Here is a 56,675-nt window from a genome sequence, read left to right as displayed (position 1 = left end):
ACTACGCAGACCTGGGCGGCCACATGGAGCATGTGATGTCGCTGGAGCAGGCGCTGCGCCGCGGCGCCTGGCAGGACGACGGTGCGCCGCTCGCCCGCCGCTTCGTCGGCCAGTCCAGCGACAACCCCTGGCCGCTGGGCCACAAGCCCATGCTGGGCTGACCGGCCTCTTCTTGCCGCGACGCATGCCCGCCCAACGTCACGCCCTCGATGCCGAGCGCTGGCACTGGCACCACGGTCCCATCGACCTCGTGGTCCAGGCCGAGGGCGAGCCGCGTGCCGTGGCCGAGGCGCACGAGTCGGCATGGATGCGCTTCGAAGGCCTGCTGGACGAGCTGGTCGCCGAGCTGCCCGCGCTGCGTCGCCCGGTGTCCGAGCATGCGAGCCTGCATGGACCCGTAGCCAAGCGCATGCAGGCCGCCTGCCTGCCCTTCCTGCCCGCCTTCATCACGCCGATGGCGGCCGTGGCGGGCGCGGTGGCGCAGGAGTTGATCGCCTTCTACCAGCGGCCCGGCATTGCCCGCGCCTGGATCAACAATGGGGGCGACATCGCGCTGCATCTCGCGCCCGGCACCGAGGCGCGCGTCGGCCTCTATGCCGACCTGGCCCGCTTCGCGCCGCAAGACGCGCAGCGCCTGCGCACCGACGGCCAGTTCAGCGTCGCGGCGGCCGACCCGGTGCGCGGCATCGCCACCAGCGGCTGGCGGGGCCGCAGTTTCTCGCTCGGCATCGCGGACAGCGTGACCATCCTCGCGGCCACGGCCGCGCAGGCCGATGCGGCGGCGTCCATCGTCGCCAACGCGGTCGATGCGGACCACCCCGCCATCGAGCGTCGCCCCGCCAACGAATGCAAGGACGACAGCGACCTCGGTGCGCTGCCCGTCACCGTGCAGGTGCCGCCGCTGCCCACCACCGTGGTGCGCGATGCGGTCGAATCGGGGCTGCGACGCGCGACGGAACTGCAGTCGCGCGGCCTCATCCACGCCGCCGTGATCGTGTGCCAAGGGCAATGGAGAGTGCTGTCGGCACGCGACGAGGCCGTGCTGGCGCCGGCCGTTGGTTCAGTATTTGCTTAACGAATTGCACACCCCTTCACCACGATGATCGACATCCGCCGCGTCTTCACCCAGGTCGAGCAGATTCACCACGAGTTCGGCCCCCGCGCCGAGCAGCCGCTGGTGCGCGGCGCCATCGCGGCCGTGCTCGCCAACCCGTTCGCCGGCCGCTACGAGTCGGACATCCTGCCCATGATGGCGCTGCTGGACCCGGTGGGCGTGGACATGGCCCAGCGCCTGCTGGCCGCCATGGACGTGCCGCGCGAGGCCATCGCCACCTACGGCAAGGGCGCCATCGTCGGTGCGGCAGGCGAGCTGGAGCATGGTGCGCTGTGGCATGTGCCGGGCGGCTACGCCATGCGCGAGCTGCTGGGCTGGAAGGGCGACCGCGCCGCCTATACCGCCGGCAAGGGCGAGGCCAAGAGCGGCCAGCCCGGCAATGCGCTGTCCATCGTGCCCTCGACCAAGAAGGTGGGCCCGCCCGGCGCCGCGCTGGACGTGCCGCTCACCAACATCAACGCCAGCTATGTGCGCGGCCAGTTCGACGCCATCGAGGTGCGCGTGCCCGGCGCGCCCGCGGCCGACGAGATCGTCTTCATCCTCGCCATGACCACCGGCTACCGCGTGCATGCCCGCGTCGGCGGCCTCAAGGCCGAGGACATCAGCCAATGGAACGGCCTGCGCTGAGGCGCGCCACAGAACGAGGAGAACCCATGCCCGCAGACATCCGCAAGCTCATCGTGCAAGTCGACGAAACCCGCAAGGAGATGGGCCAGACCATCGACCCGCCCACGCGCCGTGCCGTCGCCATCGCCGTCATCGCCAACCCTTACGCCGGTCGCTACAGCGAGAACCTGGACGAGCTCATCGCCATCGGCGAGGAACTCGGCGGCCTGCTCGGCCAGAAGGCCGTGAAGGCGCTGGGCATCGAGCCCGGCCAGGCACAGAGCTACGGCAAGGCCGCCATCGTGGGCGAGGCCGGCGAGCTGGAGCATGCCGCGGCCATTCTCCATCCCAAGCTGGGCGCGCCACTGCGCGTGGCGGTCGAAAAGGGCGCCGCGCTGGTGCCTTCGGCGAAGAAGCAGGGCACGCTGGGCACCGCCATCGACGTGCCGCTGGGCCACAAGGACGCCGCCTTCGTGCGCAGCCATTTCGATGCCGTCGAGGCCCGCGTGAGCGATGCCCCGCGTGCGGGCGAGATCGTGGTGGCCGTGGCCGTGACCGACAGCGGCCGTCCGCTGCCGCGCATCGGCGGCCTGCAGGTGTCCGAGATCAAGGGCGTGGACGGTCTTCGCTGAACGCGGCGCGGCTATTCTTCGCCTGCTTCATTTCCCCGGTTTTCCATCCCATCCGACGAGGAGTTCCCCATGCAACCCTTCCGCCTCAACTTTGGCGCCGCCGCTGCGCTGGCCCTGGCTGCCGGCACGCTGATGCCGGCCCACGCCCAGAACGTCATCAAGATCGGCGAGGTCAACAGCTACAAGGCCCAGCCGGCCTTCCTGGAGCCCTACAAGAAGGGCATGGAACTGGCGGTGGACGAAATCAACGCCAAGGGCGGCGTCAACGGCAAGAAGATCGAGCTGATCACCCGCGACGACAACGCCAACCCGGGCGACGCCGTCCGCATGGCCGAGGAACTGGTCTCGCGCGAGAAGGTGGACGTGCTGGCCGGCGCCTTCCTGTCCAACACCGGCCTGGCGCTGGCCGACTTCGCCAAGCAGAAAAAATTCTTCTACCTGGCCGGCGAGCCGCTGACCGACAAGATGACCTGGCAGGGCGGCAACCAGTACACCTTCCGCCTGCGCCCCGGCACCTACATGCAGGCCGCCATGCTGGTGCCCGAGGCCGTCAAGCAGAAGAAGAAGCGCTGGGCGCTGGTCTACCCCAACTACGAATACGGCCAGTCGGCCGTGGCCGCCTTCAAGAACCTGCTGAAGGCCGCGCAGCCCGACGTGGAGTTCGTCACCGAACAGGCCACGCCGCTGGGCAAGGTCGACGCGGGCAGCGTGGTGCAGGCCCTGGCCGATGCCAAGCCCGACGCCATCTTCAACGTGCTGTTCGGCGCCGACCTGTCGAAGTTCGTGCGCGAGGGCAACACCCGCGGCCTGTTCAAGGACCGCACCGTGGTCAGCGTGCTGACCGGCGAGCCCGAGTACCTCGACCCGCTCAAGGACGAGGCGCCCGATGGCTGGATCGTGACCGGCTACCCGTACTACGGCATCAAGACGCCCGAGCACAAGGCCTTCCTCGATGCCTACCAGGCCAAGTTCAAGGACTACCCGCGCCTGGGCTCGGTGGTGGGCTACAGCATGATCAAGTCGGCCGCCGCCGGCATCGCCAAGGCCGGCAGCACCGACGCCGACAAGCTGGTCGCCGCCTTCAAGGGCCTGCAGGTGGACAGCCCCTTCGGCAAGATCAGCTACCGCGCCGAAGATCACCAGTCGACCATGGGCGCCTTCGTGGGCAAGACCAAGAACGACGGCGGCAAGGGCGTGATGGTGGACTACGTCTACTACGACGGCGCCGATGCCCGCTTCCAGCCGCCCGCGGCTGACGTGAAGAAGTCCCGCAGCGCGGACTGACGACTGCTGCCCCCTGAAGAGAGCCTTGCCATGAGTTTTTCCGGCCTGATCGTCCAGCTCCTCAACGGGCTGGCGTCTGCGTCTTCGCTGTTCCTGGTCGCGGCGGGTCTGTCGCTGATCTTCGGTGTGACGCGCATCGTCAACTTCGCGCATGGCTCCTTCTTCATGGTGGGCATCTACGTCGCCTACACCCTGGCCGACAAGCTGGGCGGCGCCGGCTTCTGGGTGGCGCTGCCGCTGGCGGCCATCGCGGTCGGCGTGCTCGGCGGGCTGATCGAGGTCGTGCTGCTGCGGCGCATCTACAAGGCGCCCGAGCTCTTCCAGCTGCTGGCCACCTTCGCGCTGGTGCTGGTCATCAAAGACGCGGTGCTGTGGCTGTGGGGCCCCGACGAGCTGCTGGGTCCGCGTGCGCCGGGCCTGCGCGGCTCGGTCGAGATCCTGGGCCGGCAGTTCCCGGCCTACGACCTGTTCCTGATCGTCGTCGGCCCGGTGGTGCTGGGCCTGGTGTGGCTGCTGCTCACCCGCACGCGCTTCGGCACGCTGGTGCGCGCGGCCACGCAGGACCGCGAGATGGTCAGCGCCCTGGGCGTCAACCAGGCCTGGCTGTTCACAGCCGTGTTCGCGCTGGGCGCGCTGCTGGCCGGCCTGGGCGGTGCGCTGCAGCTGCCGCGCGAGCCGGCCACGCTGGAGATGGACCTCAACACCATCGGCGCGGCCTTCGTGGTGGTGGTGGTGGGCGGCATGGGCTCGCTGCCCGGCGCCTACGTGGCCGCATTGCTGATCGCGGAGATCAAGGCCCTGTGCATCTGGCTGGGCGTGGTCGAGATCGCGGGCATCGCCATTTCCTTTTCCAAGCTCACGCTGGTGGTCGACTTCCTGGTCATGGCCGCGGTGCTGGTGTGGCGCCCCTGGGGCCTGATGGGCCGGCCGCAGGCGCCCAGCCGCTACGTGGGTATGCAGGAAGAGCCGCTGCGCCGCGCGGGCGGCTCCTACGTGGCCGCCGTCGGCGTGCTGGCCCTGGTGCTGGCCGCCATGCCGGTGCTCACGGCCAGCTCGCCCTACACCACGGTGCTGATGATCGACCTGCTGATCGCGGCGCTGTTCGCGGCGAGCCTGCACTTCATCATGGGCCCGGCGGGCATGCATTCCTTCGGCCACGCCGCCTACTTCGGCCTGGGTGCGTACGGCGCTGCGCTGCTGGCGCGCGCCGCCGGCCTGCCGATGGAACTCACGCTGGTGCTGGCACCGGTGGTTGCGGGCCTGGGCGCGCTGGTCTACGGCTGGTTTGCCGTGCGGCTGTCGGGCGTGTACCTGGCCATGCTCACGCTGGCCTTCGCACAGATCACCTGGGCCATCGTCTACCAGTGGGACAGCTTCACCGGCGGCAGCAACGGCCTCACGGGTGTGTGGCCGTCGGAATGGCTCAATGACAAGCGCGCCTACTACTGGCTCACGCTGGTGCTGGTGGGCGGTGGCCTGTGGTGGCTGCGCCGCGTGCTGTTCTCGCCCTTCGGCTATGCGCTGCGCGCGGGCCGCGACTCGGTGCTGCGCGCCGACGCCATCGGCATCGACGTCAAGCGCATGCAATGGGCGGCCTTCGTGGTGGCCGGCGCGGTGGCGGGCCTGGCGGGCGGGCTGTTCGCGTACTCCAAGGGCAGCATCTCGCCCGAGACCCTGGCGGTGGGCCGCTCGGTCGACGGCCTGGTGATGGTGCTGCTGGGCGGCATCCAGACACTGGCCGGCCCGGTGGTGGGCGCCTTCACCTTCACCTGGCTGCACGACATGGTGGCGCGCAACACCGACTACTGGCGCGCCATGCTGGGCGCCATCATCCTGATCCTGGTGCTGCTGTTCCCGCAAGGCATCGCGGGCTCGATCAAGCAACTGGCCGACAAGTGGCGTGGCCGGCGCGACGACGTGGCCGCCGACGAGGCCGCCAAGGCGCCGATGCAGGCCGCGGCTGCGGCCGGGGAGGGTGCGCGATGAGCCGCCTGTCGTCCTGCTTCTTCATGTTCTTCATCGGCCTGGAGGTGCTCTGATGTCCCTGCTGCATGTCCAGAACCTGGGCAAGTCCTTCGGCGGTGTGAAGGCCGTCGACGGCATCAGCTTCACGCTGGCCAAGGGCGAGCTGCTGGCGTTGATCGGCCCCAACGGTGCCGGCAAGTCCACCACCTTCAACATGGTCAACGGTCAGCTCAAGGCCGACCAAGGCTCCATCACGCTGGGCGGCACCGAGCTGGTCGGCAAGAAGCCGCGCGAGATCTGGCGCCTGGGCGTGGGCCGCACCTTCCAGATCGCCGAAACTTTTTCGTCGCTGACGGTGGTCGAGAACGTGCAGATGGCGCTGCTGTCGCACGACGCCAAGCTGTTTGCCATGTGGCGGCGGGCGTCCGACCACAAGCGCGACGAGGCGCTGGCGCTGCTCGACCAGGTGGGCATGAAGTCACAGGCCGACCGGCCCTGCAGCGTGCTGGCCTATGGCGACGTCAAGCGGGTGGAGTTGGCCATCGCGATGGCCAACGACCCCAAGCTGCTGCTGATGGACGAGCCCACGGCCGGCATGGCGCCCAAGGAGCGCAATTCGCTGATGGCGCTGACCAAGCAGCTGGTGATCGACCGCGGCATGGCGGTGCTGTTCACCGAGCACAGCATGGACGTGGTGTTCGCGTACGCCGACCGCATGATCGTGCTGGCGCGCGGGCGCCTGATCGCCGAGGGCAAGCCGCTGGAGATCCGGGACCATCCGAAGGTGCAGGAGGTGTACTTCGGGTCTGGCAAGACCTTTGAGAAGAAGGCTGCTTGATGTTGGTTATTGGTGCTGGTTCTGTTCGGGGCGCGCCCTGGCCGGGGCCTGGCCTGGGGCGGCTGCGAGTTCGTCGGTCGGCCCTGCGGGCCGACTCCCCTGCGATGCTCGGTCGGCCGGGCCGCGGCATAACTCGCTGCGCTGCCTGCGGCAGCTCCGCTCAAACAAACGCCGCGAGTCAGTTCACGAAGCGGGCCTGTCCTCCGGCAGGCCCGCAGCCCGGCCAACCTGCGCTTCTCGGCGACGCACACGCAGCCGCCCCAGGCCAGGCCCCGACCAGGGCGGGACACGCCGTGGTCAGTTACGGCGGTGACGCTGGCGCTTCCGCCTCTGCCGCCACCAGCGCCCCGGTCCCGACCTCAGTTCGCCCCGTTGCCTCGCCAGAGCCGCGGGCATTTGTGCGTCCCATCGAGCGCGACGTATCCGCGCGGCGGGGCTGGGCTGCCAGGGGCGATTTCGGTGGTGGCGAGAAGCGCAGGGCAGGGGGCGGCGCGCGTGCGAAGACACGCGCGCTTCGTGATCTGACTCGTCGCATTTGTCTGAGCGGAGCTGCCGCAGGCAGCGCAGCGAGTTATGCGACGCGCCCCCTGACCGAGCATCGCAGCGGAGTCGATGCGCAGCATCGACCGCCACCGTCTGAGCCCCTGGCAGCCCGGCCCCACCGCGCCGCCCCCACCGCCAGTGAAGCTGCGAGCACGCGCACCACTGCGAAAGTCATTCAGAACCGGACGCTTCCAACGTTCGCAACGACACCCACAACAAGGCCCCACCAGTGAGCACCCCGCCCGTCCTGCTCGAAGCCAAGTCCCTCTGCGCCTGGTACGGCGCCGCCCAGATCCTCTACGACGTGGACCTGGAAGTGCGCCGCGGCGAAGTCGTCGCCCTCATGGGCCGCAACGGCGCCGGCAAGTCGACCACGCTCAAGGCCCTCATGGGCATGCTCGCCAAGCGCCGCGGCAGCATCCGCTTCCTGGGTCACGACATCTCGAAGACCGAGCCGCACCATGCCGCCCGTCTGGGCCTGGGCTTCGTGCCCGAAGACCGGCGCGTCTTCACCGACCTCACGGTCATGGAGAACCTCGAAGTCGGCCGCCAGGCCGGCCGCCAATGGGCCGATGGCGGTGCCGCGCCGCTGTGGACGCCCGAGAAGCTGTTCAAGCTCTTCCCCAACCTCGGCGAGATGCCCGACCGCCCCGGCGGCCGCATGAGCGGCGGCGAGCAGCAGATGCTCACCGTCGCCCGCACGCTCATGGGCAACCCCTACCTCGTGCTGCTCGACGAACCCTCCGAAGGCGTCGCACCGGTCATCGTGGAGCAGATGGCGCAGATGATCCTGGAGCTCAAGGCCCAGGGCGTGTCCATCCTGCTGTCGGAGCAGAACATGCACTTCGCCGAACTCGTCTCGGACCGCGCCTACGTGCTGGAGAAAGGCCAGATCCGCTACCAGGCCACCATGGACGAGCTGGCCGCCAACGACGAGGTTCGACGGGCCTACCTGAGCGTCTGATTTCCAACCTGTCCTCGGAGGGACTGATGATGACGATGACCATGCTGCGCAACGCACCCCAACGCCGCCACTTCCTGCAGGCCGCCGCCGCCCTCGGCGCGGCCGCCATCGCGCCGCCGCTGCTGGCGGCCGACGCGAAGAAGATCAGCCCCAGCGCCCAGGCCGCGCTGATCGTGGTGGACGTGCAGAACTGCTTCGTCGACGGCGGCACGCTGCCCGTCAAGGGCGGGGCCGACGTGGTGCCGGTCATCAATGCGCTGGCACCCAAGTTCCAGAACATCATCGTCACGCAGGACTGGCACACGCCGGGCCACACCTCCTTCGCCAGCGCCCACAACGGCACCAAGCCCTTCGACAGCGTCAAGCTGAACTACGGCAACCAGGTGCTGTGGCCCGACCACTGCGTGCAGGGCACCGACGACGCGGCCCTGCACAAGGACCTGAAGCTGCCCACCGCGCAGCTCATCATCCGCAAGGGCTACAACAAGGGCGTGGACAGCTACTCCGCCTTCCAGGAGGCCGACCGCAAGACCGTCACCGGCCTGGCCGGCTACCTCAAAGCGCGCGGCATCAAGACGGTGTACGTCACCGGCCTGGCCACCGATTTCTGCGTGGCCTGGACGGCGCTGGATGCGCGCGCCGCCGGCTTCAATGTCTACGTGATCGAGGACGCCACCCGCGCCATCGACCTCAACGGTTCGCTCGCCAAGGCCTGGCAGCAGATGCAGGCCAAGGGCGTCAAGCGCATCCAGTCGGCCGACGTCGCCTGAGAAGGTTCGAGCGACCTGCCTTGCCCGCGCTCCAGCTCACCGTCAACGGCCAGCCCTTCGCGGGCGAGGTACCGCGCCAGGCCTCGCTGCTGCACCTGCTGCGCAACGACCTGGGGCTCAACGGCCCCAAGTACGGCTGCGGCCTGGGCCAGTGCGGCGCCTGCACGGTGCATGTGGACGGTACCGCGGCGCGGGCCTGCGTGATCCCGGCCCATGGCGTGGCGGGGCGCGCCATCACCACGCTGGAAGGGCTGGGCCGCCGTGGCCACTTCCATCCCGTGCAGCAGGCGTTCGAAGACGCGCAGGCCGCCCAGTGCGGCTACTGCCTCAACGGCATGGTGATGCAGGCCGCGGCATTGCTGGCACGTGAGCCGCAGGCCGACGAGGCCCGTATCCGCAGCGAGCTGTCGGGCAACCTGTGCCGCTGCGGCACGCATGTGGAGATCCTGCGTGCGGTGAGCCTGGCCGCGGCCCGGCTCGGCGCCGCGGCTGTGCCGGAGGCGCCGCGTTGACCGCCGACCCGCGCCGCGCCGCCCAGCCCCGCACGCGCGCCGACTTCCTGGGCGCCGAGGGCGTGCTGGTCGTCGTGCGCGACACGCCGGTTCCGCCGCCGCCCGCCAAGGGCCAGCCCGCCGCCGTGCCCGGCAATCCGGCGGAGGGCGACGAAGTCCTGCTGGCCGTCTGGGACGACGGCAGCGTCACCGCCCTCAACGGCCACGTGGACCTGGGCACCGGCATCCAGACCGCCCTGGCCCAGATCGTGGCCGAGGAACTGGACGTGCCCATGGCCTGCGTCGCCATGGCGCTGGGCCACACGGCGCAGGTGCCCAACCAGGGCGCCACCATTGCCAGTGCGTCCATCCAGATCCACGCCCAGCCGCTGCGGCTGGCAGCGGCGCAGGCACGGCACTGGCTGCTGGCGCGTGCCGCCGAGCGGCTCGGCCGGCCGGCGAGCGAACTGACCATCGATGGCGGACGCATCGTGGCCGAGGGCGCGGCTCTGGCTCTGGCCGATCTGCTGGCCGGCCAGCGCACGGTGCTGCGGCTGGACACGGCCACGCTGCTCAAGCGCCCCGAGGACTACCGCCTGGTCGGCACCCCGCAGCCGCGCATCGACATCCCCGCCAAGCTGGCCGGCGAACTGGCCTTCGTGCACGACATGCGCCTGCCCGGCATGCTGCACGGCCGCGTGATTCGCCCGCCCTATGCCGGCGCGGACCATGGCGACTTCATCGGCAACACGCTGGAGTCGGTGGACGAGTCATCCATCGCCCACATCCCCGGCATCCGCGCCGTGGTCGTCATCCGCGACTTCGTCGGCGTGGTGGCCGAGCGCGAGGAGCACGCCGAGCAGGCGATGCGCGAGCTGCGCGTCCGCTGGAAGGCCTGGCCCGGCATGCCCGACCTCGCCGGCGCGGGCAAGGTGGCCGAGGCCATCCGCGCCAACCCCGCGACGACGCGCACGCTGGTGGACGAGGGGGACGTCGAGGCTGCGCTGCAGGGTGATGGCACGCTTCGACGCACCTACCTGTGGCCGTACCAGCTGCATGCGTCCATCGGGCCGTCCTGCGCGGTGGCGCAGTGGGAGCCAGACGACGACCGCGACGGTGATGGCAGCGGGCATGGCACGGGCAATGGCAGTGGCGGTGGCCAGAAGGGCGCAGGCCGCGAAGGCGGACCCGCCGTCCGCCTGCGCTGCTGGGCCGGCACGCAGAACCCGCATGTGCTGCGCGCCGACCTGGCCCGCCTGCTGGCCCTGCAGGACGTCGAAGTCGACGTGGTCCGCCTGGAGGCCGCCGGCTGCTACGGCCGCAACGGCGCCGACGACGTCGCGGCCGATGCCGCGTTGCTGGCCCGCGCGGTCGATGCGCCGGTGCGCGTGCAGCTCAGCCGCGAGCAGGAGCACCTGTGGGAGCCCAAGGGCACTGCCCAACTGATGGAGGTGGCCGGCGCACTGTCGCCCGAAGGCGGCATCGCGGCCTACGACTTCCAAACCAGCTACCCGAGCAACGGCGCGCCCACGCTGGCCCTGCTGCTCACCCGCACCGTGGAGCCCCTGGCCCAGGCCTACGAGATGGGCGACCGCACCGCGCGGCCGCCCTACGCCTACGACCACCTGCGGGTGCAGGTGCGCGACATGGCGCCCATCGTGCGAGCCTCGTGGCTGCGCGGCGTCTCGGCCCTGCCCAACTCCTTTGCGCACGAGAGCTTCATCGACGAACTGGCCACCGCCGCGGGCGTGGACCCGGTGCAGTTCCGCCTGCGCCACCTGCCCGACGAGCGGGCGCGCGAGCTGATCGAGGCCACGGCCCGGAAGGCCGGCTGGCGCTGGCGCACCGGGCCGCAGGAGGATGCGCATGGGGACCATCCCTCGCGGCCGCCGCAGTCTCGGGTCGGACCCGGCGGCGACATCCTTTTTGGACAGGGCTTTGCGTACGCCCGCTACATCCACAGCAAGTGGCCCGGCTTCGGCGCCGCCTGGGCCGCCTGGGTCGCCGATGTGGAGGTCAACCGCCGGACCGGCGAAGTGCATGTGCGCCGCGTGGTCGTCGGCCACGATGCAGGCCTGACGGTCAATCCGGCCGGGGTCGAGCACCAGGTGCACGGCAACGTCATCCAGACCACCAGCCGCGCGCTGAAGGAGGAGGTGCGCTTCGCGCCCGCCGCGCCGCCGGCCGGGAGCGCGGCTTCGCAGCTTCCCGTGAAGACGCCGCTGCCCGGCATGCCGCCGGCCGGCGTGGTCGCCACCCGCGAATGGGGCAGCTACCCGATCCTGCATTTCCGCGAAGTGCCGGTCATCGAGGTGCTGCAGATGCCGCGCCCCGGCGAATCGCCGCTGGGCGCGGGCGAGTCGGCTTCGGTGCCGGGCACGGCCGCCATCGCCAATGCCATCTTCGATGCGACGGGTGTGCGCCTGCGCGAGCCGCCCTTCACGCCCGAGAAGGTGCTGGCCGCGCTGTCTTCACTCCCTCCCCCGGTGGGGGAGGGCGGGGGTGGGGGCCAGACCCGGACGCCGTCGCCTGATCGAGCGCCGCAGCCCCCATCCCAGCCTTCCCCCACAGGGGGAAGGAGCAATACCCCAGCCCCTAAGCGCAAGGGCTGGCCCGCCCTCATCGCCGGCCTGCTCGTCGGCGGCATCGGCACCGTGGCCGGCCTGCTCGGCTGGCGCCCGGCCATCGCGCCCGTCAACTTCAGCGCGCCGGCCTACAGCGCGCAGACCATCGAGCGCGGCCGCCAGCTGGCCGCCGCCGGCGACTGCGCCGTCTGCCACACGGCCGAGGGCGGCCTGCCCAACGCGGGCGGCCGGGCCATGCACACGCCCTTCGGCACGATCCACACGACCAACCTCACGCCCGATGCCGAGACCGGCCTGGGCCGCTGGTCCTTCACTGCCTTCCAGCGCGCGATGCGCGAGGGCATCTCGCGCGACGGCCGCCACCTGTACCCGGCCTTCCCGTACACCGCCTTCGCCAAGACCAGCGACGACGACCTGCAGGCGCTCTACGCCTACTTCATGTCCCTTCCGCCGGTGAAGGCCGGCGCGCGCGAGGACGGGGGGCTGGCCCTCATGCCGGCCAACGACCTGCGCTTTCCCTTCAACCTGCGCCCGCTCATGGCCGGCTGGAACGGCCTGTTCCACGACGCCACGCCCTACCAGCCCGTGGCCGGCCAGAGCGCCGAATGGAACCGCGGCGCCTACCTGGTGAACGGCCTGGGCCACTGCGCCGCCTGCCACAGCCCGCGCAACGCCTTGGGTGCGGAGAAAGCCGGCGCTGACTTCCTGTCCGGCGCGCTGATCGACGGCTGGGAGGCGCCGGCCCTCACCGCCCGCTCCACCAACGCGGTGCCCTGGGACGCGGAGAGCCTCTACGCCTACCTGCGTCACGGCCACTCGCCGCGCCACGGCATCGCGGGCGGGCCGATGGCCGAGGTGGTGCACGGCCTGCAGCAGCTGCCCGACGGCGACGTGCGCGCCATGGCCACTTATCTGGCCAGCTTCAACCCGGCGCCCGCGGCCGATGCGCAGGCCATCGCCACGCAGGCGGTGCAGCGCGCCGCCGCCGGGCAGGGCGCGTTGCTGGGCGCGCCGCAGCGGATGTTCGAGTCCGCCTGCGCCGCCTGCCACCACGACGGCGACGGCCCCACGCTGCTGGGCGCGAACGTGCCGCTGGCCCTCAACAGCCAGCTCACCAGTACGCGGCCCGACAACCTGATCCGCACCATCCTCGACGGCGTGCGCACGCCGCCCACGCGGGACATCGGCTTCATGCCCGCCTTCCGCGACGCGCTGGACGATGCGCAGGTTGCCGAGCTGGCGGGCTACATGCGCGCCCGCTTCGCGCCGCAGGCGCCGGCCTGGGCCGATCTGCCCGCGCAGGTGGCGCGGGTGCGGGCGGCGCCGGGGCACGGCGCGCCGGCCGGGCGCTGACGCCGGCCGGATCAGGGCGCGGCGCTCAGCGTGCGCCGGTACTGCATCGCCTCGCCCACATGCAGGGCGCCGACGGTATCGGCACCGGCCAGGTCGGCGATGGTGCGGGCCACCCGCAAGGCGCGGTGCGTGGCCCGTGCGCTCCAGCCCAGGCGCGTGGCCGCCTTCTGCAGGAAGGCGAGGGCGGCGGCATCGGCCCGCGCGTGGGCGTCGAGCGCCTGGCCGGCCAGGGCCTGGTTGGCACTGCCCTGGCGCTGCAGCGCGATGGCGCGCGCCGCGGCCACGCGTTCGCGCACGGCGGCGCTCGACTCGCCGGCGGGGGCGCCCAGCAGCTCCCGCGGGTCGATGGCCTGCACGTCCACATGCAGGTCGATGCGGTCCAGCAGCGGGCCACTGATGCGCGCCTGGTAGCGCGCCACCTGGTCGGGCGAGCAGCGGCAGGCATGCAGGCGCGAGCCCAGGTGGCCGCAGGGGCAGGGGTTCATCGCGGCCACCAACTGGAAGCGCGCCGGAAACTGCGCCCGCCGCGCGGCCCGCACGATGGAGATGGTGCCGCTCTCCAGCGGCTCGCGCAGTGCTTCCAGGGCCGCGCGAGGAAATTCGGGCAGTTCGTCCAGGAAGAGCACGCCATGGTGCGCCAGCGAGATCTCGCCCGGCCTCGGCGGCGAGCCACCCCCCACCAGCGCCACCGCGCTGGCCGTGTGATGCGGGCTGGCCACCACCCGCTGCATGAAGCGCTGCGGGTCGAAGCGCCCGGCCAGGCTGGCGATGGCGGCGCTTTCCAGCGCCTCCTGCACATCCATGGGCGGCAGCAGTCCGGCCAGCCGCTGCGCCAGCATCGACTTGCCGGCGCCGGGCGGACCGACCATCAGCAGGCTGTGGCCGCCCGCGGCGGCAATCTCCAGGGCGCGGCGGGCGGCGGCCTGGCCCTTCACATCGGCCAGGTCCGGCCCGTCCGTCGCGCCGCCGGCCAGGTCGGGCGGCGCCATCCGCACCCAGCCGGGGCCGTCCTCCACCTGGGCCAGGGTGTCGGGCGGCAGGAAGGGACGCACCACATCGAGCAGGTGCGCTGCGCCGTAGACGGTGGCACCGGGCACCAGCGCGGCCTCGCGCGCGCTGGCCAGCGGCAGCACCAGCACGGGGCGTGGCGCAGGCCCCTCGGCCGCCAGGGCGGTGGCCAGGGCGCCACGCACCGGGCGCAGGTCACCCGACAGCGACAGCTCGCCAGCGAACTCGTGCCCCGCCAGCCGCGCACCGTCGATCTGCCCGCTCGCCGCCAGGATGCCCAGGGCGATCGGCAGGTCGAAGCGGCCGGAATCCTTGGGCAGGTCGGCCGGCGCCAGGTTGACGGTGATGCGGCGGTCGTGCGGGAAGGCCAGGCCCGAGTTCTGGATGGCGGAGCGCACGCGCTCTCGCGCTTCCTTCACCTCCACATCGGCCAGTCCGACCAGCGTGAAACTGGGCAGCCCGTTGGCCAGATGCACCTCGACGGTGACTGGCGCGGATTCGAGCGCCACCAAGGCGCGTGTTTGCACCAAAGAAAGGCTCATTGTTGTTCAACTCCCTGTATTGGTGCGCTCGACCCGGCTTGTTTCGGCTATTGAACAAGCAGGCGGCGCAACGCGTTCTCCAAGCCGGAACCATTGTGCGGCCGACGGACCGGCGGGACGCCGTTGTAGGACGCCACCGGCTTTTGGCACGCTCCCTGCTTTGAGGGGAACTCCAACGAACACCACTTGCGAGGAGTTACCCGATGAAGATCCGTCCGGCCACGATCAAGATGGCAACGATTGCCCTCTGCCTGGCTGCTGCCGCCGGTGCGGCCAGCGCCCAGACGGCACCCGCCGCCGCCCCCGAGGCCTCGCCCATCACTGCGAACATCTCGCTGACCACCAACTACAAGTTCCGCGGCCAGGACCAGGACGCCATCGGCAACAACGGCTACTACAAGACCAAGGCCCTCAAGCCGGCCATCCAGGGCGGCTTCGACTACGCCCACGAGAGCGGCTTCTACGTCGGCAACTGGAACTCCAGCGTCAACTGGCTCTCCGGCAACTCCATCGAGAGCGACATCTACGGCGGCTACAAGTTCAAGGCCGGCCCCTTCGACCTCGACTTCGGTGCCCTGACCTACATCTACCCGGGCAACCGCAACGGCAACACCACCGAGCTGTACGGCGCCGCCACCTGGAGCGACGACGCCATCGGCTCGTTCACGGTCAAGTACTCCAGCACCGTTTCCAAGGACTACTTCGGCTTCGCCAGCAACCGCACCACGGGCTGGAAGGGCCGCGGCACCGGCTATCTGAACGTGTCGTACAGCAAGGCCGTGCTGCCCAACCTGACGCTCAAGGCCGCCGTGGGCTACACGCACCTGTCCAGCGACATCCGCCGCAACACGCCCTACAAGAGCTACGTCGACTACAACGTGGGTGCCACCTACGACTTCGGCGGCGGCCTGAGCCTGACCGGCGCCATCGTCGGTGCCAACAAGAAGGACGCCTACCAGGCCACCACCGCCGTCTACGACTACAGCGCCATCGGCCTGGGCACCTTCACCTACAGCGAGTCGCCCAACAAGGCACGCTTCATCGCCACGCTGACCAAGACCTTCTGAGGTCGCGCCAGCCAGCCGACAGGTGGGCGCGGCGGCTGCCGCGCCCGGTTCATCCCAGAGGAGAGAAATCGTGAAGCTGATCACAGCCATCATCAAACCCTTCAAGCTCGACGAGGTGCGCGAGGCCCTTTCCGCCATCGGCGTGCAGGGCATCACCGTGACCGAGGTGAAGGGCTTCGGCCGCCAGAAGGGCCACACCGAGCTCTACCGCGGTGCCGAATACGTCGTCGACTTCCTGCCCAAGGTCAAGATCGAGGCGGCGGTCGCCGACGAGCTGGTCGACCGCGTCATCGAGGCCGTGGAAAGCGCTGCGCGCACCGGCAAGATCGGCGACGGCAAGATCTTCGTGTTCAACCTGGAGCAGGTCGTCCGCATCCGCACGGGTGAGACCGGCCGCGAGGCGCTCTGAACCGACGCAGCAGAAGAAGGCACAAGAAAGACCAAGATGAAGAAGTTCCTTGTATCCCTGGCGCTCGGCCTGAGCGTCCTCACGGCTGGCGTGTCCAGCTTCGCGCAGGCGCCAGCCGCCAGCACCGAGGCCCCGGCGGCGTCCGCGCCCGCCGCCGCCGCGCCTGCAGCCGCCGCCCCGGCCGCGCCCGCCGCCGCTGCACCCGCTGCAGCACCGGCCGATGCCGCCGCCGCTGCCGCGCCCGCTCCCAAGATCGACAAGGGCGACGTGGCCTGGATGCTGGTGTCCACGCTGCTCGTGATCCTGATGACCGTCCCCGGCCTGGCCCTGTTCTACGGCGGCCTGGTGCGCAGCAAGAACATGCTCAGCGTGCTGATGCAGGTGTTCGTCACCTTCTCGCTGATCGTCGTGCTGTGGTGCATCTATGGCTACAGCCTGGCCTTCACCGAAGGCAATGCCTTCATCGGCGGCTTCGACCGGCTGTTCATGAAGGGCATCTTCGACCCGGCCACCGGCGCCTTCGCGCCCGGCGCGACCTTCAGCAAGGGCGTCTACATCCCCGAGCTGCTGTTCGCCGCCTTCCAGGCCACCTTCGCCGGCATCACCTGCTGCCTGATCGTGGGTGCCTTCGCCGAGCGTGCCAAGTTCTCCGGCGTGCTGGTGTTCATGGTGATCTGGTTCACCTTCAGCTACACCCCGCTGGCCCACATGGTCTGGTTCTGGATGGGTCCGGACGCCTACACCGCCGCCGACGTGGTGGACGCCACCAACGCCAAGGCCGGCCTGATCTGGCAATGGGGCGCGCTCGACTTCGCAGGCGGCACCGTGGTGCACATCAACGCCGCCGTCGCCGGTCTGGTGGGTGCCTACGTGATCGGCAAGCGCATCGGCTTCGGCAAGGAAGCGTTCACGCCGCACTCGCTGACGCTGACCATGGTCGGTGCCTCGCTGCTGTGGGTGGGCTGGTTCGGCTTCAACGCCGGTTCGGCCCTGGAAGCCGGCAACAGCGCCGTGCTCGCCTTCATCAACACCTTCTCCGCCACCGCCGCCGCCGTGCTGGCCTGGTCGCTGGGTGAAGCGCTGCACAAGGGCAAGGCCTCGATGCTGGGCGCCGCCTCCGGCGCCGTCGCCGGCCTGGTGGCCATCACCCCGGCCGCCGGTAACGTCGGCCTGATGGGCGCCATCGTCATGGGCTTCATCGCCGGCTTCGCCTGCCTGTGGGGCGTGTCGGGCCTCAAGCGCCTGCTCGGCGCCGACGACTCGCTGGACGTGTTCGGCGTGCACGGCGTCGGCGGCATCGTGGGTGCCCTGCTGACCGGTGTGTTCAACACCCAGGCACTGGGCGGCCCCGGCCTGGTGACCGACTGGGTCACGGCCACCGTCGGCTCCAACGGCATCGGCGCCCAGGTCTGGATCCAGCTCAAGGGCGTGCTGCTGACCATCGTGTGGTCGGCCGTGGTCTCCTTCATCGCCTACAAGATCGCCGACCTGACGGTGGGCCTGCGTGTGAGCGAAGAGGAAGAGCGCGAAGGCCTCGACATCACCGCCCACGGCGAGACGGCCTACAACCGCTGATCGACTGCCACCGTCACGGCGCCCCCCGAGGGCGGCGTGACGGACGAAAGAATGTTTTAGCGAGAGTCTCCTTTGGATGTTCGGCCCGCAAGTGCTTCGGCACGAGCGGGCCATTTTTTTTGGGCCGGCGCCTGCAGTGCCCCGCGCCCCGTCCTTCAATAATCCCGGGCATGCCTGACCTCATCCCCCCCAACGATCCGCAGGGTTGGACCGCCCTGCCGGGCAGCGACTGCGCCCTGGGCGAGTCGCCCTTCTGGCATCCCGGCGAGCGCGCCCTGTACTGGCTGGACATCCCGGGGCGCCAGGCGCTGCGCACGCGCGGCGACATCGCCAGAGGCGAGGCCGTGGTCGAGCGCTGGTCCTTGCCGCAGGAGCCGGGCTGCATGGCGCCGGCACGCCGTGGCGGCCTGGTGATCGCGCTGCGCGACGGCATCTACCGCGCCCGCGAATGGGGCGGCGCGCTGCAGTGCATCGCCGCCTTCGACCACGACACGGCCACCATGCGCTTCAACGATGGCAAGTGCGATCCGCAGGGGCGCCTGTGGGCCGGCACGCTGCAGGAGCCCAAGGACCGGCCGATCGCCGCGCTCTACTGCATCGATGCCCGCGGCGGTGGCGCGCCCCGCGTGCAGCGCATGGCCGGCGAGGCCATCACTGCCAACGGCCTGGTGCTGGTGCCCGAGCTGGCGCGGGTGTACTGGGCCGACACCCACGCCCATGCCGTGCGGCAGTACGACTGGGTGGCCGAGCCGAACGGACTGGCGGGCGAACGCCTGCTGCGCCAGTTCGACCCCAAGCCCGCTGGCTGGACGCCCGAATCGGGCCAGCCCTACGACGGCCGCCCCGACGGCGCGACGATGGATGCGGACGGCCGCTACTGGGTGGCCATGTTCGAGGGCGGCCAATTGCAGGCGCTGGACGCCCAGGGCCGCACCACCGACGTGCTGCCCGTGCCCGCACGCTGTCCCACCATGCCCTGCTTCGGCGGCGACGACCTGTGCACGCTCTTCGTCACCACGGCGCGCAAGGGCCGGCCGGCCGACGAGCTGGCACGGCAGCCGATGGCCGGGCAGGTGCTCTGGCGGCGCATGGACGCACCCGGCCGGCCCGTCGCTTTCTTCGAAGACTGAAGGGCCTGAGCTGGTGCGAATCAAGACGTCCAAGAGAGACCCTGACGTACCATCCCGCGGATGACCCCCGCCCAGTCCCAGATCGCCGAACGCGTGCGCGCCGCGGCGGCCCAGAAGCGTCCCTTGCGCCTGCGTGGCGCGGGCACCAAGGATTTCCACGGTGGGCCGCTCGATGGCGAGCTGCTGACGCTCGACACGCTGGCGGGCATCACCAGCTACGAGCCCAGCGAGCTGGTGGTGACGGTGCAGGCCGGCACGCCCCTGGCCGAGCTGGAGGCACTGCTGCAGGCCCATGGCCAGTGCCTGCCCTTCGAGCCGCCGCACTTCGGCGCGGGCGGCACCGTGGGCGGCATGGTGGCCGCCGGCCTGGCGGGCCCCGCCCGCGCCAGCGTGGGCTCCGTGCGCGACTACGTGCTCGGTGCCAGCCTGATCAACGGCCGCGGCGAACTGCTGACCTTCGGCGGCCAGGTGATGAAGAACGTGGCGGGCTACGACGTCTCGCGCGTGCTGGCCGGCGCCTGGGGCACGCTGGGCGTCATCACCGAACTGAGCCTCAAGGTGCTGCCCATGGCCCCGGCCGAGGCCACCCGCGTCTTCGACTGCAGCCAGGCCGAAGCCCTGCGCCTGCTCAATGCCTGGGGCGGGCAACCGCTGCCGCTCAATGCCAGCATGTGGCAGGCCGGACCGGGGGGCGGCGCCGTCGGCCGGCTGCACCTGCGGCTGCGCGGCGCGGTCGCCGCCGTGCAGGCCGCCGGCCGCCAGCTCGGCGGCGAGGTGTTGCCGCCCGAGGGGGCCGAGGCCCTCTGGCGCAGCCTGCGCGACCAGCACCATGCCTTCTTCACCGATGCCGCGGCGCAGGGCCTGGACCTCTGGCGCGCCAGCGTCCCGCAGACGGCGCCCGTGCTGGCGGCCGCCGGCCTGTCCGCGCCGCTGATCGAATGGCATGGCGCACAGCGCTGGTACGCCGTGCCCCCCGGCGGTGCCGCGGATCTGGCCGAGTCGGTGCGCGCCGCCGGTGGCTGGGCGGCGGCCTTCCGCCCCGCGGCGGGCCGGCGGGCCGAGCCCGCGCCGCTGTCGCCCGCGCTGATGGACATCCATCGCGCGCTCAAGGCCGCCTTCGATCCCGCCGGCATCTTCAACCCGGGCCGGCTGGTGGCCGGGCTCTGAGCGTCCTCCCCTCTCCATGCGCCGCCTGCGCCACCTGACCGGCCGCCACCGCGCCCCGTCGACCAACCGGGCGCTGGGCCTGCTGCTGGCCTTCAACGCCGGCGCCATCAATGCGGGCGGCTTCCTGGTGCTGCATCGCTACACCTCGCACATGACCGGCTTCACCTCGCAGGTGGCCGATTCGCTGGTGATGGGCGACATGACGCTGCTGCTGGGCGCGCTGGGCGCCATCCTGGCCTTCCTGGCCGGGGCGGCGACCGCGGCCATCCAGATCAACTGGGGCCGCCATTACCGGCTGGCCCATGTCTACGCGCTGCCGCTGCTGCTGGAGGCCGCGCTCATGCTGCCCTTCGGCCTCATGGGGGCGCTCACGCTGGGCTGGCACACGCCCTTCGCCGTGCCGCTGACGGTGCTGCTGCTGTCCTTCATCATGGGGCTGCAGAACGCGCTGGCGTCGAAGATCTCCGGCGGAAAGATCCGCACCACGCACATGACCGGCAACTTCACCGACCTGGGCATCGAGCTGGGCAAGGCGCTGTACTGGAACCGCCGGCGCACCGATGCCACGCGGGTGCGGCCCAACCTAGAGCGGGTGCGCATCTTCGGCGGCCTGATCCTGGCCTTCGTGACGGGCGGGCTGGCCGGGGCCACCGGCTTCAAGTACCTGGGCTTCATCTGCGTGCTGCCGCTGGCCGCGCTGCTGCTGTGGCTGTCGCTGCCGCCCTACCTGGACGACCTGCGCCACAACCAGGCCCTGCGGGCGTGGACCTTCGGCTGGCTGGGCCGGCTGCGGCTGCGCAGACGGGGCGCCGCCGCCACCGGGACGCAGCCGCCGCAGCGGCCCCCCTCCTGAGCGACGCGTTGCCCCGCCCCACGACAGACCCCCACGACGAGACACGATGCAGACCGAACTCTCCCCCCAGTACCAGGGCACGCCCGAAGGCCGCGAGGCCGAGGCCATCCTGCGCAAGTGCGTGCACTGCGGCTTCTGCACCGCCACCTGTCCCACCTACCAGCTGCTGGGCGACGAACTGGACGGGCCGCGCGGGCGCATCTACCTCATCAAGCAGGTGCTCGAAGGCCGCACGCCCACGCGTGCCACCCAGCAGCACCTGGACCGCTGCCTGACCTGCCGCAACTGCGAAAGCACCTGCCCCAGCGGCGTGCAGTATGGCCACCTGGTGGACATCGGCCGCAAGATCGTGGACGAGCAGGTGCCGCGGCCGGCCGGCGAACGCGCCACGCGCTGGCTGCTCAAGGAAGGCCTGAACTCGCCGCTGTTCGCACCCGCCATGAAGCTCGGCCAGGCCGTGCGCGGCCTGCTGCCGCCCAGCCTCAAGGCCAAGGTGCCCACGCCGCGCGCCGCGGGCGCCTGGCCGCGCCACAGCCATGCGCGCAAGGTGCTGCTGCCCATGGGTTGCGTGCAGCCGGCCATGGCGCCGTCCATCGATGCCGCCACGGCCCGCGTACTCGACGCGGCCGGCATCGAGGCCGTGGTGCCCCAGGCGGGGGGCTGCTGCGGCGCCATCCGCTTCCACCTCAACGACCAGGCTGGTGCGCTGGACCAGATGCGCGCCAACATCGACGCCTGGTGGCCGCTGCTGCAGGGCGGCGGCGTGGAGGCCATCGTCAGCAATGCCTCGGGCTGCGGCGCCGCGCTGAAGGACTACGGCCATGCGCTGGCGCACGACAGCGCCTATGCCGACAAGGCCCACGAGGTCTCGCGCCTCACCCGCGACCTGGGCGAGCTGCTGCCGGCCCTGGTGCCGCTGCTGCGCGAGCGCGTGAAGGCGCCGCAGGGCGTGATCGCCTATCACCCGCCCTGCACGCTGCAGCACGGCCAGAAGCTGCGTGGGGGCGTCGAATCGGGCCTGCGCGCGCTGGGCTTCGACGTGCGCGTGACGCAGACCGAAAGCCACCTCTGCTGCGGCTCGGCCGGCACCTACTCGGTGCTGCAGCCCGAACTGTCGACGCAACTGCGCGAACGCAAGCTGGGCCATCTGCAGAGGCTCCAGCCCGAGGCCGTGGCCTCGGCCAACATCGGCTGCATCACCCATCTGCAGGCCGGCACCGAGCTGCCGGTGCGGCATTGGGTGGAGTGGCTGGACGAGGCGCTGCAGCCGCGGGCCTGAGCGTCCCGAGCGTCTTCCGGCGCCGCCGCACGCAGGCGGGCGCTGCGGTCCGACAGCGGGTCGGCGCCTTTCGAGGCCAGCATCTCTTCCGTTTTTTCGAGGAGACCTTCCATGCCTTCACGTCAATTCCTGATGTCTGCCGCGCTCGCCGCGGCCTGCACCGCGGGCCTGGCCCATGCCCAGATGCCACCGTGGACCGAGGCCGGCCAGGGCCGCTACGTGTGCGGCGGCATCGGCTCGGACGAATCCACCGCCATGCGCTCGGCGATGAAGTCGCATCCGCTGTCGCTGCTCTTCGCGCGGGCCGATGGGGCCTACCTCGCGTCGGTGGCGGTGGAGATCCGGGGCGCGCAGGGCGGCGCGGGCCTCTCGCTGCGCGCCGATGGCCCGGTCTGCCTGGTGGACCTGCCCGCCGGTGCCTATGTGGTGGAAGCCACCTTCGAAGGCCGTACCCAGCGGCGCGAGCTGAGCCTGGGCGGCGGACCGAAGACGGCCGACTTCCGCTTCTGAGTGGGCTCGGCGGCCGGCCGCGCCGGGCGGGCCGGGGATGCCGCGACGTGCGTCCTCGGCACGCAGCGCGTCGATCCGCTGACGAGTGGGGTTTCGGCGCGATGTGCCTGTGCAGCCCGCTGCACGGGGGTCATGCGGCTCCACTACACTTCGCGCCTCGCTCGGGGGCGCGCACCGCGCGCCGGCCCCGGCGCAGATCGAAGCAACTCTAGGAACCCAATCTTGAACCGTCTCGAATTCATCGAAAAGATCGCCTCCGCCCATGACGTCTCCAAGGCCGAAGCCGGCCGCATCCTGGAGACCATCACCAGCAGCATCGTCACCGCCGTCAAGAAGGGCGACAGCGTGACCCTGGTGGGCTTCGGCACCTTCAAGCAGGTGGCCCGCGCCGCCCGCACCGGTTTCAACCCGCAAGCCGGCGAGAAGATCAAGATCGCCGCCCAGAAGGTGCCGAAGTTCGTGCCGGGCGCCGCCTTCAAGGCCGCCGTGGACCCCAAGGCCGCCAAGCGCAAGGCCGACAAGGCCGAGAAGGCCGCCGCCGCCAAGCCGGCTGCCAAGAAGCCCGCTGCCAAGAAGGCCAAGAAGGCCTGATGACGCTTGGGCACCTTCGCGGTGCCCGTGCAAAAAACGAGAGGCCCTTCGGGGCCTCTTTGCATTGGGGCTTGCGTCGACGTCGTCGAAGGACGGCGCACGACCGGTATTTGCTCCCTCTCCCCTTGCGGGAGAGGGTCGGGGAGAGGGGGCGACGGCGCTCGCCTTGCCCAACTTCCCGTTGGGATCACCCCCTCTCCCCCGGCCCCTCTCCCGCAAGGGGAGAGGGGAGAAGAAAGGCGCCATCAGTGCTGATGGCCACCGCTGCCCGCCGCAGCGGCGGGCGCGGCACGCACCGGCAGCTGCACCTCGCGCGTGGATTCGTTGCCCTGCGCGTCCTTGAAGCGCAGCGTCAGCGGCAGCGTGCTGCCGACGGGCAGCGGCTGCTTCAGGTCCATCAGCATCACATGCAGGCCACCGGGGCGCAGCTCGACCGTCTGGCGCGCGGGCAGCGCCAGTTCGTCGACGGCGCGCATCTGCATGTGGTCGCCCTGCATGGACATCTCGTGCACCTCGGCGATGCCGGCGACCGGCGTGCTGGCGCCCACCAGGCGCGCGCCCGAAGGCGCCTGCAGCTTCATGAAGGCGCCGGTGCCGCTCTGGCCGGCCACGGCCATGCGGGCCCAACCATCACGCACGTCCACGGCGGCTACGCCGCGCGGCAGCACGTCCAGCTTCGCGGCAGGCAGGGGCAGCTTCTCGTCGGCTGCGCCCGTGGGCAGCTGGGCCCAGTCGCTGCTGCCCACGTCGCAGCCCTGCAGCACCTTGAAGTACAGCGGGCCCGGCTTGTCGGGCAGGTGGCCGCGCAGCACGAACTCGGTCTTCTGGTCGGCAGGCACGGCGGTGGCCGCGCTGGTGGCGGTCCAGCGCACCACGGCCTCGTTGCCGCTGCGCGTCTGCTCGATGCTCCAGCCGGGGCGCGCAGGCACGTCCTTCAGCGCGAAGCCCTGCGGCAGGCGCACGGTGAGGGCGTTGGTGAGCGTGGCGTCCTTGCAGGCATGGCCGACGCGGAAGGCGGCCTCGTAGTCGGTGCCGACGGTGGCGCCGCCGGGGGGCAGCGTCACATGCGCGATGGCACTGCCGGTGCCGGCCAGCAGGGCGAGGGCGAGAAGAGGGCGGTTGAAGCGGCTCATGGTTCGGGTCTCCGGAGGATGGGGTGGATCACAGGTCCCACTGCAGCGACGCGGTGTAGGTGCGCTGCGGGTAGGGGTGGAAGTTCCAGTACTGGGCGTTGTTGAGGTTGTCGATGCCGAGGGCCGCCGAGAAGTGGCGGTCGATCTGCCAGCGCACGCGCGTGTCCACGGTGAAGTACCTGCTGGCGCCGAAGTAGGCATCGGCGTTGACGTCGCTGTTGTCCAGGTTGGAGTACTGGCGCCCGCTGTAGCGCGCCGCCACGGTGAAGGACCATCGGTCGGTGGGCCGGTAGGTGGCGTACACCGTGGAGCGCCAGCGCGGCACGCGCGGCTGCCACTTGCCCACGCTCGCCGGATTGGCCGCATTGGCCACGGTGCGCGAGTCGGCGAAGGTCAGGCTGCCGCCCAGGTCCAGGCCGCGCATGAAGACATCGGTGCCGGTGTAGGCCAGCTCCACGCCGGTGGTGCGCACCTTGTCCACGTTCTGCACGCGCGAGGTGGTGGTGCCGGGCACCAGCTGGCTGAAGAGCGCATCGCGCGTGGTCTCGTGGAAGAGCGTGGCGCGCAGCAGGCCGTTGCCGAGGTCCTTCTCGGCGCTGAGTTCGCCGGTCCAGGACTTCTCGGGCTTGAGCGTCGGGTCGTTGACGAAGGACAGCGTGCCACTGGTGGCGCCGTACAGCTCGCCCACCGTCGGAAAGCGCACCGCGCGGCCGACCGAGGCCTTGATCACCGTGTCCTCGGTGGCCTGGAAGGCGAGGGCGGCCTTGGGCGAAAGGTGCGATTCGCTGCGGCGCGCATAGCGCAGGGTGGTGGTGGCGCTGGCGCTCAGGCCGTCCTCGGCCTGCCAGTCCTCCCAGCGCAGGCCGAGCACGGCCTTCCAGCGCGGCGCGAAGCGCCAGGCGTCCTGCGCCCAGGCGCTCACGGTCTGCGTGCGGCCGCCCACGTTGCTGACCAGCGAGAGCGGGTTGATGGGGCCATCGATCCAGCTGCCGACGACGTTGTTCTTGGCGATGGCAAGCTTGTAGGCATCGCGGCCGATGCCGAAGTCCACGATGTGCGCGCCCTGCAGGCCCTGGGGACGCCAGGTGCCCTTGGCGGCCAGGGTGTTCCAGCCGGTGCCGTCCTGGTCCTGCAGCGTGCCTGCCCCGCCGTAGGCGGCGAGCGGCAGTGCGACGGTGGGCGCACGCTGCTGGTCCTTGCGGTAGTCGTACAGGCTGGCCGCGAGCTCCCAGTCGAACACGCCTTCGGTACGGCTCTTGAGCGACAGGCCGTGCATCAGGTGCGTCTGGTCGTCGTTGGTCAGCGGGAAGGCCATGGGCGCGAGCGTGTAGCTGCGGCCCTGGATGTTGACCGTGCCGCTGTACACCGGCAGGCCGTTGGGCCCCGTCAGGTAGCTGGCCGGGCGGCCTTCCGAACTGTTCTGCCACCAGCCCAGCGTGTAGCTGGCGCGCAGCGTCGGCGTGATGTCGTAGGCCAGCTTGAGCTTGGCCTGGTCCTGCACCGTCTGGTAGGCCGTGCCCGTGCCCAGGATGTACCAGGGTGTGTTGGTGGTGTTGAGTCCGCCCACCCAGCCCGTGACGGGCGTGCCGGCACGGCCGGGCGTGCCCGAGGCGACGGTGGCCGTGGTGAAGGTCAGCGGCTGGCCTTCGCTGCGGGTGCGGTTGAGGTGGATCCACCACGACCAGTCGCCAGCGCGGCTGCCCAGGGAGGCACTGGTCTGCCAGCCGTTGAAGGTCTTGCTGGTGTTGTAGAGCTGGTTGGGCTGCGACGAATAGCCGGCGCTCACATGCGCTTCGAGCTTCGTCGGCATGCGCGTCACGTAGTCGACCACCGCGCCGGCCGAATTGCCCGGGTAGGCCGCCGAGAAAGGCCCGTACATCACGTCCACCCGCTCGATCTCCTCGGGCGAGACCAGTCCCCAGCGCGGTGCGAAGTTGGTGCCGTTGGCGATGCCGTTGCCCAGGTAGTTGGACAGCAGGATGCCGTCCGCATACACCGCCGAGCGCGCGCTGTTGCCGGTGCCCGAGGCGCGGGTCGAGAGGATCGCGTGGTTGTAGTCGCCGATGTAGCGCTTGCGCACCAGCAGGCTGGGCAGGTACTTGAGCGCGTCCTCGCTGTCGGTGGCATTGATGCGCGTGGCGATCTCCTCGCGCGTGACGCCTTCGATGGTGGTGGGGATCTGCGTGGGCAGCGAGGTGGGCTGGCCGCCGGTGACGGTGACCACGCCGAGCGACTTGACGCGCTCGGGCGTGTCGGTGGCAGTGGTGCCGGCCTGCTGCGCCAGCGTGCCCAAAGGCAGGGCCAGCGGCAGCGAAAGGCCGGCGCGCAGGGCGAGCCGCGACAAGCGGGCGCGCTCGGTGGCGCGCGGGTGCAATGAAGGATTCATGGAGAGGCCTGGCATCCGCGCAGCCGATGGCCGGAGTCGGTCCGGCCCGGGCCTGCGCGGCGATCTGTGGTTCGGGTCCACGCCGGGTGTTCGGCGGTCGGACGCAGACGGCCGGCCCGCAGGGCCGGGGCCGTCGCGCCGCCGGTCAACACCGCGGGCGAACGGGAAGGGGACAGCTCAGCGCAGTGCCGGGGGGCCGCGCGCCGGCAGGGGCGCGGCGGTGGCCGCCGCCAGGCGGGCGGCCTCGATGGGCTGCAGGGCCGCGCCCAGGGGCTGGGCCTGGGGCAGCTGCAGCAGGGGTGCCACGGGCGGCGGTGCGCCCATGGAGACGCACAGCGGGCAGTCCATGTGCGTGGCGCCCATCTCCTGGACGCCGTCGTCGGTCTTCACCACCACCTTGACGGCGCCCATCGCCGAGCAGACCAGTTCCATGGCCTGCGGATGCACCAGCGGCGAGGCGATGGCCGCGCCCATCGACAGCGCGAACCACAGCAGCACCGCGCGACCGAGCAGGCCGCGGGCGAGGCGATGGAGGGTGTGTGCGAAGGAGCGCATGGGCGAGCGCGCGATTCTAGGAGTGGGCTTCGCGCGATGCGGCGGACTTTTTGTCCGAGGGTGTTGAACGGGTTCTACCCGTTCGCCCTGAGCTTGTCGAAGGGCAGAACGGCGCGCAGGCCTGCCTGCCCGCTCAGCCCGCGCCCAGCGCCGCCTCGATGTCCGCCGCGATGGACTCCGGCTTGTCCAGCGGCGCGTAGCGGCGGATCACCTGCCCGTCGCGGCCCACCAGGAACTTGGTGAAGTTCCACTTGATGGCCTGCGTGCCCAGCAGCCCCGGCTTCTCGCTCGTGAGCCACCGGTACAGCGGCGCGGCATTGGCGCCGTTGACGTCGATCTTCTCCATCATCGGAAAGCTCACGCCGTAGTTGCGCTGGCAGAAGCTGCCGATCTCCTCGGCCGAGCCGGGCTCCTGCCCACCGAACTGGTTGCAGGGAAAGCCCAGCACCGCGAAGCCGCGGTCCTGGAAGCGGGCATGCAATGCTTCCAGCCCGCCCAGCTGCGGCGTGAAGCCGCATTGGCTGGCCGTGTTGACCACCAGCACCACCTGCCCGCGGAACTCGCCCAGCGAGACCGGCGAGCCATCCAGCCGGCGAACCTCGAAGTCGTGAAGCGTCGTCATGTCGATCTCCGGAAGGTCAGTGATGCTTATCGCTGCGCGCGATTTCAAGGAGGCGCTGCACCTCTTCGCCATGCACCTTCAGGTTGCGCTGGTGCCAGCGGCGGATGAGTTCCATGAAGCCGGCGACCACGATGCCGAAGGCGGTGATCGCGCCGAAGGCCGACAGCCCGAGGCCCGTGCAGGCGCTGTAGAAGGCCCCCAGCAGCAGGATGCAGGCCTGCTCGTTGAAGTTCTGCACGGCGATCGAACGGCCCGCGCCCATCAGGTTGTGGCCGCGGTGCTGCAGCAGTGCATTCATCGGCACCACCAGGAAGCCGCCCAGGCCGCCCAGCAGGATCAGGAAGGGCACGGCCACCCACACGTTCGAGATGAAGTTCATCGCGATCACCAGCAGGCCCATGCCGATGCCCAGCGGAATCACCTGCGTCGCCATGTCCAGCCGCATGCGCATCGAGGCCACCACGGCGCCCACCGCGGTGCCGATGGCCACCACGCCGGTCAGCGCCGAGGCCTGCGGCGTGCTGTAGCCCAGCGCCAGCGAGGCCCAGGCCAGCACGATGTACTTGAGGTTGCCGCCCGCACCCCAGAAGAGCGTGGTGGTGGCCAGCGAAATCTGGCCGAGCTTGTCGCGCCATAGCCGTGCATTGCACTGCCAGAAGTCGGGCAGCAGCGCCACGAGGTTGCCCACGAAGCTGCGGTGCGGATCGGCGCGCAGCGGACGCATGGCCACGCCGGTGTGCGGGATGCGGGTGTTGAACCAGGCGGCCAGCGCATAAACCGCGATCAGCACGCTGATGGCGGCTTCCGGCGGGGTGTTGATGCCGGTGTCGATCAGCGGCACGTCCAGCGCCAGCAGCCGGCTGGAGACAGGCTCGCCCACCAGCAGGCCGCCGAGCACGATGCCCAGGATGATCGAGGCGATGGTCAGCCCCTCGATCCAGCCGTTGGCCTTGACGAGCTGCGAGGCGGGCAGCAGTTCGGTCAGGATGCCGTACTTGGCGGGCGAGTAGGCCGCCGCGCCCAGGCCCACCACCGCATAGGCGGCCAGGGGGTGGCTGCCGAACAGCATCATCAGGCAGCCCACCACCTTGATGGCATTGCTGATGAACATGACCTTGCCTTTGGGCAGCGCGTCGGCGAAGGCGCCGACCAGCGGCGCCAGGGCCACATAGAAGATGGCGAAGATCGGCACCAGTGCCGCCCGTTGCCACTCCGGTGCGCCCGCGGTCCGCAGCAGTTCGACGGCAGCCACGAAGAGCGCTTGGTCGGCCAGCGACGAGAAGAACTGGGCCGACATGATGGTGTAGAAGCCGCGCTTCATCGATGGGGCTGGCTGGCCATGTGCAGGCTCGAAGCTGTATACAAAAAATCCCCGGGGTCGGGGGCCCGTGGTTATAGCACGCAGGTGCAATGCCAAAATGACCCATAACCCTGCCGCAGGCGGCCCGTCCGCGTCCGACATGGGCGTCATCCCGCTTCGAATCCTGGCCGCCCATGCCCCGCCCGATCCTCTGCACCATCCACCCCGGCGCGCTGCGCCACAACCTCGAGCGCGCCCGCCGCGGGGCGGCCCCGGCCAGCGTGTGGGCGGTGGTCAAGGCCAATGCCTACGGTCACGGCATCGAGCGGGTGTTCGACGCCTTCCGGGCGGCCGATGGCTTCGCGCTGCTGGACCTGGCCGAGGCCGAGCGCGTGCGCGCTCTGGGCTGGCGCGGGCCCATCCTGCTGCTCGAAGGCGTGTTCGATGCGCGCGACCTGGAGTTGTGCTCGCGCCTGGGCCTGTGGCACACGGTGCACTGCGACGAGCAGATCGACTGGCTGGCCGCGCACAAGACGCAGGCGCCGCACCGCGTCTTCCTCAAGATGAACTCGGGCATGAACCGCCTGGGCTTCGCGCCGGGCCGCATGCGCGCTGCATGGACGCGCCTCACGGCCCTGCCGCAGGTGGACGAGGTCTCGCTGATGATGCATTTCAGCGATGCCGACGGCCCGCGCGGCATCGACGCGGCCATGGCCGCCTTCGACGACGCCACCGCCGACCTGCCCGGCGAGCGGTGCATCGCCAACAGCGCCGCGGTGCTGCGCCATGCGGTGCGCACGCGGGCCGACTGGGTGCGGCCGGGCATCGTGCTCTACGGCAGCGCGCCCGACTTTCCCGAACATGACGCCGCCCACTGGCAACTGCAGCCCGGCATGACGCTGGCCACGCGGCTCATCGGCGTGCAGTCGCTGCAGCCGGGCGACACCGTCGGCTATGGCTCCAGCTTCGTGGCCGAGCAGCCCATGCGCATCGGCATCGCCGCCGTGGGCTATGCCGACGGCTATCCGCGCCATGCGCCCACCGGCACGCCGGTATTGGTCGATGGCGTGCGCACCCGGGTGGTGGGCCGCGTGAGCATGGACATGGTCACCGTCGACCTCACGCCCGTGCCCCAGGCCGGCTTCGGCAGCGAGGTGGTGCTGTGGGGACGCAGCGCGCAGCACGGCGCCTTGCTGCCCATCGACGAGGTGGCCCGCGCCAGCGGCACCGTGGGTTACGAGCTGATGTGCGCCGTGGCGCCGCGCGTGCCGGTCGTGGTCGAAGCGCTGGAATGAAGGTCCGCTCGACCTGGCGCTCCGTGCGCCTGGAGGAATCGGCGCTAGAGCAGGCGCTGCACCGGCGCCACAGCCTGCGCATGCACGGCTGGCTGATCGGCAGCCTGGTGCTGCTCACGATGTGGGCCTGTTCGGCCCTGCTGCGGCATGGGGCCGAGCTCGATTCGCTGGCCCTGCGCTACCTGCTCACCCTGGGCGTGGGCTACCTGGCCTACCTGGGTCTGCTGCGCCTGTGGGCGCGTCGGCTGCTGGGCGAGCGGCGCGAAGGCGAAGACTGGGGCGATGCGTTCGACCTCCCGGGACCCGACCTGCCGGCCGGCCACGGTGGCGCAGGCCCATCGATGCCCCGCGCGGGCGGCGGCGGTGACTTCGCGGGCGCGGGAGCGCAGGGCGATTTCGCGTCCCCGGCCGCGGCCGACGGCAACGCGCTGGGCGACTTGGCGTCGGGGGCGCTCGAGGCCGCAGGCGCTGCGGACGAGGGCGCCATCGTCGTGGTGCCCGTCGTGGCCGTCTTCCTGATCGGTGTGGCGCTGCTGCTGGGGGCCGGCTCGCTGCTGTGGCTGTACTTCGGCTCGGAGGCGCTGCTGGCCGTCGCGGTCGAGGTGGCCTTCTCCTATGCGGCGGTTCGCGCCACCCGGCGCCTGGCCCGTGAAGGCTGGTTGATGGCCGCCGTGCGCCTGACCTGGAAGCCGCTGCTGGGTGCCCTGCTGTGCGCCGTGCTGCTGGGCGCCGCCGTCGACCGTTTCGTGCCCCAGGCGCACACGCTGCCCGAGGCGCTGCGGATCATCGCGGGCCGGCGTTAGACGGCCCCGCAACCTCGGACTCAGTACAGCCCCAGCCCCCGCGCCTGCACCCGGGCCAGGCCCAGCAGCGCATCGGTGAAGGGCGTGGCCAGCCCGACGCCCTCGGCCAGTTCGCGCACGGCGCTGACCAGCGCATCCAGCTCCACCGGCCGGCCGGCCCCCACGTCCTGCAGCATCGAAGTCTTGAAGGCCCCCAGCTTGCGCGTGACCGCGTGGCGGTCCTCCGGCATCTCGGCGATGGGCACGCCGATGCGCTCGCCCACGGTGCGGGCCTCCAGCATGACGGCCGAGATGAAGCCACGCAGCAGGTCGTCGGCCAGGATGCGGTCGGTGGTCGCGCCCGTCAGCGCGCTGATGGGGTTCACCGTCATGTTGCCCCAGAGCTTGTACCAGACGTCCTTCTGGATCTGCGGCGACACGCGGGCGTCGATGCCGCCGCGCTGCAGCAGGTCGGCCAGGCGCTGCACCCGCTCCGTCGGCTCGCCTGAAGGCTCGCCGACGATCAGGCCGTTGCCGAAGTGGTGGCGCACCACGCCGGGCCCGTCGAGCGAACAACTGGCATGCACCACGCCGCCGATCACGTGATGGCCCGGAATGGCCGCAGCGATGCGCCCATCCGGATCGACGGCCGACAGCCGCCGCCCCGCGAGCGGGCCGCCGAAGCCGCCGTCGAGGAACCACCAGGGCACGCCGTTCATGGCCGTGAGCACCACGGTGTCCGGCCCCAGCAGCGGGCCGATGCGCTCGGCCACGGCGGCGAGGGCGGGCGCCTTGACGGCGACGATCACCACGTCCTGCGGACCCAGTTCAGCGGGGTCCGCCACCGCCTTCACCGGCACGCGCGTGGCCACGCCGCCCTGGCGCACCAGCTGCAGGCCGCCCGCTTGCAATGCTTCGAGCGTGGCGCCGCGCGCCACCACGTTCAGCCGCTCGCCCGCCTGGGCCAGGGCCACGCCCAGCCAGCCGCCGATGGCGCCGGCACCGTAGATGCAGATCTTCATGGGATGGGTCCGAAAGTCGCGAAGCCGCGATGGGCGACGATGCTAGTCGCCCGTGCGGCTTCGTGCCCGTGAGCCGCCGACCGCGGGTCGCGGCCGGGTGGTGGACGCTCAGGCGCGGTAGCCGGGGTCCAGCCGGTCCACCTGCCGCACCAGGGCGTCGAAGACGTCCTGGCCGGCGCCCTGCCTGGGGTGGAACTGCAGCGCGTCGCGCTTGCATTGCTCGGCGATGGCCTCGGCCACGGGGATCGGCGTGCCCATGCTCATCGTCGCCAGCTGCACCTCGCAGGCGCGCTGCAGCGTCCACAGCGTGACGAAGGCCTGCGGCAGGGTCTGGCCCCAGACCAGCAGGCCGTGGTTGCGCAGGATGACGGCCTGCTTGTCGCCGATGCTGGCCAGCAGGCGCGGGCCCTCGTCGGCATGCACCGTCACGCCCTCGAAGTCGTGGTACGCCACCCGGCCATGCAACTGCGCGGCGTAGAAGTTGGACAGCGACAGCCCGCCCTGCACGCAGGCCACCGCCATGCCGGCGGTGGTGTGGGTGTGCATCACGCAGTGGGCGCCCGGCAGCCCGTCGTGGATGGCCGCATGCACCGTGAAGCCCGCCGGATTGACCGGATGCGCCGAGCCGTCGAGCACCCGGCCCGCCAGGTCGATCTTGACCAGGTTGCTGGCCGTCACCTCGCTGTAGTGCAGGCCGAAGGGGTTGATCAGGAACTGCTTCTCGCCACCCGTGACGCTGTCGGGCAGCCGGACGGTGATGTGGTTGTAGATCATCTCCGTCCAGCCCAGCATGGCGAAGACGCGGTAGCAGGCCGCCAGCTCCACGCGGGCGGCCCGCTCGTCGGGATGCAGGTTGGGATGGATCAGCGACGAGGCCGGCGAGGTCATGGCGATCCGTCCCGCTGCGGCTTCATCAGGCCTCGGCCGTGAAGCCGACTTCCTTGACGATGGGGCCCCACTTGGCCGTGTCCTTCTTGATCAGCTCGGCCAGTTCGGTGGGGGTGGAGGACATGGCTTCGAGGCCGAAGGTGCCCAGGCCGTCGATCACGTCCTTCTGCGCCAGGGCGTTCTTCATGCCGGCATTCAGGCGGGCCACCAGTTCCGGGTTGGCCTTGGGCGGCAGGAAGAAGGCGAACCACTCGCTGTGCGCCATGTTGATGCCCTGCTCCATCAGCGTGGGCACGTCGGGTGCGAAGCGGCTGCGCTTGGTGCCCGAGACCGACAGGATGCGGACCTTGCCCGTGGACAGGTGCTGCGTGATGTCGCCGATGGGGCCCGACACGGCCGAGATGTTGCCGCCCAGCAGGTCCAGCATCGCCGGCTGCGTGCCCCGGTAGGCCGCGTGCTTGAGCTCGACACCGGCGCTCTTGCCGATCAGCACGCCCACGAAGTGCGGCGTGGAGCCGGCGGCGGGCGAGCCGAAGTTGGCGCCCGTCGGGTTGGCCTTGGCCCAGGCCAGGAAGTCGGCCACGGTCTTGACGCTGGCCGGCACGGCCGGGCCCACGGCGAAGCCGAAGTCGAACACGCAGCCCAGGCTCACGGGGGTGAGGTCGGTCTGCGGGTCGTACGACAGCTTCTTGTAGATGTGCGGATAGATGGTCAGCATCGACGTGGGCGTCTGCAGCATCGTCGTGCCGTCGGCCGGGCGGGCCTTGATGTAGTTGATGGCGATCTGTCCGCCGGCGCCGGTGCGGTTGTCCACCACCACGGCCTTGGCGTAGTCGGGCTGCAGCTTCTGCGCCACGCGGCGGCAGATGGTGTCGGAGGTGCCGCCGGCCGCGAAGCCGGTGACGATGGTGGCGTTTTCCAGCGCGGCCTGGGCGAAGGCCTGCTGGCCGATGCCGGCGAGCAGCGCCGAGGCGCCCGTGGTCTGCAGCAGGTGGCGGCGGGTGATCTGCATGGGATGTCTCCGGAACGAGAGGAAAAAAACGGGCGCGACGCGCCCGGTGGATGGCCGACATTGTTCCAGCGCGTCCCGCCATCGGACCCTCTGGTTTACGCGAGCCCCGGGGGCCGCGCGATGGGGGTCCCTACACTCGACCGATGGCCAAGGACAAGACCCAGTACGTGTGCAGCGAATGCGGAGGCACCAGCCCCAAGTGGCTCGGCAAATGCCCCTCCTGCGGCGCCTGGAACTCGCTGGTCGAGCAGGCGCCGGCCGCGGCGCCCGGCGCGGCGCAGAACCGCTTCGGCAACACCTTCGCCGCGCTGGGCGGCGCCTCCGAGCTGGCGGTGCTGGCCGAGATCGAGGCCACCGACGTGGCCCGCACGGCCACGGGTCTGGAAGAGCTGGACCGCGTGCTCGGCGGCGGCATCGTGCCGGGCGGCGTGACGCTGATCGGCGGCGATCCGGGCATCGGCAAGTCGACCCTGCTGCTGCAGGCGGCCGATGCGCTGCAGAAGGCCGGCCAGATCGCGCTGTACGTGACCGGCGAGGAAAGCGGCGCCCAGGTGGCGCTGCGCGCGCACCGCCTGGGGCTGGAGCGCTCGCAGGTGCAGCTGATGGCCGAGATCCAGCTCGAGAAGATCCTGGCCACGCTCGATGCACACCGGCCTGCCATCGCCATCATCGACTCGATCCAGACCGTGTATTCGGACCAGCTCACCTCGGCGCCGGGCTCGGTGGCGCAGGTGCGCGAATGCGCCGCGCATCTCACGCGCTTCGCCAAGGCCAGCGGCACGGCGGTGGTGCTGGTGGGCCATGTGACCAAGGAAGGCGCCCTGGCCGGCCCGCGCGTGCTGGAGCACATGGTGGACACGGTGCTGTACTTCGAGGGCGACACGCATTCCAGCTTCCGCCTGGTGCGCGCCATCAAGAACCGCTTCGGCGCCGTCAACGAGATCGGTGTCTTCGCCATGACCGAGCGCGGCCTGCGCGGCGTGGCCAACCCCAGCGCCATCTTCCTGAGCCAGCATGCGCAGCCGGTGCCCGGCAGCGTGGTGCTGGTGACGCTGGAGGGCACGCGGCCGATGCTGGTGGAGATCCAGGCCCTGGTGGACGACGGCGGCCCCAGCCCGCGCCGCCTGTCGGTGGGCCTGGAGCGCGACCGCCTGGCCATGCTGCTGGCGGTGCTGCACCGCCATGCGGGTGTGGCCAGCATGGACCAGGACGTGTTCGTCAACGCCGTGGGTGGCGTGCGCATCACCGAGCCGGCGGCCGACCTGGCGGTGATGCTGGCCATCAGTTCCAGCCTGCGGGGCAAGGCGCTGCCCAAGGGCTTCGTCGCCTTCGGCGAAGTCGGCCTGGCCGGCGAGGTGCGGCCGGCGCCGCGTGGGCAGGAGCGCCTGCGTGAGGCCGCCAAGCTGGGCTTCTCGGTGGCGCTGGTGCCCAAGGCCAATGCGCCGAAGAAGCCCATCGAAGGGCTGACGATCCATGCCATCGACCGGGTCGACGAGGCGATGGCGGTGGTACGTCAGCTGGACTGAGCCCCTCGGCGTGAGGGTGCCGGCCGGCGCCGGAGCAGCCCCGCGAAACGCGACAAACCGCGTCTCGCCTGCGTGCCCCCGGCCTGCGCCTACAGACACACCGGATGCCCGCCGCCTACAATCCGCGCCTTCGTTTCGCCCTATCCGGCCATCCGCGCCGGTAGTCTGGGCCTCGGGGTGGCCCTGCTGCCGCCCACCCCTCGTCCGTGGACAGGAAGCCGCATCGCGTGATGCGGCGCCTTGACCCGCGGATGTTTCATCCATCAGCGCCCTGGCCGTCGTGCTCCATGCATGGCGACCGCCTCGACGGCGTCTCCCCTCGGAGGCGCTGGAGCGAGCAGGCGCACCGATCGAGGAGGAGTGCGCCATGCAACTCATCATTTCCGCGGCCATCATCGGGGCCGTGGTGCTCTGGGGCCTGATCTCGCCCCGCACACTGGACAGCGTCTTCGGCACGCTGCTTTCGGACATCACCCGCACCTTCGGCTGGTTCTACCTGTGGGTGGTGTTGGGCCTGGTGCTGCTGGCCTTCTTCCTGGCCGTGAGCCGCTATGGCGACCTCAAGCTCGGCGACGAGGACGACGAGCCCGAGTTCGCGGTGGGCGCCTGGTTCTCGATGCTGTTCGCGGCCGGCATGGGCATCGGCCTCGTGTTCTGGGGCGTGGCCGAACCGGTGTCGCACTACGTCACGCCGCCGCCGGGCATCGCGCCCAACACGGCGGACGCCGCAGGTGCGGCCATGCGCTATTCCTTCTTCCACTGGGGCTTCCATCCCTGGGCCATCTACGGCATCGTGGGCCTGGCGATCAGCTTCTTCACCTTCCGGCGCAAGGCACTGCCCCTGGTGAGCTCCGCGACCGAGGCGTTGCCCTGGAACTGGGCCAAGCGGCTGTCGCCTGCGGTCAACGTCCTGGCCGTGGTGGCCACGGCCTTCGGTGTCGCCGCCTCGCTGGGCATGGGCGCCACGCAGATCGGCGCCGGGCTGCAGCAGGCCTTCGGCCTGCCCGACAGCCGCTGGACGGAGTCGGCCATCATCGTGGTGACCACGGTGCTGTTCCTCACCTCGGCCGTGAGCGGGGTGGAGCGCGGCGTCAAGTGGCTGTCGATGGGCAACCTGATCGTGGCCGGCCTGCTGGCCCTGGTGGTGCTGTGCCTCGGACCGACCGTCGCCATCATCGACACCTTCACGGCCACGCTCGGCTCCTACCTCAGCGACTTCGTGCGCATGAGCCTGCGCATGACGCCCTTCCGCCAAAGCTCGTGGATCGGCGACTGGACCATCTTCTACTGGGCCTGGTGGCTGGCGTGGTCGCCCTTCGTGGGCCTGTTCATCGCGCGGGTGTCGCGCGGGCGGACGGTGCGTCAGTTCCTGGTCGGCACGGTGCTGGCGCCCAGCCTGGTGGGCTTCGCGTGGTTCGCGGTCTTCGGCGGAACGGCGCTCAACTTCGAGATCTTCCGCGGCGTGCCGCTGGCCGAGGCCGTGGCCTCGAACGTGTCGAGCGCGATGTTCGTGATGTTCGACGCCATGCCCGGCGGCGCCATCCTGTCCGTGGTGGCCACCCTCCTGGTGTTCGTCTTCTTCGTCACCTCGGGCGATTCGGCGACGCTGGTGCTGGGCACCATGAGCACGCAGGGCAATCCCAACCCGCCCAACCGCGTCAAGATCATCTGGGGCGTGCTGGTGGCGGCCATCGCGCTGAGCCTGTTGTTGGCCGGCGGGCTGAGTGCGGTGCAGACGGCCACCATCGTCTTCGCGCTGCCGTTCGCGGTGGTGCTGGTGCTGATGGCGATCTCGGTGACCCTGGCGATCCGCCACGACTGGGAGGAAGAGCAGAAGCGCGAGCGCGCCCTGCGCCGGCGCATGCGCGAGATGGTCCGCTGATCCGGGTTGACCCGGAGTTGCGGGCTGCGGATGTCCGCAATGCGGCCCGGCGGCGGGAGCAGGGACAATCCGCCGCCATGACTCTCTCGAAAATCCTCGTCCCGGTCGCGGGACTGGCCCTGTTGGTGATCGGCTGGCGCAGCTATGGCTTGGCAGGCGTCGTCGGCGTGGCCGGTGGCATCATGATGTTCCTGCTGCTGCACTTCACGCGCACGATGACGGTGCTGCGCCGCGCCGGCAACCGGCCGATGGGCTATGTGGACAGTGCGGTGATGCTCAATGCCAAGCTCAAGCCGCGCATGACGCTGCTGCACGTGATCGCCATGACCCGGGCGATCGGCGCCGCGCAGACGCCCGAAGGCGTGCAGCCCGAAGTCTTCCGCTGGACCGACAACAGCGACTCCTACGTGGACGCGACCTTCCACGAAGGCAAGCTGCGGGAATGGAAGCTGACGCGGCCGGTGCAGGTGGAAGAGGAAGCGGCGGCCGTGCCCGCGGCTGCCGAGCCCGGCGGCATGGCGACCGGGGTGGCGCCGGACGGTCGCTGAGCGACCTTTCTCGTTCCACAAGGGCGCCCGTTTTCTGCTCCCTCTCCCCTCGCGGGAGAGGGCGGGGGAGAGGGGGCCGGCGCTCGCAAGGCGCAGGGCTGTTGGCGCGCAAGCCCCCCCTCTCCCCAACCCCTCTCCCGCAAGGGGGAGAGGGGCTTCATCTTCAGAAGGGCGGGCCGTCGTCGTCGGTTGCGGGCGTCGATCCGGGCGTTGTCTCTGCCACCAATTGAGATTCGGCCCGCGGCGCTGCCACGGGCGCTGGCGCGGCTGCCGCCGCCATGCCCGGCTCCATCTCGCCGCCCAGCGCCTCCAGCAGCGCGGGCAGCAACTGACCCAGCTCGCCGGTCACGATGGCGGCATCGGTGTCGAAGCCTTCGTCCTTGGCCTGCGCATCGCTGCCGGCGCCGTCGAACACGCCTTCCAGGAACTGCAGCTTGCGCAGCTGCATGCCCTCGGTCAGCTCGAAGGAGACGCGGTCCTCCCAGGTGAGCGCCAGGCGGGTCGGCCGCTTGCCCTGGGCGATGTGCTCGCGCACCTCCTCGATGTCCAGGGGATGCTTGGCATAGCGCACCACGGCCTTGGAATCGTCCGTGGCCTTGAGCTCGCAGTCGCGGTCGATGGAGAAGCCCGCCGGCGGCTCCTGCGTGGCCAGCCAGCCGGCCATGGCGCTGCCGGGCTCCACCTGCGTGTGGAAGGCCGACACGCCGAAGCCGTCCAACGCCTTGACGAGGGCCGTCACCACGCCATCGGCACGGGCCTGGTTGGAGGTGTCCAGCGTCAGTCGCCTTGCGCTCGGATCGATCCACACGGCGATGCGCGCATGGCGGGTGAAGGCCATGGGCAGCAGCTCCTGGGTGATGTCTTCCTTGAGCTGCTTCTTCTCCTTCTTGCCGGGCTGGCGGCCGGTCTGCTGCTCGATCTGCGCGCAGCGCTCGTCCAGCTTGCGGCGCACCACCGAGGCGGGCAGCGTCTTGCTCTCGACCATGTACTCCAGCAGCCACTGGCCGCCGACGGACTCCAGCAGCGGGCCCTCGGCCTGGCCGCGCGGCTCGACCCAGCCGGCGGACGATTCCTGCGTCGCGCCGCAGGGCACGAAGCGCTCCTTTTCCAGCTGCTGCTGGGCGGCGTCGAAGTCGGGCGCCCAGGCGGGCTCGATGCGGAAGCTGATGACGTTCTTGAAGCGGGGCACGGCAGGTCGGCGGGAAAAACGCGAAGCGGGCGATTGTGCGTGCGCCGCGTGGCCGGGGCCGCACGCGCGGCCTGTAAGCCCGAGTAAAAGCCCGGGCAGGCCGGCGCCTTAAAATCGCCGGCTCCCCGCATTTCTCCCTGCAAGGACAAGCAAGACATGAGCGCGATCCCCTCGCTGGCCGACCGTGACGGCAAGATCTGGATGGACGGTGAACTCGTCGACTGGCGCGACGCGAAGATCCATGTGCTGACCCACACGCTGCACTACGGCTGCGGCGCCTTCGAAGGGGTGCGGGCCTACAACACTGTCGACGGCACCGCCATCTTCCGCCTCGAAGAGCACACCGAGCGCCTCTACAACAGCGCCAAGATCCTGCGCATGAACATCCCGTTCAGCAAGGGGCAGCTCAACGAGGCGCAGAAGGAAGTGGTGCGGGCCAACCAGCTCGAGAGCTGCTACCTGCGCCCCCTGGTCTGGATCGGCTCCGAGAAGCTGGGCGTGAGCCCCAAGGGCAACACCATCCATGCGATGGTCGCGGCCTGGGCCTGGGGCGCCTACCTGGGCGAAGAAGGCCTCAAGCGCGGCATCCGCGTCAAGACCAGCAGCTACACCCGCCACCACGTCAACATCACGATGACGCAGGCCAAGGCGGTCTCCAACTACAGCAACTCCATCCTGGCCAACATGGAGGCCACGGAAGACGGCTACGACGAGGCTCTGTTGCTGGACGCGGCCGGCTTCGTCTCCGAAGGCGCGGGCGAGAACATCTTCGTGGTCAAGGGCGGCGTGATCTACACGCCCGACCTGTCGGCCGGCGCGCTCAACGGCATCACGCGCAACACCATCCTGCACATCGCCAAGGACCTGGGCATCGAGGTGGTGCAGAAGCGCATCACCCGCGACGAGGTCTACATCGCCGACGAGGCCTTCTTCACCGGCACCGCCGCCGAGGTCACGCCCATCCGCGAACTGGACCGGGTGGAGATCGGCATCGGCAGCCGCGGCCCCGTGACCGAGAAGGTGCAGAACGCCTTCTTCGACATCGTCAACGGCCGCAATCCCAAGTACGCCCACTGGCTCACCAAGGTCTGATCGCCATGCCCACTTCCGCCGTCGTCGAACTCGCCGCCAAGGACCTGAACCACCAGGGCGGCGTCTTCTGTCCCAGCCCCAAGGCCGACATGAAGCTGTGGAACACCCATCCCAAGGTGTACCTGGACGTCGCCCGCACGGGCGAGGCCAAGTGCCCGTATTGCGGCACGCTGTACCGCCTGAAGGCGGGCGAGGTGGTGGCCGGCGGCCACTGAGGCCTGCGCCACCCGGGGCCCTCGATTCGCGGGCCCTACGCCAGAACGAAACAAGGCCGCCGGGTCATCCCCGGCGGCCTTGTCGTTTCTGGTGGCGGTGCTAGACCGCGGCGCCTCGCCAGCGCCGTGGCAGCACCTCCAGCCAGGCACCCACCGGCTCGCGTGAGAGCCGCAGGAACAGCATTCCCACCCACAGCAGCGACAGCCCGATCTGCGCGTCTCGCAGGGCCGAGTTGACGCAGCTGGCCAGCAGCATGATGAGCGTGGCGGCGAAGGCCACGCGGCCAGACAGGTCCGGGCGCTTCCAGGCCTGCCACACGGCGCACAGCATCACGGCCAGCAGTGCGGCCACGCCGGGCAGGCCGGTCTGCGAGCCCATCCACAGGAAGTCGTTGTGGGGCATGTTGTAGTTGGCCAGCAGGGCCGGGCCGCGCTCGCGCCAGATCTGGTTCCAGGCGCCGATGCCCCATCCGGCCAGTGGCCGGTCGGCGATCATGCGGCCGGTGACCGTGTACATGTGGTAGCGCACCACCCAGCTGCCCTCGGAGACGGCGCCCGCGCGCGCGGCCTCGATTTCCGACACGCCCTGGGCCAGTTTCTGTTCGACCGACGGCGGCGCCTCGCGCAGCGCGAAGCCCAGTACCACGACCAGCACGGCCAGCGCCGCGGCCATGCCGCGCCAGTGGCTGCGCCACTGATGCACGCACAGCAGCGGCAGCACGATCAGCATGGCCAGCAGCGAAGTGCGCGAAGGCAGGTTCCAGGTGACGAGGAACACCGTCACGGCCGTCAGCGCGAAGCCGGCCACCGCCCGGTAGGGCCGGTGCTCCACCAGCCGCTGCAGCGCCCAGGCGGCCGACGCGGCGCCCAGCACCGTGTAGAGCAGCGCATCGTTGATCGACTTGTTGCCCACCAGCATGATCATCGGCTTGAGCACGCCCATCGGCGGCATCACGCCGAACTTCATCAGGATGAAATAGAACACCGCCGTGTAGGCGATGTTGAAGAAGGCGATGCCCAGGAAGCCGCGCATGGCCCACACCGCTTCCTCGCGGGTGAGCATCATGGCCAGCAGGATGGTCAGCGGGATGCGGATGCCGTGCCACAGGTTGACGCCGGTCTCGGCGTAGTGCGGCCCGATGACCAGCACGACCAGCTGCCACAGCACCAGCGCCGCGAGCGGCCAGCGCAGCGGATGGCTGGCCAGGCGCTGCATGCGTTCGCGCCAGTCGCCTGCCACCAGCATCGTTGCCAGCAGCAGCAGGAAGGCCATGTAGTTCAGGCCCACCGGCATGAACACCACCGCGCCCCACAGGCAGGCGGCGGCGCGGGGAAGAAGGGGAAGGCGCATCGGATGGGTCGGTTGGTCGCGGCGTCGGCACGCGCGGGCTGTTGTGCAGCACAAGGCGGCGGGTGGCCGGAGAAAGGCTGCCGATTCTAGGAAGCGACCGTGGCAGGATCGTGCAGACCCTGCGGGCGGCCCGTCGGGCGCCTGTCAGGCGGGCCGTGGCAGCCGGATGGTGAAGCGGGCGCCGCCCGCCGGGCTGCGCGTGCAGCGCACCCCGCCGCCATGCCGTTCGGCGATGGACTTGACCAGCGCCAGCCCCAGGCCCACGCCGCCGTCGCGCTCGCTGGCACCGGGCAGACGGTAGAAGGGCTCGAAGATGCGCTCGCGCAGCGCCTCGGGCACGCCGGGGCCCTGGTCGTCCACATGCAGCAGCGCCCAGCCCGGCTCGGCCGCCAGCTCCACCGCGACCAGACCGGCGCCGCCATGGCGGCGCGCGTTCTCCAGCAGGTTGCGCAGGGCGCGGCGCAGCAGGCGCGACACCCCATGCACCGTCACTGCGTCCAGCGCCGTGCCCTCGGCCAGGCCCAGGTCGGCATCGACGCGGGCGCATTCCTCGGCGGCCAGGCCCATCAGGTCCACCGTCTCGATGGTGCCCACGTCGGCTTCGCGGGCGTCGAGGCGGCTGGCCAGCAGGATCTCGTCGATCAGCTGGTCGAGTTCGGCGATGTTGCGCGAGATCTCGGCGCGGGCCGCGCTGTTGGCCTGGGGGCCCATCAGCTCCAGTCCCATGCGGATGCGCGCCAGCGGCGAGCGCAGCTCGTGCGAGGCATTGGCCAGCAGCGACTTGTGCGAGCGCACCAGTTTCTCCACGCGGGTGGCGGCATCGTTGAAGCGGCGGGCCAGGTCGGCCACCTCGTCCTCGCCACGGTCGTCGACGCGCACCGACAGGTCGCCCTCGCCGAAGCGCTGCACGCTGCGCTGCAGGCCTTCGAGGCGCAGCGTCAGCCGGCGCACGATGGGGTACAGCCCCAGGCCGGTGGCCAGGCCGACCATGCCCAGCAGCCAGAAGATGCCGGTGTGCGGATGGAGCCAGGGCGGCGGCGTGGGCCGGCGGTCGATGCGCGGGCCCAGTTCCATGGTGAACTGCTGCCCGTTGTCCAGCGAGATGGCGAACTCCAGCGGCTCGCCCGGCCGGCTGGTTCGCACCGACTTGCCATTGGCGAAGGCGTTGTTCTGCGTGTCGCGCAGCGTCACGTCGCGCGGCAGCGGGGCGCTGCGCTGGTCGTCCGCCACCTTCCAGGCCCAGCCCGCCGCCATCACGACCACGGCCACGCCGGCCAGCACGGCCAGCCAGATGCGCACGTAGAGATGGCGGGTGAACAGGCCGACCATGGAATCCCGGCTAGTCCTGTTGTTTCGCAAAGACGTAGCCCACGCCGCGCACGGTCAGGATGCGCTTGGGGTTCTTCGCGTCGGCCTCGATGGCGGCGCGGATGCGGCCCATGTGCACGTCGATGGAGCGGTCGAAGGCCTCCAGCTCGCGGCCGCGCACGGCTTCCATGATCTGGTCGCGCGTGAGCACCCGGCCGGCACGCTCTGCCATCGCGACGAGCAGGTCGAACTGGTAGGAGGTGAGCTCCGCCGCCTGGCCGGCCACGGTGACGGTGCGCGCGTCGCGGTCGATCTCCAGCGAGCCGAAGCGCATGCCGCGCACGGGCTCCGGCCCCGCGGCCAGGCCACCTTCACCGCGGCGGCGCAGCACGGCGCGGATGCGCGCCAGCAGCTCGCGCGGCTCGAAGGGCTTGGGCAGGTAGTCGTCGGCGCCGAGTTCCAGGCCGATGATGCGGTCCATGGGGTCGCCCTTGGCCGTGAGCATCAGCACCGGCACCTTGCCGGCCGCGCCGGGCAGGGCGCGGATGCGGCGGCACAGGTCCAGGCCATCGGCGTCCGGCAGCATCAGGTCGAGGATGACGAGGTCGGGCAATTGCTGCTCCAGCGCCGCCATGCCGCGCGCGCCGTCGCCGGCGTGGCTGACGGCAAAGCCGGACTGGGCCAGGTATTCGACGACCATCTGCGCCAGGCGCTGGTCGTCTTCGATCATGAGCAGCTGTGGGGTCGTCATGGTGAAGAGAATGCTCGCCGCCCGCCGGCAAGGGCGGTTGAAGTCTTCGTAAAGTTGGGTAAACCGGGCGGGGTGGTGACCATGCCCGGGCCGCAGCAGGCAGCCGCCTCCGGCGCTGTCATGGCGCGCCCTCCGGCCCCCGATCCTGGCCTCAGGCCATTGCGGCGGGCGCGGTCAATTGTTCGAACAGCATCGGCGCAGCGTCGCGGTCGATGGGCGTGCGCGGCCTGGGTTGGTCCAGCAGCGCCGCCAGCGCGCCATCGTCCAGCCCGGGGTGCTGGTCCAGCGCCTGCCGGTGGATCTGGTGGGCCAGCGTGCGCAGCTGTGCCACGCACTGGCGCAGCCGGGCCTGGAAGGCCGCCGCGTCGGGCAGCGGCGACTCGCGCAGGCTGGCATTGAGTTCGGCAAACCACGGCAGCGCCGCCTGGTCGAGCATGCGCGCCGGATTGCGGCGCTCGCTCACCGACGACCAGGCGCGCAGGAAGCCCTGCATCGCGATGTTCAGCTGCTGGCAGTGCTGCAGCTCCTCGCGCAGGTTGCCCAGCGTGGCCACGTCGGTCAGGCGTTCGTGGAAGAACAGCTGGGACAGCACGCCCCAGTAGTAGGTGTAGTCCCAGACCACCTTGACTGGCAGCACCTCCGGGTCGCCGAACAGGCCATACTGGCCCTGGTAGAGCGCCAGCGTGCTGTCGTAGAAGGAGTGGTAGATGTGGTCGTACAGCTGGGCGCGTGCCTGCACCGAGCGGCCTGCGCGGTCGTGCGCGATGAGGTCGCAGATGAAGGTGTTGCTCATCGCGATGAAGTCGCTGCCGGGCGAGTAGAACGGATCGAGGAACAGCCCCGCCTCGCCCGTCAGCGCCCAGCGCTCGCCGCTGAAGACCTGCTTGCAGCCATAGGAGAACTTGCGCATGAAGGCGAAGTCCTGCAGCTTGTCGCGCTGGCCGTCGAGCACGTCGAAGAGCACGGGCTGGTGCTCGGCCAGCCAGTCCATGGCCTTGTCGAAGCTGTCCATGCGCTCCAGCGGGTGGAAGGCCGGGTCGGCCACGATGCCCACCGAATGCGAGCCCGAGGCCAGCGGGATCAGCCACACCCAGTAGCCCGCGCCCACCAGGTGGTTGGTCGACAGCCAGCGCGCAGCCGGCGTGCAGCGGGCGCGCCAGGCCGGGTCCTGGCCCCAGTCGTCCAGCGTGAGACGGTTGCCGATGCGGAACCACACGGCATGCGCCTGGTGGTCGTTGGGCTGCACCAGGCCCAACTGGCGCTTGAGCAGGCCGGCGCGGCCGCAGGCATCGACCATCCAGCGGCATTGCGCGGCATGGGGCTCGCCGGACTCGGTCCATTCGATGCGGTGCAGGCCCTGCGGGGACGGGTCCAGCGCCATGCGGCGGACCAGGGCGTTGTCGACGAAGCGCACGCCCTGGGCGGCGGCCACCTCGGCCAGGTGGTTCTCGAAGATGCCCCGGTCGATCTGGTAGCTGGGAATGGCCAGCGGGCGGCTGGCGCCGACCTCGGTCACGGCGTCCAGGTCGCGCCGGCCTTCGGAGAAGAAGAAGCGGAAGCCGAACTTGCGCAGCTGCGCCTCGTCCAGGTGCTGCTTGAGGCCCAGCACGGTGTCGAAGTAGTGGGCGCCGATCTCCACCGACGATTCGCCCACCTTGTGCGTCGCATGCGGCACCGGGTGGCTGCGGCGCTCGAGCACCAGCACATCGATGTCGCCGAAGCGCCGTTTGAGCTGCAGCGCCAGCGTGAGTCCTGCCAGGCCGCCCCCCATGATGATGACGTCGTGGGTGGCAGGCGTGGGGTGCATGGACTCTCCTGGAAAAGGGGCGCTCAGCCTAGCGTGAGGTGCAGCGCGAGCGTGTCGGACAGCGCGAGGACCAGCGGCTGGCCGCTCGAGTCGGGCCCGCGGGCCAGGGCTTCGAAAAAGGGCAGCGCATCGGCCATGGCGTTGGCCGGCAGCGCAATCGCAGCCTCGGACTGCAGGGCCGTGGGGATGGCTGCGCCACTGTGCAGTGCGATGGACAGCGTGGCGACGGTGCGCTCGCTGGCCTCGGGGGCCAGCACCACGGCGCCGGCCAGCAGGCCGTGCGTGTCGTGCACCTGCGCCAGCGGGCCGGCGGCCTCCGCGTCGAAGCCCACCAGCAGCACGGCCTGATGGTCGGCGGCGCACTGGGTGGCGGCTTCGAGCAGGCCGGCGGCAAAGCTGTGCGACGAGGCGCTGATCGCATTGCTGGCCTGCTGGCAGCCGGTGCCGATGGTCCAGTACCCCACTGCGGCGTTGTGCACCGAGTTGTGGAACTTGATGGGCGACAGCTGCGTGGGCGCCTGCGCGAGCGTGGCGCACATGTAGTCGCTGATGGCCAGGTCGCCCTGGGCCGAGGTGAAGACGCAGGGCAGGTCGACGGCAACCCGGCCCGAGCCGGCCACGGCCGCGCTGGCCACTTCCAGCGCCAGCGCCACCGTGTCGGGTGCGCGGCGGCGCTCGGCCGGCGCCAGGATCTGCGGCGCCGGGCGGCGGGCCGGGGCTTCGGCCAGGCCCGCTTCGCCGCGGAAGGCGGCGCGGGCCGCCTCCCAGCCAGGCAGCAGCGGATGCCAGAAGGCCGGGCCTTCGACGTAGAGCGTGGGCAGCCGGCTCATTGCACGGCCCTTCCGAAGATCAGCGCGCAGTTGTTGCCGCCGAAGCCGAAGGAGTTGGACAGCACGTGCCGCACCTCCCCCTGGGCCGGCTCGCGGCGCAGCTGCGGGCCACAGACGGCGTCGAACGTCCGCGCGTTGATGTTGCCGGGCATCAGCCCCGTCTCCAGTGCCAGCAGGCTGACGGCGGCTTCGACGACGCCGGCCGCCCCCAGCGTGTGGCCGGTGAAGCCCTTGGTGCTGCTGGCATGGGTGCGGGCCGGGAAGCGCCGCGCCACCAGGGCGGCCTCCACCTCGTCGTTCTTGCTGCTGGCCGTGCCGTGCAGGTTGATGTAGTCGATGTCGTCGGTGGCCAGGCCGGCGCGCGCCAGCGCGTCGTTCAGCGCCCGCTCGGCGCCGGCGCCTTCGGGATGCGGCGTGGACATGTGGTGTGCGTCGCTGGCCTCGCCATGGCCCAGCAGGCGCGGGCCGGTGCCGCTGCGCTCCAGCAGCGCAAAGCCGGCGGCCTCGCCCAGGCTGATGCCGCGGCGCTCGGCGTCGAAGGGCCGGCAGGGCTCGGGCGACACCAGCTCCAGCGAGTTGAAGCCGAACAGCACGCTGCCGCACAGCGAATCGGCGCCGCCCACCACAGCTGCGTCGGCCAGGCCCAGGCGGATCAACCGCTCGGCCGAGGCGAAGACCTTGGCGCTGGAGGAGCAGGCGGTGGAGATCGTCTCGCACGGCCCCGTCAGCCCCAGCGCGCGCTGCACGAACAGGCCGGGTGCATGCGGCGTGTGGACCTGCGCGTTGCGCATGGCTTCGGGAAAGCGGCCGTCGGCGTCCAACCGGGTGTAGGCCTGCTCGGTCTCGCCGATGCTGGAGGTGGAGGTGCCGATGATCACGGCCACGCGGTCGGCGCCGTGGCGCTCGCGCGCGGCCAGCGCGGCGGCCAGGAAACCGTCGGCGCTCAGGCCCATCCAGGCCAGGCGGTTGTTGCGGCAATCCCAGGGCGCGAGCTCGGGCGGCAGCACCACGTCCTCGACGCCGGGCACGCGGCCGATCCAGGTGGGCAGGCGCTGCTCGGCCGGCTCGCCGAAGTCGTTGGGGCGCAGGCCGCTGCGCGAGGCGGCCAGTGCGCTGCGCAGCGCCTCCAGGCCGGTGCCCAGGGCGGTGGTGGCCGTGTAGGCCGTGATGACGAGGGGCGGGATCTTCTGCGGCACGGTGCGGCGGGCAGGTTTCAGGAACGAGGCGGGAGCGTAACAGCCGCCGGGCCCGCCGTCCTGCAGGCCGGCACCTACGTCCGCACGCGGGCGGCGCGCATGGCCAGCGCCACCAGCACCAGCACCGGCAGGCCCAGCAGCGCCGTGCCGGTGAAGAAGGTGGCGTAGCCGTAGGCCTCGACGAAGGCGCCCGAGAAGCCGGCCACGAACTTGGGCAGCAGCAGCATGAGCGAGCTGAACAGCGCGTACTGCGTGGCCGAGTAGCTCACGTTGGTCAGGCTGGAGAGGTAGGCGATGAAGGCCGCCGACGCGATGCCGCCGGCCAGGTTGTCGGCCGACACCACCGCCACCAGCGCCGTCACGTCATGGCCGCGGGTGGTCATCCAGGCGAACAGCAGGTTGCTGGCGGCGCTGAGCACCGCGCCCAGCATCAGCACCCGCATCACGCCCAGGCGCATGGCCAGCACGCCGCCCACGAAGGCGCCGACCAGGGTCATGATGACGCCGTAGACCTTGCTCACCGTGGCCACCTCGTCCTTGGTGAAGCCCATGTCCACGTAGAAGGGGTTGGCCATGATGCCCATCACCACATCGCTGATGCGGTAGATGGCGATCAGCGACAGGATCAGCGCCGCCTGCCAGCGGTAGCGGCGCAGGAAGTCGGCAAAGGGCTCCACCAGGGTGTTGCGCAGCCAGTCTCCGGCCGAGCGGGCGGGCGGCAGCGGCACGCGCACGGGCTCGGCCGACAGCAGCACCGTCAGCACGCCCACCACCATGGACCCGGCCATCACCAGGTAGGCCGTGCGCCAGCCGCCGTTCTGGTAGGCGCCGGTGGCGCTGCCCTCGGCCCAGGCCGCCACCCACAGCACGCCGGCACCGGCCCAGATCATGGCCAGGCGGTAGCCCGTCTGGTAGGCCGCGGCCAGGGCGGCCTGCTTGCGCGCCTCGGCCGACTCGATGCGGAAGGCGTCCAGCGCGATGTCCTGCGTGGCCGAGCCGAAGGCCACCACCACGGCGCACAGCACCAGCGGCTCCAGCCCCGCGCGCGGATCGTTCAGCGCCATGCCCACCAGGCCTGCGATGACCATGGCCTGCGACAGCAGCAGCCAGCCGCGGCGCCGGCCCAGCACCGTGGTGAGCGGCGGCAGCGGCAGCCGGTCGACCAGCGGCGCCCACACCCACTTGAAGCCGTAGGCCAGGCCCACCCAGCTCAGGTAGCCGATGGTGGCGCGGTCGACGCCGGCCTCGCGCAGGCGAAAGCTCAGCGTGCCCAGCACCAGCAGTAGCGGCAGGCCGGCCGCGAAGCCGAGGGCGAACATGCGCAGCGAGGCCGGCTCCAGGTACACGCGCAGGGTTTCGCGCCAGGGTTGCTTGGGCAATTCGGGAGTGGCGGCTGGGGGATTGGACATGGAGGAGGAAGGTTGCAACCTTATTATTCCGCCCACCATGTGCCTGCTCTGCGACCTGCGTTCCGCCGCCGCCACCCCTGCCGACGACGAGGGCCCGGCGCAGCCCCGCTGGCAACCCCGCCGGGCCTTCCTGCTGGCGGGCGCCGCTGCAGCCGCCGGCGCAGCGCTGCCGGTGGCGGCCCAGGTCGATGTGGGGCCGCTGTCGGCCGCGCGCAACCTGGTGCCGGCCGATCAGATCGAGGGCGCGGCCGTGCAGCAGTACGGCGATCTGATCGCCAAGGCCCGCAGCCAGCGCGCGCTGGCCGGCCCCGAGCATCCGCAGCTGGTGCGTCTGCGCGGCATCGCACAGCGCCTCATCCCCTACACGCGGCAATGGAACGACCGGGCCGCCGGCTGGAAGTGGGAGGTCAACCTGATCGGCAGCAAACAGGTCAACGCCTTCTGCATGCCGGGCGGCAAGATCGCCTTTTTCACCGGCATCCTCGACCAGCTCAAGCTCAGCGACGACGAGACGGCCATGGTGATGGGCCACGAGATGGCCCATGCCCTGCGCGAGCATGCGCGCGAGCGCATGGCCAAGACGGCCGGCACCGGCATGGCGTTGCAACTCGGCGCCCAGCTGCTGGGCCTGGGCCAGCTGGGCGACATGGGCGCGCGCGCTGGCACCCAGTTGATCTCCCTCAAGTTCAGCCGCGACGACGAGACCGAGGCGGACCTGGTGGGCCTGGAACTCGCCGCCCGCGGCGGCTTCCAACCCCAGGCCGCCGTCAGCCTCTGGACCAAGATGGCCCAGGTCTCCAAGAGCCAGGGCGGCCTGAGCTTCCTGTCCACCCATCCGACCGGGCCGGACCGCATCCGCGTGCTGGAGCAGAACGTGCCCAGGGTCGAAGGCCTTTACCGCGCCGCGCGACGCAGCTGATGCGCCGGGTGCGGCCTGGCCCTTGCTTGAACCGCCTCATGTCCCTTCTCAGCGAACTGCGTGACCAGACCCTCGGCGAGGAGATCGCCAATGCCCTGAGCCATGGCCTGGGGGCCCTGCTGGCCATGGCCTCGCTGCCGATCCTGGTGCAGCATGCCGCGGCACGCGGCCGCACCGCCGAGGTGGTGGGGGCCAGCCTGTTCGCCGGCACGGCCATCGTGCTGTACCTGGTCTCCACGCTGTACCACGCGCTGCCGGCGGGCCGGGCCAAGCTGTGGTTCAACCGGTTGGACCATGCCTCCATCTACCTCTTCATCGCCGGCAGCTACATGCCCTTCGTGCTGGGGGTGTTACGCGGCACCTGGGGCTGGACGCTGTTCGCCATCGTGTGGGCCGCGGCCGCGGTGGGCGTGGCGGCCAAGCTCTTCGACCGGCTCAAGCATCCGCTGTGGTCCACCGGCCTGTACGTGACGATGGGCTGGGTGGCCATCGTGGCGGCGGTGCCGCTGGTCGAGCGCATGTCGGGCGCTGGCCTGGCCTGGCTGGTGGCCGGCGGCCTCTCGTACACGGCGGGGGCCGTCGTGTTCCTCTTCGACTCGAAGCTGCGCTACGCCCACTTCGTGTGGCACCTGTTCGTGCTGGGTGGCAGCGTGTGCCACTTCTTTGCCGTGCTCTGGCATTCGGGCGCGCCGGCGGCGCTGCCGGCCTGAGGGGCTGTTCCGGCCCGCTCCGCAACATGGCCGGGCCTCGCGCTTGCCGGCCTGCGCCGACGCGGCGACACGGTGCCCCCGGGTACGATGCCGCGGCCCCACTTCCTGCCGAAAGGACGCATCCTCCATGCCCGCCATCGCTCGCCGACACCGACTCCTTCTGGCCTTCGCACTGCCTGCCGTCCTGTCGCTCGCGGCCTGCGGCAGCGGCGTCAGCCTGGACGAGCCCATCGAGGGGCCGACGTGGCGCCTGGTCCAGCTGCAGGGCGAGATGGTGGAGGGCGGTGGCGATCCGCAGGGCACGCCCTCGGTGCAGTTCGGCAGCGACGGCCGGGCCGTCGGCAGCGGCGGCTGCAACCGCTTTTCGGGCACCTACAGCCGCACGGCCAGCCAACTGCGCATCGGCCAACTGGCGGCCACCCGCATGGCCTGCGCCGCACCCGAGCGCGGGCAGCGCGAGATTCAGTTCTTCCAGGCCCTGCAGTCCACGGCGAGCTACCGCCTGCAGGCGCCGGCGCGCCTCGTGCTGCTCGACGGCAGCGGGCGCACGGTGGCGATGCTGCAGCGCTGAGGGCTGCGCCTGTCGCCTCGCCGCCGGCTGCTCAGCCGGTCAGGCGTTCCAGCGCCTCGCGGTACTTCGCCGCGGTGCGTTCGGTCACGTCGTTGGGCAGGCGCGGTGCGGGCGGCGTCTTGTCCCAGGGCTTGCCGTTGATCCGAACGGCCTCCAGCCAGTCGCGCACGAACTGCTTGTCGTAGCTCGGGGGGTTGGTGCCGGCAGCCAGCGCGGCCTCGTAGCCTTCCACCGGCCAGTAGCGCGAGCTGTCGGGCGTGAGCACCTCGTCCATCAGCACCAGCTGGCCGGTTTCGTCGAGGCCGAACTCGAACTTGGTGTCGGCGATGATCATGCCGCGCTGCAGCGCGATCTCGGCCGCCGTCTCGTACAGCGTGATGCTGGTCTCGCGGATCTGCTGGGCCAACTGCGGGCCGATCATTTCGACCACGCGCTCGTAGCTGATGTTCTCGTCGTGCTCGCCCACGGCGGCCTTGGCGGCGGGCGTGAAGATGGCGCGCGGCAGCTTGGCCGAATTGACGAGTCCCTCGGGCAGCGGCACGCCGCAGACCTCCCGGTTTTCCTGGTATTCCTTCCAGCCGCTGCCGGCCAGGTAGCCGCGCACCACGGCCTCGACGGGGATGGGCTTGAGTCGCTTGACCAGCATCGAGCGGCCCGTGACCTGCGCCACCTCTTCCGGGCGCACCACGCTCTCGGGCGCCTCGCCGGTCAGGTGATTGGGGCAGATGCCGCCCAGGCGGTCGAACCACCACAGGGCCATCTTCGTCAGGATCTCGCCCTTGCCCGGGATCGGCTCGCCCATGATGACGTCGAAGGCCGACAGCCGATCGCTGGCGATCATGAGGATGCGGTCCTCGCCGACGGCGTAGTTGTCGCGCACCTTGCCGCGTGCAAGCAGGGGCAGGCTCTGGATGGAGGAGGTATGGACGGTCGTGGCCATGGAGGTGCCGGGCGGCAGGGTGAAGGAGGAAAGCAGCGCGCGATTATCCGCGGGTGGTGACAGGCCGGTGTCACTGCCTGTATGTGCGTTGCGCGCGAAAAAAAGCCACCGCGCGGGCGGTGGCCGGTCCGGAGGGCGCCGGGCGCCCGTCCGATGGATTACTGGACGACCTGCGCCAGCTCGCCCTGGGCGTACTTGGCGGCCATCACCTGCAGGCCCGCGCCCTTGATCTTGCCGGCCTGGCCTTCGCAGCCGAATTCCAGGTAGCGCTGCTTGCACACGGCCTTGGCGGCTTCGCGGGCGGGCTTCATCCACTCGCGCATGTCGAACTTCTCGGGGTTCTCGGCCATGAACTTGCGCACGGCACCCGTCATCGCCATGCGGATGTCGGTGTCGATGTTGATCTTGCGCACGCCGTACTTGATGGCTTCCTGGATCTCGGCCACGGGCACGCCGTAGGTTTCCTTCATCTGGCCGCCGTACTGGTTGATGATGGCGCGCAGCTCCTGCGGCACCGACGACGAGCCGTGCATCACCAGGTGGGTGTTGGGGATGCGGGCGTGGATTTCCTTCACGCGGCTGATCGCCAGGATGTCGCCCGTGGGCGGGCGGCTGAACTTGTAGGCGCCGTGGCTGGTGCCGATGGCGATGGCCAGGGCGTCCAGCTGGGTGGCCTTGACGAACTGGGCGGCCTCTTCGGGGTCGGTCAGCATCTGGCTGTGGTCCAGCTTGCCTTCGGCGCCGATGCCGTCTTCCTCGCCGGCGTCGCCGGTTTCCAGGTTGCCCAGGCAGCCCAGTTCGCCCTCGACGGTCACGCCGACCTTGTGGGCCATCTCGACGACCTTGCGGGTCACTTCCACGTTGTAGGCGAAGTCGGCCGGGGTCTTGCCGTCCTCACGCAGCGAGCCGTCCATCATCACCGAGCCGAAGCCCAGGTCGATGGCGCCGGCGCAGATCTTGGGGCTGGTGCCGTGGTCCTGGTGCATCACCAGCGGAATGTGCGGATAGGCCTCGGTCGCCGCCTGGATCAGGTGCTTGATGAAGTGCTCGCCGGCATATTTGCGGGCGCCGGCGCTGGCCTGCAGGATCACCGGGGCGCCGACTTCGTCGGCCGCGGCCATCACGGCCTGCACTTGCTCCAGGTTGTTGACGTTGAAGGCCGGAATGCCGTAACCGTTGGCGGCGGCGTGGTCCAGCAACTCGCGCATCGAGACAAGTGCCATGGTGATGTCCTTAAATTAATCGTGGAAAAGTGCGAAAAAATTCCAACGATTCTACTGAGGGGACCTGTGGGACGGGTCCGACGGCGCCAGTCCGAGGAAGCGCAGAAGCAGCGGCATCACCGGTCCGCCGATCCACTGCACGCGGGTGGCGACGGCGCCCATCAGCGTGATGTGGCTGAGGTTGTCGAAGGTGTGCACCTCCACCGGCACGCCCGCCGCCTCCAGCTTGCGGGCCATCTGCGCGGTGTTGCGCTGCGGGTCGACCAGGTTGTCCCGGCTGGCCGCCATGAGCAGCGTGCGCGGCGCGGCGGCCGAGACATGGTTGATCGGCTGCGACTCGGGCATCGTCCGTGGCCAGTCGAAGGCGCGCTTGACGTCCGGGTCGCCGATGGGCAGGAAGTCGTAGGGTCCGGCCAGGCCGATCCATCCGGCCAGTTGCTGCGGACTCGCCCCGAGCGCCTGGAGCCAGCGCGGGTCGAGCGCCACCATGCCGGCGTTGTAGGCGCCCGAGCTGTGTCCCATGACATAGACCTGGGCCGGGTCCGCACCCAGGCGGGCGGCGTTGTCCAGCCCCCATTTCACGGCCCGTGCGCTGTCCTGCACGAAGGCCGGATAGCGCACCTCGTGCGAAAGCCGGTAGTCGGCCACGGCCACGATGGCGCCGCGCGAGGCCAGCGCCTCGCCGACGAAGCGGTACTGGGCCCGTTCGCCCGTGGTCCAGGTGCCGCCGTAGAAGAACACCACCAGCGGCCGGTGGCCGACTGCGGGCGCCGTGCGCGCCAGCGGCTGGTACACGTCCAGCCGCTGGCGCGGCTCGCTGCCGTAGGCGATGTCGTTCTGGACGGTGTAGGTGTCGGTGGGCGTGAGCCGGTCGACCAGCTTGATGGGGGAGCAAGCGCCCAGGGTGAGCGCGCCGGCCACGACGGCGAGCGCGGCCGCGACGGTGCGCAGCAGGGGAAGGTGGGAAGGCATGCCTTCCCATACGCAGGCGCCGCCGCTTTGGTTTCCGGCGCGCGCCGCTGTCCTACGCGGCCGGCGGGGCGGCGCGGCTGGCCGGCGTTCAGGACGCCGTGCAGATCCGCAGCATGTTCGTGCCACCCGGCGCGCCCATCGGCTCGCCGCAGGTGATGGCGTACACGTCGCCGCTCTGGACGATGCCGCGCTTCTTGAGGTGTTCCTCCGCCTGGTGCAGGGCGGCATCGCGGTCGTTCTGCGTCTCCGTCAGCAGCGGGCGCACGTTGCGGTAGAGCGCCATGCGTCGCTGCGTCGTCAGCCGCGCGGTCAGGGCATAGACCGGGATGTGGGCTGCATGGCGGCTCATCCACAGCGCCGTGGAACCCGATTCGGTCAGCGCCACGATGGCCTTGGCGCCCAGGTGGTGCGCCGTGAACAGCGCGCCCATGGCGATGGACTGGTCGATGCGGGTGTAGTGCTGGCCGCTGAAGTCCAGGTCGCGCGAGGTGTCCTCGGCCTGTTCGGCCGCCTCGCAGATGCGGCTCATCTCCTTGACCGTCTCCAGCGGGTAGCGGCCCGAGGCCGTCTCGGCCGAGAGCATGACGGCGTCGGTGCCGTCCAGCACGGCGTTGGCCACGTCGCTCACCTCGGCGCGGGTGGGCACGGGGTTGGCGATCATCGATTCCATCATCTGCGTGGCGGTGATGACCACACGGTCCATCTCGCGCGCCATGCGGATCATCTTCTTCTGCAGCGCCGGCACGGCCGCGTTGCCCACCTCGACCGCCAGGTCGCCGCGGGCGACCATGATGCCGTCGCTGGCACGCAGGATCTCCTCCAGCCGCGGAATGGCTTCGGCGCGCTCGATCTTGGCGATCAGCCCCGGCTTGTGGCCCCATTCGGCGCCGGCCACGTTGCACAGCTGGCGGGCCATCTCCATGTCGGTGGCGTTCTTGGGAAAGCTCACCGCCACGTAGTCGGCCTGGAAGCTCATGGCGGTCTTGATGTCCTCCATGTCCTTGGCCGTGAGCGCCGGGGCCGTGAGGCCGCCGCCTTCCTTGTTGATGCCCTTGTTGTTGGAGAGCTCGCCGCCCACCAGCACGGTGGTGTGCACCGCATCGCCGCGCACGCCGTCGACCCGCAGCACGATCAGGCCGTCGTTGAGCAGCAGCCGGTCGCCGGCCTTCACGTCGCGCGGCAGGTCCTTGTAGTCCAGGCCCACGGCCTGCACGTCGCCGGGCTCCAGGCGGGCGGCGTCCAGCACGAAGGGCGCGCCGGGCTCCAGCCAGACCTTGCCCTCGGCGAACTTGCCCACGCGGATCTTGGGGCCCTGCAGGTCGGCCATGATGGCCACCTCACGGCCGGCGCGGCGCGCGGCCTCGCGCACCATGGCGGCGCGGTCGATGTGGTCCTGGGCCTGGCCATGGCTGAAGTTCAGGCGCACCACGCTCACCTTGTGGATGATCATCTGCTCGATCAATGCCGGCGTGCTGGACGCCGGGCCGAGCGTGGCGACGATCTTGGTGGCGTGGCGGGGAATGCGGGGGGCCATGTGCGGGAGTCTCCAGGTCGCGCCGTCCGAAAAGCCCGGACGGCGAAGAATTCTCACCCAAAGCCCCGGAGGTGCCCGGCGCTGCGCCCATGCCGTCAAGGAATAGCGCTTATCGGCATGGCATGCGGGGCCGATTTGACGGCCGTCATCCTCGGGAAAGCCGCATCGGTTATCGTCGACGGTTGTCCAGATTCAAAAACCGCCTATTTTTCAATGGCTTACAGACCCGAACTCTCGCTGCCCGAGCCGCTTGAGCCCAGCGCGCCGCTGCCGCACCGCAAGATCATCCGCAGCTGGCTGACGCCCCTGGCGCAGCGCAGCACCTGGCGTGCCTTCGCGCTCATCACGCTCGATTACATCCTCTTCTTCGGCCTGATGGCCGCGGTGGTGCTGGTCGATGCCGTCTGGCTCAAGCTGCTGGCCGCCCTGGC

The 56,675-nt window shown here is 70.6% G+C and carries 52 protein-coding genes (2 of these 52 cut by a window edge); 31 read left to right on the top strand and 21 right to left on the bottom strand.

Annotated elements, in window-relative coordinates; genetic code table 11:
* The 11 genes from L0984_RS09695 to L0984_RS09645 all read left to right on the top strand — a co-directional run.
* Nucleotides 1-161, top strand: partial view of a 6-hydroxynicotinate reductase gene (locus L0984_RS09695; protein WP_234193474.1) — the final stretch only. The gene continues 1,468 nt to the left of window position 1, outside the view; the window shows 161 of its 1,629 coding nt (coding positions 1,469-1,629); its start codon lies beyond the left edge, outside the window; the stop codon is at nt 159-161.
* A gap of 23 nt (nt 162-184) precedes the next feature.
* Entirely contained in the window at nt 185-1,075 is an 891-nt protein-coding gene (locus tag L0984_RS09690; RefSeq protein ID WP_234193473.1) for a UPF0280 family protein, read from the top strand.
* A 24-nt stretch (nt 1,076-1,099) separates the two neighbouring features.
* Nucleotides 1,100-1,741, top strand: a complete 642-nt coding sequence (locus tag L0984_RS09685; protein ID WP_234193471.1) for an amino acid synthesis family protein — start codon at nt 1,100-1,102, stop codon at nt 1,739-1,741.
* Between the two features lie 26 nt (nt 1,742-1,767).
* On the top strand, nt 1,768-2,352 hold the full coding sequence (locus L0984_RS09680; RefSeq protein ID WP_076504932.1) for an amino acid synthesis family protein: 585 nt from the start codon (nt 1,768-1,770) through the stop codon (nt 2,350-2,352).
* Nucleotides 2,353-2,421: 69 nt separating this feature from the next.
* Entirely contained in the window at nt 2,422-3,636 is a 1,215-nt protein-coding gene (locus L0984_RS09675; protein WP_234193470.1) for an ABC transporter substrate-binding protein, read from the top strand.
* Nucleotides 3,637-3,666: 30 nt separating this feature from the next.
* On the top strand, nt 3,667-5,622 hold the full coding sequence (locus tag L0984_RS09670; RefSeq protein ID WP_114801674.1) for an ABC transporter permease: 1,956 nt from the start codon (nt 3,667-3,669) through the stop codon (nt 5,620-5,622).
* Between the two features lie 52 nt (nt 5,623-5,674).
* Nucleotides 5,675-6,439 carry an ABC transporter ATP-binding protein gene (locus L0984_RS09665; RefSeq protein WP_076504927.1) on the top strand — a complete coding sequence of 255 codons (765 nt, stop codon included), beginning with the start codon at nt 5,675-5,677 and terminating at the stop codon, nt 6,437-6,439.
* A 772-nt stretch (nt 6,440-7,211) separates the two neighbouring features.
* Nucleotides 7,212-7,946, top strand: coding sequence for an ABC transporter ATP-binding protein (locus L0984_RS09660; RefSeq protein ID WP_234193469.1), 735 nt, complete (start codon nt 7,212-7,214; stop codon nt 7,944-7,946).
* 26 nt (nt 7,947-7,972) lie between these two features.
* Nucleotides 7,973-8,716 carry a bifunctional nicotinamidase/pyrazinamidase gene (pncA, locus tag L0984_RS09655; protein WP_234193468.1) on the top strand — a complete coding sequence of 248 codons (744 nt, stop codon included), beginning with the start codon at nt 7,973-7,975 and terminating at the stop codon, nt 8,714-8,716.
* 20 nt (nt 8,717-8,736) lie between these two features.
* On the top strand, nt 8,737-9,228 hold the full coding sequence (locus tag L0984_RS09650; protein ID WP_234193467.1) for a (2Fe-2S)-binding protein: 492 nt from the start codon (nt 8,737-8,739) through the stop codon (nt 9,226-9,228).
* On the top strand, nt 9,225-13,145 hold the full coding sequence (locus L0984_RS09645; protein WP_234193466.1) for a molybdopterin cofactor-binding domain-containing protein: 3,921 nt from the start codon (nt 9,225-9,227) through the stop codon (nt 13,143-13,145). The genes L0984_RS09650 and L0984_RS09645 overlap by 4 nt, the downstream gene beginning before the upstream one ends.
* A gap of 11 nt (nt 13,146-13,156) precedes the next feature.
* On the opposite strand, the gene L0984_RS09640 is transcribed toward L0984_RS09645, so the two are convergent.
* Nucleotides 13,157-14,695 (bottom strand): YifB family Mg chelatase-like AAA ATPase, encoded by a 1,539-nt coding sequence (locus tag L0984_RS09640; RefSeq protein WP_234193465.1) that lies wholly within the window; start codon nt 14,693-14,695, stop codon nt 13,157-13,159.
* Between the two features lie 203 nt (nt 14,696-14,898).
* Here L0984_RS09640 and L0984_RS09635 point away from each other — a divergent pair, with 203 nt between their 5' ends.
* The 9 genes from L0984_RS09635 to L0984_RS09595 all read left to right on the top strand — a co-directional run bounded on the left by L0984_RS09635 (nt 14,899) and on the right by L0984_RS09595 (nt 23,276).
* On the top strand, nt 14,899-15,762 hold the full coding sequence (locus tag L0984_RS09635) for a TorF family putative porin (protein ID WP_255697251.1): 864 nt from the start codon (nt 14,899-14,901) through the stop codon (nt 15,760-15,762).
* Between the two features lie 70 nt (nt 15,763-15,832).
* On the top strand, nt 15,833-16,171 hold the full coding sequence (gene glnK / locus L0984_RS09630; protein WP_017762018.1) for a P-II family nitrogen regulator: 339 nt from the start codon (nt 15,833-15,835) through the stop codon (nt 16,169-16,171).
* Nucleotides 16,172-16,207: 36 nt separating this feature from the next.
* Nucleotides 16,208-17,746 carry an ammonium transporter gene (locus L0984_RS09625; protein WP_294376757.1) on the top strand — a complete coding sequence of 513 codons (1,539 nt, stop codon included), beginning with the start codon at nt 16,208-16,210 and terminating at the stop codon, nt 17,744-17,746.
* A 170-nt stretch (nt 17,747-17,916) separates the two neighbouring features.
* Nucleotides 17,917-18,876: an SMP-30/gluconolactonase/LRE family protein gene (locus L0984_RS09620; RefSeq protein WP_234193464.1), complete on the top strand. Its 960-nt coding sequence runs from the start codon at nt 17,917-17,919 to the stop codon at nt 18,874-18,876.
* A gap of 60 nt (nt 18,877-18,936) precedes the next feature.
* A complete protein-coding gene (gene glcE, locus L0984_RS09615; protein ID WP_234193462.1) occupies nt 18,937-20,043 on the top strand; it encodes a glycolate oxidase subunit GlcE in 1,107 nt (368 codons plus the stop codon).
* A gap of 16 nt (nt 20,044-20,059) precedes the next feature.
* Nucleotides 20,060-20,896, top strand: coding sequence for a YoaK family protein (locus tag L0984_RS09610; protein WP_234193461.1), 837 nt, complete (start codon nt 20,060-20,062; stop codon nt 20,894-20,896).
* A 46-nt stretch (nt 20,897-20,942) separates the two neighbouring features.
* Nucleotides 20,943-22,175, top strand: coding sequence for a glycolate oxidase subunit GlcF (glcF, locus tag L0984_RS09605; RefSeq protein ID WP_234193460.1), 1,233 nt, complete (start codon nt 20,943-20,945; stop codon nt 22,173-22,175).
* A 111-nt stretch (nt 22,176-22,286) separates the two neighbouring features.
* Nucleotides 22,287-22,685, top strand: a complete 399-nt coding sequence (locus tag L0984_RS09600; protein WP_234193459.1) for a carboxypeptidase-like regulatory domain-containing protein — start codon at nt 22,287-22,289, stop codon at nt 22,683-22,685.
* 222 nt (nt 22,686-22,907) lie between these two features.
* Nucleotides 22,908-23,276, top strand: coding sequence for an HU family DNA-binding protein (locus L0984_RS09595; RefSeq protein ID WP_017757950.1), 369 nt, complete (start codon nt 22,908-22,910; stop codon nt 23,274-23,276).
* Between the two features lie 245 nt (nt 23,277-23,521).
* Here L0984_RS09595 and L0984_RS09590 read toward each other — a convergent pair whose 3' ends face one another.
* From L0984_RS09590 to lplT, 5 genes are all read right to left on the bottom strand, one after another.
* Nucleotides 23,522-24,409 (bottom strand): copper chaperone PCu(A)C, encoded by an 888-nt coding sequence (locus L0984_RS09590; protein ID WP_234193458.1) that lies wholly within the window; start codon nt 24,407-24,409, stop codon nt 23,522-23,524.
* Between the two features lie 28 nt (nt 24,410-24,437).
* On the bottom strand, nt 24,438-26,795 hold the full coding sequence (locus tag L0984_RS09585) for a TonB-dependent receptor (protein ID WP_234193457.1): 2,358 nt from the start codon (nt 26,793-26,795) through the stop codon (nt 24,438-24,440).
* A 177-nt stretch (nt 26,796-26,972) separates the two neighbouring features.
* Entirely contained in the window at nt 26,973-27,350 is a 378-nt protein-coding gene (locus L0984_RS09580) for a DUF2946 family protein (protein ID WP_234193456.1), read from the bottom strand.
* Nucleotides 27,351-27,483: 133 nt separating this feature from the next.
* Complete coding sequence (locus L0984_RS09575; protein WP_234193455.1) at nt 27,484-27,972, bottom strand: glutathione peroxidase; 489 nt, start codon at nt 27,970-27,972, stop codon at nt 27,484-27,486.
* A 16-nt stretch (nt 27,973-27,988) separates the two neighbouring features.
* Nucleotides 27,989-29,293 carry a lysophospholipid transporter LplT gene (lplT, locus tag L0984_RS09570; RefSeq protein WP_234193454.1) on the bottom strand — a complete coding sequence of 435 codons (1,305 nt, stop codon included), beginning with the start codon at nt 29,291-29,293 and terminating at the stop codon, nt 27,989-27,991.
* Nucleotides 29,294-29,466: 173 nt separating this feature from the next.
* On the opposite strand from lplT, the gene alr reads away from it, so the two are divergent.
* Nucleotides 29,467-30,567, top strand: a complete 1,101-nt coding sequence (alr, locus tag L0984_RS09565; RefSeq protein ID WP_234193453.1) for an alanine racemase — start codon at nt 29,467-29,469, stop codon at nt 30,565-30,567.
* On the top strand, nt 30,564-31,370 hold the full coding sequence (locus L0984_RS09560) for a hypothetical protein (protein ID WP_234193452.1): 807 nt from the start codon (nt 30,564-30,566) through the stop codon (nt 31,368-31,370). Before alr ends, L0984_RS09560 begins: the two co-directional genes overlap by 4 nt.
* Nucleotides 31,371-31,390: 20 nt before the next feature.
* Here L0984_RS09560 and L0984_RS09555 read toward each other — a convergent pair whose 3' ends face one another.
* The 3 genes from L0984_RS09555 to L0984_RS09545 form a co-directional block, all read right to left on the bottom strand.
* Entirely contained in the window at nt 31,391-32,371 is a 981-nt protein-coding gene (locus tag L0984_RS09555) for a 2-dehydropantoate 2-reductase (RefSeq protein WP_234193451.1), read from the bottom strand.
* A 108-nt stretch (nt 32,372-32,479) separates the two neighbouring features.
* Nucleotides 32,480-33,259 (bottom strand): class II aldolase/adducin family protein, encoded by a 780-nt coding sequence (locus tag L0984_RS09550; protein ID WP_234193450.1) that lies wholly within the window; start codon nt 33,257-33,259, stop codon nt 32,480-32,482.
* Between the two features lie 25 nt (nt 33,260-33,284).
* A complete protein-coding gene (locus L0984_RS09545) occupies nt 33,285-34,271 on the bottom strand; it encodes a Bug family tripartite tricarboxylate transporter substrate binding protein (RefSeq protein WP_234193449.1) in 987 nt (328 codons plus the stop codon).
* Between the two features lie 143 nt (nt 34,272-34,414).
* On the opposite strand from L0984_RS09545, the gene radA reads away from it, so the two are divergent.
* From radA to L0984_RS09530, 3 genes are all read left to right on the top strand, one after another.
* Nucleotides 34,415-35,797, top strand: coding sequence for a DNA repair protein RadA (radA, locus tag L0984_RS09540; RefSeq protein WP_234193448.1), 1,383 nt, complete (start codon nt 34,415-34,417; stop codon nt 35,795-35,797).
* A 367-nt stretch (nt 35,798-36,164) separates the two neighbouring features.
* Nucleotides 36,165-37,679, top strand: coding sequence for a BCCT family transporter (locus L0984_RS09535; protein WP_234193447.1), 1,515 nt, complete (start codon nt 36,165-36,167; stop codon nt 37,677-37,679).
* Nucleotides 37,680-37,756: 77 nt separating this feature from the next.
* Nucleotides 37,757-38,227, top strand: a complete 471-nt coding sequence (locus tag L0984_RS09530) for a glycerate kinase (protein ID WP_234193446.1) — start codon at nt 37,757-37,759, stop codon at nt 38,225-38,227.
* Nucleotides 38,228-38,390: 163 nt separating this feature from the next.
* On the opposite strand, the gene L0984_RS09525 is transcribed toward L0984_RS09530, so the two are convergent.
* On the bottom strand, nt 38,391-39,416 hold the full coding sequence (locus tag L0984_RS09525) for a recombination-associated protein RdgC (RefSeq protein ID WP_234193445.1): 1,026 nt from the start codon (nt 39,414-39,416) through the stop codon (nt 38,391-38,393).
* A gap of 156 nt (nt 39,417-39,572) precedes the next feature.
* Here L0984_RS09525 and L0984_RS09520 point away from each other — a divergent pair, with 156 nt between their 5' ends.
* Together L0984_RS09520 and L0984_RS09515 are read left to right on the top strand one after the other, a co-directional pair.
* Nucleotides 39,573-40,508: a branched-chain amino acid transaminase gene (locus L0984_RS09520; protein WP_234193444.1), complete on the top strand. Its 936-nt coding sequence runs from the start codon at nt 39,573-39,575 to the stop codon at nt 40,506-40,508.
* A gap of 5 nt (nt 40,509-40,513) precedes the next feature.
* Nucleotides 40,514-40,723: a zinc-finger domain-containing protein gene (locus L0984_RS09515; RefSeq protein ID WP_234193443.1), complete on the top strand. Its 210-nt coding sequence runs from the start codon at nt 40,514-40,516 to the stop codon at nt 40,721-40,723.
* A 100-nt stretch (nt 40,724-40,823) separates the two neighbouring features.
* On the opposite strand, the gene L0984_RS09510 is transcribed toward L0984_RS09515, so the two are convergent.
* The 7 genes from L0984_RS09510 to L0984_RS09480 all read right to left on the bottom strand — a co-directional run bounded on the left by L0984_RS09510 (nt 40,824) and on the right by L0984_RS09480 (nt 49,375).
* The gene (locus L0984_RS09510) at nt 40,824-42,074 is read right to left on the bottom strand and encodes an O-antigen ligase family protein (protein ID WP_234193442.1); all 1,251 of its coding nucleotides are present in this window, start codon (nt 42,072-42,074) and stop codon (nt 40,824-40,826) included.
* A gap of 144 nt (nt 42,075-42,218) precedes the next feature.
* Nucleotides 42,219-43,403 carry an ATP-binding protein gene (locus L0984_RS09505; protein ID WP_234193441.1) on the bottom strand — a complete coding sequence of 395 codons (1,185 nt, stop codon included), beginning with the start codon at nt 43,401-43,403 and terminating at the stop codon, nt 42,219-42,221.
* Nucleotides 43,404-43,413: 10 nt separating this feature from the next.
* Nucleotides 43,414-44,133, bottom strand: coding sequence for a response regulator (locus L0984_RS09500; protein ID WP_234193440.1), 720 nt, complete (start codon nt 44,131-44,133; stop codon nt 43,414-43,416).
* Between the two features lie 151 nt (nt 44,134-44,284).
* Nucleotides 44,285-45,940: an NAD(P)/FAD-dependent oxidoreductase gene (locus L0984_RS09495; protein ID WP_234193439.1), complete on the bottom strand. Its 1,656-nt coding sequence runs from the start codon at nt 45,938-45,940 to the stop codon at nt 44,285-44,287.
* A 23-nt stretch (nt 45,941-45,963) separates the two neighbouring features.
* A complete protein-coding gene (locus L0984_RS09490) occupies nt 45,964-46,770 on the bottom strand; it encodes a beta-ketoacyl synthase chain length factor (protein WP_234193438.1) in 807 nt (268 codons plus the stop codon).
* Entirely contained in the window at nt 46,767-47,966 is a 1,200-nt protein-coding gene (locus L0984_RS09485; protein WP_234193437.1) for a beta-ketoacyl-[acyl-carrier-protein] synthase family protein, read from the bottom strand. The genes L0984_RS09490 and L0984_RS09485 overlap by 4 nt, the downstream gene beginning before the upstream one ends.
* A 74-nt stretch (nt 47,967-48,040) precedes the next feature.
* Entirely contained in the window at nt 48,041-49,375 is a 1,335-nt protein-coding gene (locus L0984_RS09480) for an AmpG family muropeptide MFS transporter (protein WP_305079911.1), read from the bottom strand.
* A 37-nt stretch (nt 49,376-49,412) separates the two neighbouring features.
* On the opposite strand from L0984_RS09480, the gene L0984_RS09475 reads away from it, so the two are divergent.
* The 3 genes from L0984_RS09475 (at nt 49,413) to L0984_RS09465 (ending at nt 51,575) form a co-directional block, all read left to right on the top strand.
* Nucleotides 49,413-50,294 (top strand): M48 family metallopeptidase, encoded by an 882-nt coding sequence (locus L0984_RS09475; RefSeq protein ID WP_234193436.1) that lies wholly within the window; start codon nt 49,413-49,415, stop codon nt 50,292-50,294.
* A gap of 38 nt (nt 50,295-50,332) precedes the next feature.
* Nucleotides 50,333-51,004: a PAQR family membrane homeostasis protein TrhA gene (gene trhA, locus L0984_RS09470; protein ID WP_234193435.1), complete on the top strand. Its 672-nt coding sequence runs from the start codon at nt 50,333-50,335 to the stop codon at nt 51,002-51,004.
* A 127-nt stretch (nt 51,005-51,131) separates the two neighbouring features.
* Nucleotides 51,132-51,575, top strand: a complete 444-nt coding sequence (locus tag L0984_RS09465) for an META domain-containing protein (RefSeq protein WP_234193433.1) — start codon at nt 51,132-51,134, stop codon at nt 51,573-51,575.
* A gap of 31 nt (nt 51,576-51,606) precedes the next feature.
* On the opposite strand, the gene L0984_RS09460 is transcribed toward L0984_RS09465, so the two are convergent.
* The 4 genes from L0984_RS09460 to pyk form a co-directional block, all read right to left on the bottom strand.
* On the bottom strand, nt 51,607-52,515 hold the full coding sequence (locus L0984_RS09460; RefSeq protein ID WP_234193432.1) for a phosphoribosylaminoimidazolesuccinocarboxamide synthase: 909 nt from the start codon (nt 52,513-52,515) through the stop codon (nt 51,607-51,609).
* A gap of 158 nt (nt 52,516-52,673) precedes the next feature.
* Nucleotides 52,674-53,738, bottom strand: coding sequence for a class II fructose-bisphosphate aldolase (fba, locus tag L0984_RS09455; protein ID WP_043114233.1), 1,065 nt, complete (start codon nt 53,736-53,738; stop codon nt 52,674-52,676).
* A gap of 51 nt (nt 53,739-53,789) precedes the next feature.
* A complete protein-coding gene (locus tag L0984_RS09450) occupies nt 53,790-54,710 on the bottom strand; it encodes an alpha/beta hydrolase (protein WP_234193431.1) in 921 nt (306 codons plus the stop codon).
* Nucleotides 54,711-54,798: 88 nt separating this feature from the next.
* A complete protein-coding gene (gene pyk / locus L0984_RS09445; protein ID WP_234193430.1) occupies nt 54,799-56,244 on the bottom strand; it encodes a pyruvate kinase in 1,446 nt (481 codons plus the stop codon).
* A 213-nt stretch (nt 56,245-56,457) separates the two neighbouring features.
* Here pyk and L0984_RS09440 point away from each other — a divergent pair, with 213 nt between their 5' ends.
* A protein-coding gene (locus L0984_RS09440) for a fatty acid desaturase (RefSeq protein WP_234193429.1) crosses the window boundary here: on the top strand, nt 56,458-56,675 show its start. 919 nt of this gene lie beyond the right edge of the window; the window shows 218 of its 1,137 coding nt (coding positions 1-218); it begins with the start codon at nt 56,458-56,460; its stop codon lies beyond the right edge, outside the window.

It is taken from the genome of Pseudacidovorax sp. NFM-22, from assembly GCF_021401245.1.
Classification (GTDB): domain Bacteria; phylum Pseudomonadota; class Gammaproteobacteria; order Burkholderiales; family Burkholderiaceae_C; genus Xenophilus.
The sequence above is the reverse complement of the archived record's forward strand: the minus strand, read 5'-3'. Positions and strand labels throughout refer to the sequence as shown.

Coding starts and splice junctions, on each gene's coding strand:
- L0984_RS09690 (WP_234193473.1), top strand. CDS start 185: ATGCCCGCCCAACGTCACGCCCTCGATGCCGAGCGCTGGCACTGGCAC.
- L0984_RS09685 (WP_234193471.1), top strand. CDS start 1,100: ATGATCGACATCCGCCGCGTCTTCACCCAGGTCGAGCAGATTCACCAC.
- L0984_RS09680 (WP_076504932.1), top strand. CDS start 1,768: ATGCCCGCAGACATCCGCAAGCTCATCGTGCAAGTCGACGAAACCCGC.
- L0984_RS09675 (WP_234193470.1), top strand. CDS start 2,422: ATGCAACCCTTCCGCCTCAACTTTGGCGCCGCCGCTGCGCTGGCCCTG.
- L0984_RS09670 (WP_114801674.1), top strand. CDS start 3,667: ATGAGTTTTTCCGGCCTGATCGTCCAGCTCCTCAACGGGCTGGCGTCT.
- L0984_RS09665 (WP_076504927.1), top strand. CDS start 5,675: ATGTCCCTGCTGCATGTCCAGAACCTGGGCAAGTCCTTCGGCGGTGTG.
- pncA (WP_234193468.1), top strand. CDS start 7,973: ATGATGACGATGACCATGCTGCGCAACGCACCCCAACGCCGCCACTTC.
- L0984_RS09640 (WP_234193465.1), bottom strand. CDS start 14,695: ATGAGCCTTTCTTTGGTGCAAACACGCGCCTTGGTGGCGCTCGAATCC.
- L0984_RS09635 (WP_255697251.1), top strand. CDS start 14,899: ATGAAGATCCGTCCGGCCACGATCAAGATGGCAACGATTGCCCTCTGC.
- L0984_RS09625 (WP_294376757.1), top strand. CDS start 16,208: ATGAAGAAGTTCCTTGTATCCCTGGCGCTCGGCCTGAGCGTCCTCACG.
- L0984_RS09620 (WP_234193464.1), top strand. CDS start 17,917: ATGCCTGACCTCATCCCCCCCAACGATCCGCAGGGTTGGACCGCCCTG.
- glcE (WP_234193462.1), top strand. CDS start 18,937: ATGACCCCCGCCCAGTCCCAGATCGCCGAACGCGTGCGCGCCGCGGCG.
- L0984_RS09610 (WP_234193461.1), top strand. CDS start 20,060: ATGCGCCGCCTGCGCCACCTGACCGGCCGCCACCGCGCCCCGTCGACC.
- glcF (WP_234193460.1), top strand. CDS start 20,943: ATGCAGACCGAACTCTCCCCCCAGTACCAGGGCACGCCCGAAGGCCGC.
- L0984_RS09600 (WP_234193459.1), top strand. CDS start 22,287: ATGCCTTCACGTCAATTCCTGATGTCTGCCGCGCTCGCCGCGGCCTGC.
- L0984_RS09590 (WP_234193458.1), bottom strand. CDS start 24,409: ATGAGCCGCTTCAACCGCCCTCTTCTCGCCCTCGCCCTGCTGGCCGGC.
- L0984_RS09585 (WP_234193457.1), bottom strand. CDS start 26,795: ATGAATCCTTCATTGCACCCGCGCGCCACCGAGCGCGCCCGCTTGTCG.
- L0984_RS09580 (WP_234193456.1), bottom strand. CDS start 27,350: ATGCGCTCCTTCGCACACACCCTCCATCGCCTCGCCCGCGGCCTGCTC.
- L0984_RS09575 (WP_234193455.1), bottom strand. CDS start 27,972: ATGACGACGCTTCACGACTTCGAGGTTCGCCGGCTGGATGGCTCGCCG.
- lplT (WP_234193454.1), bottom strand. CDS start 29,293: ATGAAGCGCGGCTTCTACACCATCATGTCGGCCCAGTTCTTCTCGTCG.
- alr (WP_234193453.1), top strand. CDS start 29,467: ATGCCCCGCCCGATCCTCTGCACCATCCACCCCGGCGCGCTGCGCCAC.
- L0984_RS09560 (WP_234193452.1), top strand. CDS start 30,564: ATGAAGGTCCGCTCGACCTGGCGCTCCGTGCGCCTGGAGGAATCGGCG.
- L0984_RS09555 (WP_234193451.1), bottom strand. CDS start 32,371: ATGAAGATCTGCATCTACGGTGCCGGCGCCATCGGCGGCTGGCTGGGC.
- L0984_RS09550 (WP_234193450.1), bottom strand. CDS start 33,259: ATGACCTCGCCGGCCTCGTCGCTGATCCATCCCAACCTGCATCCCGAC.
- L0984_RS09545 (WP_234193449.1), bottom strand. CDS start 34,271: ATGCAGATCACCCGCCGCCACCTGCTGCAGACCACGGGCGCCTCGGCG.
- radA (WP_234193448.1), top strand. CDS start 34,415: ATGGCCAAGGACAAGACCCAGTACGTGTGCAGCGAATGCGGAGGCACC.
- L0984_RS09535 (WP_234193447.1), top strand. CDS start 36,165: ATGCAACTCATCATTTCCGCGGCCATCATCGGGGCCGTGGTGCTCTGG.
- L0984_RS09530 (WP_234193446.1), top strand. CDS start 37,757: ATGACTCTCTCGAAAATCCTCGTCCCGGTCGCGGGACTGGCCCTGTTG.
- L0984_RS09520 (WP_234193444.1), top strand. CDS start 39,573: ATGAGCGCGATCCCCTCGCTGGCCGACCGTGACGGCAAGATCTGGATG.
- L0984_RS09515 (WP_234193443.1), top strand. CDS start 40,514: ATGCCCACTTCCGCCGTCGTCGAACTCGCCGCCAAGGACCTGAACCAC.
- L0984_RS09510 (WP_234193442.1), bottom strand. CDS start 42,074: ATGCGCCTTCCCCTTCTTCCCCGCGCCGCCGCCTGCCTGTGGGGCGCG.
- L0984_RS09505 (WP_234193441.1), bottom strand. CDS start 43,403: ATGGTCGGCCTGTTCACCCGCCATCTCTACGTGCGCATCTGGCTGGCC.
- L0984_RS09500 (WP_234193440.1), bottom strand. CDS start 44,133: ATGACGACCCCACAGCTGCTCATGATCGAAGACGACCAGCGCCTGGCG.
- L0984_RS09495 (WP_234193439.1), bottom strand. CDS start 45,940: ATGCACCCCACGCCTGCCACCCACGACGTCATCATCATGGGGGGCGGC.
- L0984_RS09490 (WP_234193438.1), bottom strand. CDS start 46,770: ATGAGCCGGCTGCCCACGCTCTACGTCGAAGGCCCGGCCTTCTGGCAT.
- L0984_RS09480 (WP_305079911.1), bottom strand. CDS start 49,375: ATGTCCAATCCCCCAGCCGCCACTCCCGAATTGCCCAAGCAACCCTGG.
- L0984_RS09475 (WP_234193436.1), top strand. CDS start 49,413: ATGTGCCTGCTCTGCGACCTGCGTTCCGCCGCCGCCACCCCTGCCGAC.
- trhA (WP_234193435.1), top strand. CDS start 50,333: ATGTCCCTTCTCAGCGAACTGCGTGACCAGACCCTCGGCGAGGAGATC.
- L0984_RS09465 (WP_234193433.1), top strand. CDS start 51,132: ATGCCCGCCATCGCTCGCCGACACCGACTCCTTCTGGCCTTCGCACTG.
- L0984_RS09460 (WP_234193432.1), bottom strand. CDS start 52,515: ATGGCCACGACCGTCCATACCTCCTCCATCCAGAGCCTGCCCCTGCTT.
- fba (WP_043114233.1), bottom strand. CDS start 53,738: ATGGCACTTGTCTCGATGCGCGAGTTGCTGGACCACGCCGCCGCCAAC.
- L0984_RS09450 (WP_234193431.1), bottom strand. CDS start 54,710: ATGCCTTCCCACCTTCCCCTGCTGCGCACCGTCGCGGCCGCGCTCGCC.
- pyk (WP_234193430.1), bottom strand. CDS start 56,244: ATGGCCCCCCGCATTCCCCGCCACGCCACCAAGATCGTCGCCACGCTC.